This window comes from Arthrobacter sp. sptzw32 (assembly GCF_059089735.1).
Genome location: NZ_JBNHEZ010000007.1, coordinates 168,986 through 223,417, shown reverse-complemented (window position 1 = coordinate 223,417; position 54,432 = coordinate 168,986). Strand labels below are relative to the sequence as shown.

The following is a 54,432-nucleotide window of genomic DNA, read 5'->3' as shown; positions in this document are numbered from 1 at the left end:
CATCAACGGCACCCCCTGGTACACACCCCCAAAACACCTCGACCCCCACCAAAAACCCCAACAAAACCACTACTTCAAACCACCCCCACCACCCCAAACCACCACCGAAACAACCACCACCGTGCGGGAATGAAGATGGACCCCAACTGGGGATGCCAGCGACCGTGGGTCCAGCTCCAGGCATCAACCGCGGCTACGCCTTGGACAAGGTCGCCCTGCCTACAGAACGGCTAACCGTAGTTTGCACAGGGCAGCGCCACCCTGTTAGCAGTTTCGTGATCACAGGCAACAAGCGTTGAGTGCAAAAAGAGCCATAGGTGGTGGCAAGTCACCGCCACCGGGGCGTACCTACCACGACTGTGCCGCCCAGCTCCTCCGAGTGGACAGTCCGTGCGGCAAATCCCGCAACCGCCATGACGGCCGCTGTTCCGGCAGCCTGAGGCTCGCTGGTTTCGATGACCAGATGGCCGTTTGCATCCAACCACTCGGGGGCTTCACGGATGATGCGCCGGTGGAGGTCCAATCCGTCGACGCCGCCATCAAGAGAACGGGACGGCTCGTGGACCCTCGCCTCGGGCGGCATGGTGGGCAGCGCGCCTGTGGGCACATACGGGGCGTTCACCACGATGAGCTGCACTTGCCGTCTTAGCCGGGCGGGGAGGGCGGCATACAGGTCACCCTGATGAACCTGCCCGCCCAGGGCTGCCACGTTCCGTCGGGCGCACTGCACGGCAAGTGGATCGATATCTGCCAAGTGAAGTTCGTCTAGGGACGCCCGGGCAGCCAGTGCGACGCCCACTGCCCCGGATCCGCAGCACAGATCCACAACAACGGACGACGACGCCGATGCAGGCAGCCGAGAACGGCCGCGCAGCAGTGCAGCGGCCTCCGAAACGAGCAGTTCGGTGCGTCGCCGAGGTACAAAGACACTAGGGTCGACCGCTATATGAAGTCCGCAAAATTCTGCCCAACCAATGATGCACTCAAGGGGCTCACCGGAAACGCGGCGTTCCACCCACACCGCAAGTTCAGCGGTGCTTGGCGCTTCGGACAGGAGCAGCTGCGCCTCGTCTTCGGCGAATACACAGCCGGCCGCCCGCAGGACTGATACGAGGTCGGCAATGTCGTGAGGAGCAGGTGGCACTGGAGCTGGCATGAAGCGCCTTTCGGTAATCCGCTGGGCATCTCGCTCATTACCTAACCGGAAGGCCCCAGCGACACGAGGACCAACCAGGTGAAACCCAAAGGGGCACACCTCCGTCAAGCTGCAAAATCCAATGCTATTCCGCAATTCCCGGATTACGGCGGTTTTCTTGGCAGGATGGACTCATGACATCGCCTGCCCCGCACACGTTGATCTGGACCGGCACCTACACTCCCGACGGCGGCGGACGGGCGGAAGGGATCGGCGCACTTGCCGAACACCCCGACGGCAGGCTCGAGTGGCTTGGTACGGCCGTCAAAACCGATTCTCCGTCTTTCGTGGCCGTGCATCCAGCTTTGCCTGTGGTCTATGCAGTGGCCGAGCAGCGCAAGATGGTCCGGGCCTTTCGACGCACCGGTGATTTTGCGCTGGAGCCCCTGGGCCGTCCAAACCCCTCGGGAGAAGCCACGTGCCATGTGGCGGTGGACACGCAGGGCCGCTTTCTTACCGCCACGTGCTGGGGAGACGGCCAGGTCCTGCTGTACGAACTGAACCCGGACGGCAGCATCGCCGAGCGTTTTCCCGCACTGCCCTCGGTTGATCCGCATGCCAGCCAGACTCCTGGCGATCCCCGGCAGAGCCGGGCCCACGCTAGCCTGATGCTTCAGGACGGGCGCATTATGACGACGGACCTGGGCCACGACACTCTCAGGATCTGGAACTACGTGCCGGGGGAGGGCCTTGTGGCAGACCACGAGGTGGCCCTCCCATTCGGGGCCGGCCCGCGCCACTTGGTGCAGCACGCCAGCGGCAACGTCTTTGTGGTTTCGGAATATTCGGTTGAGGTCTTCGTGGTCAGGCCGGAGGCCGGGACATTCGAACTCGTTTTTCGAGGCCCGGCTACGTCCGGCGGCAGCCTGCCCGATGACTCGGCTGCAGAAATTAGCCTTGGCAACGAGGGCAGGCACGTGTACGTGGGTGTCCGCGGTTCCAACTTGGTAAGCGTCCTGAAAGTCGGTGCAGGAGGGACAGAACTCATGCCGGTCGGAGACTTCGCCAGCGGCGGGAACTGGCCGCGGCATCATCTGGTCAAGGGCCGCTGGCTGCACGTGGCCCACGAGCGGTCGGACAATATAGCAACTTTTGAACTCGACCCGGTGACGGGTTTGCCCGGACCCCTGGTCCACAACCTGGAGACGCCTTCCCCTACCGCGCTGGTACCGGCGGGATAGGCCGCAGGACAAGCCACAGCACCCGCAGGACAACCAGAATAGGCGCACCAGGCGGAAGCAACGCTGCCGGAGCAGTGAAAAGTGCAGTAAAGCCCCGGCCAGAGCTCAGTTACGCACCGGATGCCCGAGAATGGTGATCAACCGCCTCACCGCCTCCTCTGCTGTGGGCGGCGTCCCAAAAAACTCCTGTTGCCTGGCGGTGTCAGCCACGTACCTGCCGGTCTGGAACCACGCGATCATTGCTGCCAAATCCTTTGCCATGGGATTCATTGGCCCCATTACAGCACCGGCCGCCCGCAGGATCCGAAGCGGAACAGTCCGGACCCAAATTTCCTCCCCCAACACCTGTCCGGCGAGGTCGGCGAACTCCTGCATGGCGATGGGCCGGTCCCACCCGATATCGATGCGCTGGCCCTCGACACCCGGAGCATCCACGGCCGCGGCCAGGTATCCGGCGACATCCGGAGTGAGCACGAACGTCAGAGGGATTCCGGCGGAGCCGAACCACATGACCTTGTGCCTGCTGAGCGGGTCGCCGCCGAAACGCGTCACCTGGTCCAGGAAGGCCCCCGGCCGCAGAGCGACAAACGGCACGCCCAGGGCCTCGAGCCGGTCCTCCATCAGCCTTTTGTGCCAAAAGTGAGGGACGCCGGGTGTTTGGTCACACGTCAGGATGCTGGTGAGGACGAACCGGCGGATCCCGCTATGCTTGGCGGCTTCAGCCAGGTTTGAGTTGCCCAACGTATCGGTTTCCGGGGTATCGCCTTTGCGGTGCCGTGTGTAGCCGGCAGCTGTAGTGACAACGGCATCTGCACCGCCCATCGCCCGCCGCAGCGATTCAGGGTCCAGCATGTCGCCACGCGCAATCTCCACGCCGGCAGAATCGAGCCGGGAAGCATCTGAGCCGGGGCGCACCAAGGCACGCACCTGCTTTCCCCGCTTCAGCAGTTCCGTCACCACTTGGCCGCCCAGCATGCCGGTGCCGCCTACTACCAGTACTGGTCCCTCACCCATCGTGCTCTCCTGACCGTTCGCCCGGCCGCGCAGCCTACCCGCGCATGGCCTCCTCCACCGCCGCCAGCAGCGAGTTGAACCTCGGATTGGCGGGAAGATCGTCCAGAAACACCGGCTTGCCGTCCGGCCCGCCCAGGGGGACCTGCCAATTCGGGTACAGCGCTTCGGTAGTGCCTGGCTGGTTCTGGACCCGCCGCTCCCCCACGGCATCCACCAGGGCAACCCCCAGCAGTACCGACGGCGCCTGTGCCAGCAGCAGGTGCAACGCCTCGATGGTCCGTTCTTCATCAGCCCCGGGACCGCCGGAAGCGTCGTCCGGCAGGTAGCCGCGCTCCCGCACCAAAGCCAGCATCTTCTCCAGCGAAGCGTTGTGCTCGGCCCGTTCCTCCTCTTCGGAGCGCTCCAGAAGGCCCAAGCTGCTGCGCAGCGCCACATGGTCACCGGCGAGGTAACCGGCGGTCGGCGGCAGGTCATGGGTATTCACGCTGGCGAGTGCCTGCGTGCGGTACTTTTCGGGCGCAAGGGGCGAGTCGCCGTCGTACTCGAACCAGAGGATGGACGTCCCCAGGATGCCGCGGGCAGCGAGGTAGTCCCGTACCCAGGGCTCGAAGGTGCCCAGATCCTCGCCAATCACCACGGCGCCGGCACGCTGCGCTTCGAGGGCGAGGATGCCGATCAGCGCCTCATGGTCGTAGCGGACGTAAGCACCGTTACCCGGGGAATTGCCGGACGGGATCCACCACAGCCTGAACAGGCCCAGGATGTGGTCCACCCGCACGCCGCCGGCATGCCGCAGTACCGTGGCCAGCATGTTGCGGAACGGAATGTAGCCGGCTTCGGCGAGCCTGGCGGGATGCCAGGGCGGCTGGCCCCAGTCCTGGCCCTGCTGGTTGTACATGTCCGGCGGCGCTCCCACGCTGGTGCCGGGAGCCAGGACATCACGCAGTGTCCATGCGTCGGCGCTGGCGTGGTCCACGCCCACGGCGAGGTCGTGAACAACGCCCAGCCGCATGCCGGACCGCAGCACTGCGTGCTGCGCAGCTTCAAGCTGTTCATCACAGATCCACTGCAGCCAGCGATAGAACCCAATCCGGTCGGCGAGCTTTTCTAGGAGCGCCTCGGTCCGCGGTGTGCCGAGGGCGCTGGCAGGGTCGGACCAGAACGGGTCTCCGGCCGGCAGGTCCTCACGGATGGCGGACCAGAGGGCAAAGTCGTCCAGCCCGCTGCCGGAGACGCGGCAGAACTCATTGAAGGCGGCCTGCCGGGCAGGCGAACGGCGGGTGTGGTAGAGCAGCTCCAGAGCCTGGAGCTTGGCTGCGTAGACCGAGTCGCGGTCCAGCCGGTCGCCCTCCCTGTTCAGCGGAGCCACTTCCTCGCGCAGCTTCTCCAGTGCGGCACGCTTTCGCGGCTTCAGGTAGGCCAGTTCGGGGATCGCCTCGATGCGGATATACAGGGGGTTGAAGAACCGGCGGGTGGACGGCGAATACGGGGAGGGCTGCACGGGCGGCACCGGCTCGGCGGCGTGGAGCGGATTGACCAGGATGTAGTCGGCTCCGCGGGCAGCGCTCAGTGCGCCGAGGTCAGCCAGGTCGGAGAAGTCGCCGATACCCCAAGACCGACGGGAGCGCACCGAGTACAGCTGCGTGGCCAGTCCCCAGCCGCGGCGCTTTTCGAGCGGTGCAGCGGTGGTCATCCGCGCCGGCACCACCACCAGGGTGGTGGACGCGGTGGCGCCGCCTGATTCGGCGTGGAGGGTGTGCCAGCCCAGCGGCAGGTCCCGTGGAAGGGCGAAGGTGGCACGCCCGGTGGATACACCGTCAACATCCCGCGGCTGCACCCGGAGGTCCTGCTCCACGGCGTCCCTGGACCCGGCACCGCCTTCGAGCGTGATGCGCAGCTGCACCGCGGCGCCGTCCCGCACGTGGACCGGGACCTGGGCCGGCTCGCCCTGCTGGATCACGACGGCGGGAGGCAGCATCCGCCGCCACGGAGCCAGTTCCGCTTCCGCGAGCGCCGCCTTGATGAGCTCGTTGGTGTGGGCCTGCACGCCCAGGGAGGCCAGGACCTTGATCAGGGTTTCTTCGGCAACATGGTGGGGCAGCCCGTCCCAGCCCTGGAAGGACGTTCCCACGCCATGCACGTCCGCCAGTTGCTGGAGGAGGTGCTGGTCCACGGCCCCGGCAGCTACTTCGCGGTCAGCGCGTGGAATGCCTGGCGGATCCGCGGGCATCTGCGATCGCTGTGGGTGCTGCTGGTCTGAAGCCGTCATGCGTGTCCGCCTCGTCTGGTGTGATGTGGCCTGAACTTACAGTGCTGCCTGTTGCACCGGGCGCCTGCACCCCCGCGCACAACCGTTGGTTCAGATTATTGCAGGGCGGCCCAGAGGCGAAACTGGAGCGCCCGCACTGCGCGGTTACGGCTCGAAGTAGGTGCTGACCGAGCCCGAGCCCACCTGGTGCAGGATGTCGGCCGCGACGTCGCGCAGTTTCTGGTTGCGATGGCTCGATGCCTGGGTCAGCACAGCCATCGCTTCTTCCTGTGTGCACCCGTTCTGGGCCATCACTATACCGCACGCCAGATTGATCACTGTGCGGTGTTCCAAGGCAGCGGTGAGGTCCTCCGCGACGTTCTGCGCATCAGCAATCTTGAGTGCCAGCCGCAACGCCCGTCCGGCCAGCTCGGCAAATGCTTCTGCCCTGCGGACCACGTGAGCGGTGAATACTGCGGGTTCGTCCGCGAAGAAATCCAGAGCAGCCGCCTGCGTTTCATCCAGCGCGAGCGGAACGCCCAAAACACTGCGGCAGTCGTTTTCCGCAAGGAGCTTCTGGCCCTCCGGCCAGCGCGTGTCCGTTTCCACATCATCGAGGATTACGGGCTTCATGGCTTCCAGGGACGTAAGGCACGGACCGTGTCCCAAAACCTGCTCGAGTTTGTCCAACGCCGTTGCCCGCGCGCTGCTGCCCGCAACAGTTGCACTTCGCTTCCGTTGCCGGAGCGTCACACCGCACTCAATGTGTGAATTGGCCGTCTCACCCAGTGTCGAGGCAGCGAGGATGGAAAGGTCGGCAAGGAAGCCACTGACGTTGGTGCTGCCGATAATCATGTCGTGCAGTTTCAGGAACTGCTCCTCATTACTGGGAGTGCCCATGCCTCAATATATGCGACGCCAGGCCAGCCGGTCGCTCCATATTTCGTCATACCGGCCCCCTGCGTTACCCCGGAAGTCGAAAAGAGAAGCCCCGAGGCGGGAACCCGCCGGTACCCGGCCAATCTGTGTAGCCTCGTGACGATCAAGGGCATGCATCGGAAGCAACATGCCGCAAAATATCGGAGGAGACCGGAGATGAGCCTCAGCGAACTGCGGGTGTTCGGGCGATCAGGCACCCCTATCAGCCCGCTGACCCTGGGCACCATGAACTTCGGGGAAGGACCGGGCGGAGCCCCCGGTGCCCCGACCGGTGCCGAGGAGAGCATCCGGATCATCCAATCGGCGGTGGACTCGGGCATCACCGCGATCGACACGGCCGATGTGTACTCCCAGGGCGAATCGGAACAGGTGGTGGGGCGTGCACTCCGGGGCCGCCGGGACGACGTCTTCCTGGCCACCAAGTTCCACGGCCAGATGAGCCCCAACCCTGCCCATGCCGGCAACTCCCGGCGGTGGATCACCCAGGCGGTGGAGGGCAGCCTTCGCCGCCTCCAGACTGACCGCATCGACCTGTACCAGGCGCACCGGCCGGACTACAACACCGACGTCCTCGAAACCATCACCACCCTCAACGACCTGATCCGGCAGGGGAAAATCCTTTACTACGGCACCTCCGTGTTCACGCCGGCGCAGCTGGTGGAGGCACAGTGGCTTGCCACCACCAACCACCTGATTCCGCCGCTCGGAAACCAGGTGCCGTACTCGATGCTGGTGCGGGCCAACGAACGCGACGTCTTCCCCATCGCCCAGCAGTACGCCCTCGGTGTCCTGGCGTACGGCCCGCTGGCAGGAGGCTGGTTGTCAGGCAGCTTCGTCCTGGAGTCCGGCAAGGCACCCACCCGGGTCCATTCCCTTCCCGGCCGCTACGACATCTCCGGCCCCTCCAGCGAGCGCAAGCTGCATGCAGCCGATGCCCTGGCACGGCTGGCGGACAAGCTGGAACTGTCGCTGGTGGACCTCTCGGTTGGTTTCGCCTTGTCGCATCCGGCCATCAGCAGCGTGATTATTGGACCGCGCAGCAAAGAGCACTTGGCGGCATACCTGAAGGCGGCCGAAGTCCGGCTGGGTGAGTCCGTACTGGATGCGATTGATGACGTTGTCCCGCCCGGCACCAACTTCGTGGAGCGGGACGCCGGCGCCATTGTGCCGTCACTTGAGTTCGCAGAATTACGACGGCGGTAGGACAGTGCTGCGCCTACGTCCGGAACCTCGGCCAGCCGGGAGCTGTGCCAGTGGGGCTTTGGGGCCTCACCGCGGCGGCGGAGATTTGTGATCCAGGCCCGGGCTCTTGACGGAACAGGACAAGAATTCTACGGTCGTATCGATACTCCCGTATGAGACTCAAGGGCGTCCTATGCCAATGTCCGAGGAGGAGCGAAGGCTCCTCAAGGAGCTGGAGCTCGGGCTGATCGCCGACGATCCACACCTGGCGATGGAGCTGCTCTCCGGCTACCCCTCCCGCCAGTTCAGCGCCGGCTTCTACTACGGTTCAGGCGCTGGCCTGCTCGGCCTTGTGCTTTTCATCGCCGGCCTCAGCGGCCCGGAAATTGGCGTTGGCGTAACCGGCCTTCTGCTGATGGCTTTGGGCGCCTGCCTCGCGCTGCAGAAGCATCCCTTCAGCCGTGGGCGGCGGCGCGGACAGCCGACGTAGCCCGGCCCTGTTGCTGTGCTGACTGCCCCGTGATGAAGAACGTGGAACCAGGAAGATCAGTCCCGCCAAGACAAGCCCCGCGCCAATCCAGGCCACTGCGGGCAACCGCTCCCCCACCACCAGCACAGCCAAGGCAGCTGCCACCACAGTTTCCAGCAGGGAAAGGCCTGTGGCGGTACTGGCATGCACCCGGGCCAGCCCCCAGCCGAACAGGACGTATCCGGCGAACATCGGGACGAGGGCCATGTAGGCCCCCACGCTGAAGTTGGACCAGGATTCCACCAGCGGGCGGCCGGTGAAAACCAGGACGGGCATCAGCAGCAGGCCGCCCGTTCCGAACATCGTTCCCATCGCGGCACGGGAGGAAACGCCCTGATTGATGAGTCGATGGGCGGCCCATGAGTAGAGTGCGTAAGCGATGCCGGCAACCAGGCCCAAGGCTATTCCGGCCAGGCCGGCCCAGGACTCCCCCGCCGGACCTGCGCCGCCGCCGTCGGGCCTGTGGCCGGCAAGCGACAACAGCACCGCACCTGCCACGCCAAGCAGCGCCCCGGCCAGCCAGCGGCGGGTGAGCGGCTTGTGGTCTGCAAGGCGTTCTATCACCGCTGCCGCCACCGGGGCCGAGCCGATGGAAACCACCGTCCCCACTGCCACGCCGGCAAGATGCATTGAGCTGTAGAAGGCCAGGGGATATACCGCCACTGCCGAGGCTCCGAGGGACACCAAAGGCCATTGCCCTCTTAAGCGGCCCCATTGGGCGCTGATCGGCCTGGCCGCGTACAGAGCCTGCAGCAACCCGCCAACTCCCATCGCCACCGCACCGATTGCCAGCGGACTGACCGCCGGCGCGAAGGTGGCCGCCGTTCCCGTGGTGCCCCAGAGTACTGATGCGGCCAGCACGAAAACAGCACCCCACAGCGGACCGGACATGCGGCCGGTGGAAGCCGTCACAGCTCGTCCAGCAACTGCGCGGCGATGGTGCGGGCCTCCACGAGCCGGGTCTCCCCACCTTCAAGTCCCGCACGGACCATGGCGCCTTCGAGCAGGAAGGCCAAGTGACGGGCAAGTTTCCCCTGGCGCTCTTCCTGTCCGGGGAGCAGCTCCGCCAGATGGGTTGCGAGGAGGCGTTCTACTTCTTCCTTGTGACGCTTCACCGAAAGGCGGCCCGGGCTCCCGGCCGGCAGTTCCGCCGCGGCGTTGAGCAGCCCGCACCCCCGGAATCCGTTCTCGGAGGCAAGGCGGGCATGATCGAGGTAGGCGTCAAAGGTGGCCAGCACGCGTTCCTTGGGCCCGGACGCTTTACCCAGCCGTTTCCGGTAGAGGCCAAGCCATTCCTCGCGCCGGGTTTCCAGGTAGGCGGTTACCAGGTCCGACTTGGACGCGAAGTTGTTGTAGAGGCTCTTTTTAGCCACTCCTGCCTCGGCCGTGATGGTGTCGATGCCCGTGGCCCCCACACCGTGTGCATAGAAAAGCTTCGCCGCCGCCGCGAGCAACAGTTCGCGGGCAGATCTTCGGGTCGGGTCAGACACTGCTGACGGGGTCATGGCCAGTCCTTTGGCGGTAGTAGTAGGTAGACCAGTCTACCTACTACTACCATTCCTGCCAACCGTCCCTACAGGAATTCGCGCTTACCGCTTGGGACCGGACCCCGAGAGCTGGGCAAACGCCATCTTGAAACAGAGTTTCCCGCTGAGCTCCTGAGGCTGGATCCACACTTCAAAACCCTCGGCGGCCGCGTAGAGGGCCCTGCCTCCCCCGGCATCCGCCGCCAGCCACAAGGCTGAGGAATCAGCCATGGCATCATCCACGGTGCCGGCACGTACGATGCCAAAATCCCTGCGGATCTCCACCGGCGTTCCAATCAACCGGCTCCAGTCGTGGTAGCGATACGGCTTCATCCCGCTGCTCCGCTCCGTCACTTCAGGCGCTTCCGCGGCCAAGCCCTTTAGTGGAGGTGGCTTCCGCCGTTGATGTCGATGGTGGTGCCGGTGAGGTAGGCCGAGTCCTCGGAGGACAGGAAGGTGATCACGGCTGCCACCTCTTCGGTGGTCGCGTTTCGGCCCAGCGGGATGCCGGCATTGATGGCGGCCTCCTGTTCCTCCGTGCTGCCCACGCGGATGTTGGTGTCGACTGCCCCTGGAGTGATGGCGTTGACGGTGACGCCGGTGGTGCCGAGTTCCCGCGCCAGGGCCTTGGTGAAGCCGAGGATTGCGGCCTTGGCGGCGGAGTAGGGGACCTTGCCGAACACGCCCCCGCCGCGCTGGGCGGAGACGGAGGACATGTTGACGATCCGGCCCCAGCCGTTGTCGATCATGGCCGGCAGGAAGGCCCTGGTCACCAGGTATGTGCCCGTGGCATTTACGTCCATGATCTTGTGCCACAGTTCCAGGGTGGTCTCCAGGAACGGCAGCGGCGACGTGATGCCGGCAATGTTGGCGAGGGCGCCGACCGGGGGCAGGTTGCCTGCCGCAACCTCGGCTGCCACCGCCCCGTGGGCTGTAGTGACGGAGGCTTCGTTGGCAACATCGATCTCGTGGCCGAAGGCGGGGACGTTGAACTCATTGCCGATCTCCGCGGCGACCTTGGCGGACCTCTCCCCGTCGAGGTCCAGGATGACCACAGCCCAGCCCTGGCGGGCGTAGCGGCGGGCGGTGGTGATGCCGATACCCCGGTCCGAGGTTGCCCCAGTGAGGACGGCGGTGCGCTGGATGGTGGTCATGATTGCTCCTTGGTGGTTTCGCACGACATCGGACTTCCGTCCCAGGTGCAGCAGTGATGGGGACCACAATACGGAGCGCTCCTGTCAACAGTCAACCTTTAGAGTTGACTGTTGACAGTGGAAATGATCCCCGTCACACTTGAGGCGTAGCATCGTTAACAGTCGACAGCGGCAGGCTTGCATTAGTCGCTTTTCGGAAGGAAACCCACCATGAGCAACGAAGCTCTCAAAATGCGCGGTCATGTGCACGGCACGAAGGACGCAAAGCGTGTTGCAGTCGGCTCTGGCGTCGGCGCAGTCATCGAAACATACGACTTCATCGGCTTCGGCACAGCTGCGGCCCTGTACTTCGGTACAGCCTTCTTCCCCACTGGTGACCCCGTCACCGGGACACTGGCGGCCTTCGCAACCCTGGGTGTAGGCTTTGCCGCCCGTCCCCTGGGTGGCATTATTGGCGGCCATCTTGGCGACAAGGTGGGACGCAAGCCCGTCCTGGTGGCGTCGCTGATCCTCATGGGCGTGGCCACGTTCCTGATCGGCCTGCTTCCCACCTACGAGCAGGTTGGCCTGCTCGCCCCGGCGCTGCTGGTGTTCGTCCGCATTGTCCAGGGCCTGGCCTTCGGTGCCGAATGGGGTGGCGCCATCCTGATGAGCTACGAGCACGCGCCGTGGAAGTCCAAGGGCAAGTACACCGGCATCGTCCAGGCCGGCTTCCCGGTAGGCCTGCTGCTGGCCAACCTCGTCTTCCTCGTAAGCGTGAACCTCGGCGGCGAACTCGCCTGGCGTGTTCCCTTCCTGGCCAGCATCGTACTGGTGGCAGTGGGCCTGATCATCCGCTCCAAGGTTCCCGAGTCCCCCGTCTTCGATGAAGTCAGGGACAGCGGCGACATCGTCAAGTCCCCCATCGTTGAGGTCATCAAGACCGACTGGCGCAACATTGTGAAGGGCATCGGCCTGCGAGTTGCTGAAACTGCCGGCTACGCCGTGTCCATCACCTACATGATTTCCTACCTGCACACCGAGCAACTGGCGGACAAGACTGAAACCCTTGTAGCCCTCTGCATTGCATCCTTCATCGGCATCTTCGCCACCGCCGCCTGGGCCCGGCTGACGGACAGGATCGGGCGCCGCCCTGTGTACATCTGGTCCTGCGCCTTCGCCGTCCTGTTTGCAGTACCCATGTTCCTGATGGTCAATACCGGCCTGTTTATCGCTGTGATAGCGACCATCGCCATCTCTTACGCCGTCTGCCAGAACTCGCTCGCCGGTGCCCAGGGAGCCTGGTTCCCGGAACTCTTCCAGGCCAAGACCCGCGCTTCAGGCGCTTCCCTGGCCTACCAGATCTCCGCCATGGTTTCGGGCTTCACCCCGTTCGTCACCACTTTGTTGTTCGTTAGCTTCGGCTGGATGGGTCCCGCCCTGCTCTTCGGAACCTACGCAGCCATTGGACTCTGGGCCGCTGTCGCGACCCGCGAAACCTGGGGCAAGCGGGAGCGCCAGCTCGCAGACGAGATCACCAAAAGCACCCCCAACACGGTGAGCGTCTAGTGACCGTCATCCACGACACAACAACGGAGTCAGCAATGTCAGTAGAGAACGTCCAGGACCAGGCCACCGTGGGCCATGTGACGCGGGATCGAATCGCGCAAGTCAGTGCGGCCGCGTACCGGATCCGTCACCACGCCCTGAACATGGGTGAGGTGCAGGGACAGGGCTACGTAGGGCAGGCTTTGGGTGCGGCGGACATGCTCGCCACCGTCTACGGGGACCAGTTGAACTTCCGCGCTGAGGATCCGCATTGGGAGGCCCGCGACCGGTTCCTGCTCTCCACCGGCCACTACGCCATCGGCCACTACGCGGCCCTCGCCGAGGCCGGGATCGTCCCGGTCGAGGAACTGGAAACCTACGGCTCCGACGATTCCCGCCTGCCGATGTCCGGGATGTCCACCTACACCCCCGGCATGGAAATCTCCGGCGGCTCCCTGGGCCACGGCCTGACCATCGCCGTCGGCATGGCCCTGGGCCTGCGCTACCAGGGCTCCAACGCACGGGTCTTCAACTTCCTCTCCGACGGCGAACTCGACGAGGGCTCCACCTGGGAGGCCGCCATGGGCGCCCACCACCACCAGCTGGGCAACCTGACCGCGATGGTGGACATCAACGCCCTGCAGGCCGACGGCAAGACGGACACCGTACTCCGCACCGAACCGGTGACCGAAAAGTGGGAATCGTTCGGCTGGTACACCCAGCGGGTGGACGGCAACGACGTGGCCGCGCTGCTGGAAGCGTTCGACAACGCAGCCGCCCAGGCCGCCGCCGTCGGACGTCCTTCCGTGATCCTGTGCGACACCAAGGTGGGCCGCGGCGTCCCGCTGCTGGAGAACCGCGAAAAGGCGCACTTCATGCGCATCGAAGAGAACGAATGGCAGACCTGCCGCGAGCAACTCACCGCAGGCTACGAAGGAAAGGCTTCAGCATGAGCACCACTACCGAGGCCCCGAATACAACAACGGCCGCCAAGCCGAAGCTGAAGACATCGGCGATGATTGCCTCGTTCGCCGACCCGGACCAGAAGACCGCGCCGGCCCCGTTCGGGCACGCCCTGGTCAAGGCCGCCCAGGAGAACGACAAGATAGTCGGCCTGACGGCGGACCTGGGCAAGTACACGGACATGCACATCTTCGCCAAGGCTTTCCCGGAGCGGTTCTTCCAGATGGGCATGGCCGAACAGCTCCTCTTCGGCGCCGCCGCCGGCCTGGCCGAAACAGGGCTCATACCGTTCGCCTCCACCTACTCAGTGTTCGCCGCCCGCCGCGCCTACGACTTCCTCTGCCTGGACGCCGCCGAGCCGAACCTGAACGTGAACATTGTCGGCGGCCTGCCGGGCCTGACCACCGGGTACGGCCCCAGCCACCAGGCAACCGAGGACATGGCGATCTTCCGCGGCATGCCCAACCTGACCATCGTGGACCCCTGCGACTCAATTGACATCGAGCAGGCCGTCCCGCAGCTGGCCGCAAGTAACGGGCCCACCTACCTGCGCCTGCTGCGCGGCAACGTCCCCACGGTCCTGGACGAGTACGACTACACGTTCGAACTCGGCAAGGCCAAGGTTCTCCGCGGCGGCAACGACGTCGTGTTCATCTCCTCAGGCCTGATGACCATGCGCGCCCTGCAGGCAGCAAAGGCCCTGGCCGCACACAACGTGGACGTGGCCGTCGTCCATACCCCCACCATCAAACCCTTCGACGCCGCCACCGTCCTCGCCGAAATCAACACCGACCGGCTCGCCGTCACCCTCGAGAACCACTCCGTGGTGGGCGGCCTGTTCGAAACCGTCGCCTCCGCCGTCGTCACCGCCGGAGTAGGCAAGCGCGTGGTGCCCGTCGCGCTGCCGGACCAGTTCCTCGACGCCGGGGCCTTGCCCACCCTCCATGACCGCTACGGCTTGGCCGTGGACTGCATCGTCGCCAAGGTCCTCGCCGAACTCGGCTAAACACGGCTTCAGCAGCGCAGAAAGCACGGCACTGGTCCAGCCCGGGGCCGTGCTTTCTGCCGTACTATCGGAAATACCCCGACTGTAAACAGTCGACTTACAACACTAAAGGACAGACGCGATGGCCGGACTGACCGCTCCCCTGCTGGGACTGCAAAAGAAAAGCCTGCGCGAGCAGGCGCTCTCGGCGCTGAGGACCGCCATCACCAGCGGTGAACTTGCGCCCGGCCGGCACCTGGTGGAAACCGAACTGTCAGACATGCTGCAGATCAGCCGGGGAACCCTGCGTGAAGCGCTGCGCCAGCTCGAACAGGAAGGCCTGCTCTCCGCCGGGCCCCGAGGCAGGCTTTCAGTACGGCACTTGGACGAAAAGGAAATCCGGGACATCTTCGCCGTCCGGGCCGCCCTCGAATCCCTTGCCGCGCGCACCCTTTGCGAACTTCCTGACCGCGCCCATGCCATCGAAGCGCTCCACAAAACCATCGACGTGATGGAGGCCGCCCAGGACGCGTCACTGGAAGAGCGGATCGAATCCGATATGGAGTTCCACCGGACGCTGTGCCGCCTGACCGGCAACGAGACGCTGCTTCACTCCTGGCAGTCCCTGGAAGGTTCCATCCGGATGTCCATCATGTTCGGCGGCCTGGAAAAGGGCGTCAAAAACATGAGCGTGGACCGCCACCGCGACATCGTGGCAGCCATCGAAACAGGCGACGCCTCGCTCGCCCGGAACACCATCCGTGCCCACATGGACTCGGCCGCAGCCAACCTCGTCGCTTAGCGTCAGCTTTCCGGCTGATTCGCCGGCCCCTCCCATGCGCAGTCCCGCCGGGAATCACTTTGAGTTCCGGACCGTTAACTGACTGTGCGGTAAGTTACCGCGCGTAAACGAGGGATGTAATGAACGCGAAGTATGTCTCAGTTGAAGACGACGCCGGAAAGGTCACCCGATATGCCCGCCACGCCAACGGCGGAGGCCTGACCGCCCCCGGTGCAACAGTCGCCGAAAGCGCGCGCATCGGACCGATGACCTACGTGGAGTACGGTGCCCGGATCGGCTCGGGCTGCCGGATTGGCCACGGCAGCTGGATCGACCGCGATGCCACCGTCGGCGACCGCGCCGTTATTGGTGACGGTGTGCGGATTGGCAGGGGAACGGTGATCGGAAACCGGGCGCATATCGGCAGCCACTCGCGGATTGGAGCCGGCGTCCTTATCGAGCACGGGGTCCACTTGCACGCTGACAGTGCAGTCCCCGACGGCGGCCATGTTGCCTTGCGATCCCCGGCACGGGTTTCCGAGCAGGCAAAGCCAGCCGCCGCCGCGAAGGCCCCGGCTGCGAAGGCTCCGGCTTCCAAGGCCCCGACGGGAGCGAAGGGCCGCCCGCACCGGAAGATGAAGGGGCGGATGGCCGCCTGATTAGTGCTGTTGTTTTGAGCCGCCCTGTGCCCGTCCCTTAAACGCTGCCCCGGCCCAGACCGCCAGCAGCAGTCCTGCCAACAACAGGCCGGCGTCGCCCAGATCGACGGATCCCAGCCACAGGGTCAAGGGATCCTCCGGCGCGAAGGCGGCGTTGAAGAGGCCGCCGAGTGTGATCACGGCGATGAACAACGCGGACACCGCCGATATCCCGGTCACCAGGGCGTTGAAGCCCAGTTTCCGCTGCGGGTCTTCCAGCGCCGAGCGGTACATCCGCATCATGGCTACGCCGTTGACTGAGTCGCACAGGGTCATGGCTGCGGTGAATGCCAGCGGCAGCGCCAGCAGGGCGAAGGGCGGTACCCCGGCCAGGGAGGCCGCCGTCGTCATCATGAGCAGGCCGATGGTGGTCGCCGTGTCAAAGCCCAGCCCGAACAGGAAACCGATGACGTAGATGTTCCGCGGCTGCCGCACCCTGGACAGCGGCCGGGCGAGCAGACGCGCCATAGGCCCCTTCGGTTCAAGGTCCCGTGGGTCGATTGCCGCCCCGGCCCGGGTGCGACGGTACGCCAGGGCCGACCGGGCGAAGGCGGAGCCGTTGAAGAGACCCATCGCCAACAGGAACAGCCCGGAAACGCCGCTGCCGATCAGCCCGAGCATCAGGTTTCCGGCGGACCCGTCCTGCATAAACTCCCCCACGACGGCTGCGCCGGCGATAACAAGCATGCCTGCCAGAGTTACCACCGAGCTGTGTCCCAGGCTGAAGGCGAAGCCGACACTGACCGGATCCTGGCGGCTGGCGACAAACTTGCGGGTGGAGTTGTCGATGGCTGCCAGGTGGTCCCAGTCGTAGCTGTGCTTCACGCCCGCCAGGTATGCAGTCAGGACCAGGCCCCACGAAAGGGCTTGCACCCCGGCCTCCCCCGGGGTACCGGCGGTGCCGCGGGTTCCTACGCCGCCTGCGGTGCCCATGTTGCCAGCGAGGAGCAGTACGACGGCGGCTGCGTGCAACGCGGCCACCGCACCAAACAAGCACAGCAGGCGGGTCCGCAGCGGCAATGTTTCCCGATAGCGGTAAAGGCTGGTGATGTTCGTGAGGGCTGTCATCAGTGCTTCCTGAGGTTCAGTGGTTCCTGTCCGTACCACCGTTTCCGGAGGAGGGCGGTGCAGGCACCAAGGAGCTGGTTCAGTTCGCCCGTGCTGTTGGACAGGGACCGGAGTACCAGCCCGGTTGTTCCAGCTACGCTTCGGGTCAGCGAGATTCCAGTGAGTGCTTCGTGTTCCGACGCGGCGCCGTGCAGCTCATCAGCGAGCGCCTGGTCTACGCGCGGGTCCACCACGATCAGGGAACCGAGGTGGCTGAAGCCTTCCATGAAACCCAGGCCGGTGACATTTCCCGTCGGCGGCCGGATGAGCAGGTTGTCCAGCGCCAGCAGCTGGTTGCCTTCATCCGTCTCAACCAGGAGTTCGTTCCGCAGGCGCAGTTCCTCGTACTGGAACGTGGCTCCGTCGGGTGACCAGCCGGGCGTCACCACTTCCGCCATCACCAGCGACGACGACGGCCGCACCGTTACCAGCGTCCGTTGCCGGTAGCTCGCCTCCCGATAGGCGATGAGCTGATCAGGTACCAGCTCCAGCCGGGCCCGCTCCCCCAGCCGGACAACCAGTCGCTGCTCAGCAAAAGAACCGGGAGTTTTGTACACCTTCGTCGCAGACTGCGTGGTGAGCAGGAGATCAGCGCCGTCCCCAACTTCAACATCGAGGAGAAAAAGATCAGCCCCAAGATAAGCCCCGCCTGGATTTACGATGACATAACAAACCTGTCCGGAGTCATCGAGATAATGGGGCCTGAGTACCCGAAGAGCGCCCCGATGATATTGATGCAAAGCGACCGACCGACCGCCTCGCTGCTCAATACGTATGGCGAGCTCCCCCATAGGTGACGAAGGCACTGAGGCGGCGAGGCCGAGGTCTGGGGCCGCGGCGTGGTGGGCCGGGCACGGCCCCATATCCAGCGAAGCCGCCGGACCCAAGTGGGCCGCCGGCGTACTCACGAAGCCAGATCGAGCATCAGGACATCCCGCCGAACCCATTCGATGACGGCGTCCAGTCCTTCATCTGTTTTGAGGTTGGTGAAGCAGAACGGCTTGGTCCCGCGGAATTCCTTGGAGTCGCGTTCCATGACGGCGAGATCAGCTCCCACGTGCGGTGCGAGGTCCGTTTTGTTGATGATGAAGAGGTCGGATTTGATCATGCCCTGGCCGGCTTTGCGGGGGATTTTTTCGCCTTGGGCGACGTCGATGATGTAGATGGAGAAGTCGACGAGTTCGGGGCTGAAGGTTGCGGACAGGTTGTCTCCGCCGGATTCCACGAAGATCACCTGCAGGCCGGGGTGCCTGGCTTTGAGTTCCTCGATGGCGGCGGTGTTCATGGAGGTGTCTTCGCGGATGGCGGTGTGCGGGCAACCGCCGGTTTCGACGCCGACGATCCGGTCCTCGGGGAGGATGCCGTTGGCCGCGAGGATTTTGGCGTCCTCGATGGTGTAGATGTCGTTGGTGATGGCGGCCATGGAGATCCCGCCGCTCATGTGCCGTGTGAGCCGCTCCACGAGTTGGGTTTTGCCGGCACCGACTGGTCCGCCGATGCCGATTTTGATGGGTTCCGTCATGCTGTCCTCCTTTGAATTTCCAAGCACTGTCAGCTCATGAACATCCGGGCACGTTGTCGTTCGTGCCGCATTTGCGAAATTTCCAGTCCGGGGCTGACCGCCCCGAAGTCGTCCGGTGTCAGGTGCGGGATCCTTTCGACGGCGGCAGCAACGTCGCCGGCCGCGCGCCGTAGCAGCCGCTGGCCGGCGTTTTGGCCCAGCGGGATGGCGCGGACGGCGTTTTGCGTCAGTGAGGTCACGGCGGCGAAAAGGTAGGCGGCCAGCGCCTCCTGCAGGGGCACCTCCAGCGACCGGGCGACGACAGCGAACGCCAGCGGCTGGTGCCCGGCGGCACGGCCGGTGGTCACCAGGTGCCGGTACAGTTCCAGCCCGGCCGAGGGAAACACCTCAGCCCCAATCTCAAGCAGCCGGGAGCCCATCTTGACGCTGGCCTCCCGAACCTGCCGCGGCAAAAGCGAAGCGGTAAGCAAGGAATCAAGCTCCCCCACATCAACACCCTCATAAAAGAACCGAATGGCCAACCCGTCGGAGTAGGTCAGCGGCTGCGAGACAAAAACGGACAACCACTCCCCAAACGACCCCTCATCAAAAACGAGCCCACCATCGATATACGCCTCAAAGCCAAAAGAGTGAGCAAAAGCCCCAGTAGGAAGCGCGGAGTCAACCAACTGCTGAAGGGCCAACTGATAGCGGCTGACGCTGGCGGTGGCGGGTGAAGGGGGCTGCGGCGTGGTGGGCACCGCGAAGCGGGCACAGCCCTCTTCACCCGCCGCCGCTTCCAAGGTGACGCTGGTACTAGTGGCTGTGTTCAGCATGGCGGAAAGGCACAGGCATGACGCGTTCCTGGCGGGTGTAGGGCACGGCGGCGTGGGTGAGGTAGTCCTCGACGGTGTGGTCGTAAGCGCACACCATGACGTCGGCCCCGTACTCGGAAGACGAGTCGAAGAACTGTGCCTGCAGGTGCCGGTTGCCGAGGGAGTGTGCCACCACGCCCATCTCATATACCGAGCGGGGCGCGATCACCAGGACATCGGTGGGCAGCACGGATACCACGATCATGTTGGACTCTTCCACGTGCAGGATATCGCCGTCGCGCAGGTCGCCGGAGCCGGAGGGCAGCCGGATGCCGATCTCCTTGCCGTGGTCGGTGGTGGCCCGCTGGATGCGCTTGACCAGCTGCGCGCTGGGCAGCACCACTTTCTCCTGGTGCAGGCTGGCGTAGACCTGCGGGTCCGGAAGTTCGTGCAGGTTGCCGAGGACTTTTTCGATGATCACGTGGTGCTCCGGGGGTTGTCAGGGCGGGGCGGTCAGAAGAGGAAGTAGCGCTGGGCCATGGGCAGCACATCGGAGGGCTCACACGTCACGTCCTCGCCGTCGACCGTTACCTGGTAGGTTTCGGGATCCACCTGGATGTCCGGGGTGGCGTCGTTGTACTTCAGGTCCGCCTTGGTCAGCGTCCGGATTCCGGAGACTGGCCTGATGACCTTTTCCAGCCCCAGCTCGTGGGGCACGCCGGCGTCGACCGCTGCCTGGGAGAGGAAAGTGATGGAGCACTGCTGCACGGCCTTGCCGAACGCGCCGAACATCGGGCGCATGGTTCGCGGCTGCGGGGTGGGGATGGAGGCGTTCGCGTCGCCCATCAGGGCATAGGCGATTTGCCCACCCTTGATCACGAGCTCGGGTTTCACCCCAAAGAACGCAGGGTCCCACAGGACAAGGTCGGCGAACTTGCCCACCTCCACGGAACCAACGGAATTCGCGATGCCCTGCGCGATAGCCGGGTTGATGGTGTACTTGGCCACGTAGCGCTTGATTCTGAAGTTGTCGCTGCCCTCACCGGAGCCGACGGCTGAAGCATGGGAACCGCCGTCGGGATCCTGCAATCCCCCCCGCTGCTTCTTCATCTTGTCCGCCACCTGCCAGGTGCGGGTGATCACCTCGCCCACCCGTCCCATCGCCTGCGAGTCGGAGGAGGTGATGGAAAAGATGCCCATGTCCTGCAGGACGTCCTCGGCCGCGATGGTTTCGGCCCGGATCCGGGAATCCGCGAACGCCACGTCCTCGGGAATGTCCGGGTTGAGGTGATGGCACACCATCAGCATGTCCAGGTGCTCTTCGATGGTGTTGCGGGTGTACGGAAGGGTGGGGTTGGTGGATGCCGGCAGGACGTTGGGCATCCCGGCAATCCTGATGATGTCCGGAGCGTGCCCGCCGCCGGCTCCCTCGGTGTGAAAGGTGTGGATGACGCGTCCGTTGATGGCGCGGATGGTGTCCTCCACGAAGCCGCACTCGTTCAGGGTGTCCGTGTGGATGGCCACCTGCACGTCGTATTCGTCAGCTACCGTCAGCGAGGTGTCGATCGAGGAGGCGGTGGACCCCCAGTCCTCATGGACTTTCAGCCCGATGGCGCCGGCGCGGATCTGTTCCGCGAGGGGTTCCACGGCCGACGCGTGTCCCTTGCCGAACAGGCCGATGTTCATGGGGAAGCCTTCGGCCGCCTGCAGCATGCGCTGGATGTGCCATTTTCCGGGAGTTACGGTGGTGGCCTTGGTGCCTTCGGCCGGGCCGGTGCCGCCGCCGATCATGGTGGTGATGCCGCTGGTCAGTGCCGTAGGGATCTGGTCCGGGGAGATGAAGTGGATGTGGGTGTCCACTCCCCCGGCGGTGAGGATCTTGCGCTCGCCGGCAATGATTTCAGTGCCCGCTCCGATCACGATGTCCACGCCATCGGTGATCTGGGGGTTGCCCGCCTTGCCGATCCTAAGGATGTGGCCGTCCTTGAGGGCGATGTCGGCTTTGTATATGCCGGTGTAGTCCAGGATCACGGCGTTGGTGATGACGGTGTCGGGAACTCCGTCACCGGAACCAGCACCGTCCCGCGTCATCTGGCCGTTCTGTCCCATGCCGTCGCGGATCACCTTGCCGCCGCCGAAGACCACCTCCTCGCCATACACAGTGAGGTCGCGTTCAATTTCGAGGAACAGGTCCGTATCTGCCAGCCGGATGGCGTCACCGGTGGTGGGGCCGTACAGATCGGCGTACTGCCGGCGGGGAATCTCGAAACTCACTGCTGGTCCCCTTCCACTGTGGCACCTGGGCGGGGCGGGCCCTCAAGGTGCGTCCCGCCGTCGAGCTTTCCGTTCACGGCGTTGCTGAGTCCGTACACTTCCCGGGTGCCGGCGAGTTCTATCAGCCGCACGTTGCGGGAATCCCCCGGTTCGAAGCGGGCGGCAGTTCCGGCAGGGATGTCCAGGCGCTTGCCATAAGCAGCTCCCCTGTCGAAAATGAGGGCAGCATTGGCCTCGGCAAAATGGAAATGCGAGCCCACCTGCACGGGCCGGTCACCAGTGTTAACCACGACGACGTCAATCGCCTCCCGCCCGGCGTTCGCCGTCACCGGCTCCGGCCGAAGGACGTACTCTCCTGGGATCATGGCCTGCCCCTTCAGCGGATGGGATCGTGGACGGTGACGAGCTTGGTGCCGTCCGGAAAGGTCGCTTCGATCTGCACGTCGTGGATCATGGCCGGCACGCCTTCCATAACGTCGTCCCGGCTCAGCAAGGAAGTGCCGTAACGCATGAGGTCTGCCACCGTACGCCCGTCCCGTGCGCCCTCGATCAGTTCGTAGCTGATGATCGCCACGGCCTCGGGGTAGTTGAGTTTGAGCCCGCGGCTCTGGCGGCGCCGGGCGAGATCGGCGGCCACCACAATCAGCAGCTTTTCCTGCTCACGTGGCATCAGATGCATGAGGGTCCCTTCAGCGGCCAGCGGACGGCGTGGGACCCACAGTAGGTGGCGGACGTTTCCGCCACGTTTCAGTCTTGTTATGAGCGGCTCTCCCTTAGACGGCGGCACTTCGATGGGTGCCGCGGTCGGCCACACTAAATGGAGCGCAACCTCTCCAGGATCTCGTCACTGGACTGGACAGGCTGGCGGTAACTGGTGGACAGGATGCGCAGCATGTCGGCGGCATCCTGGTTGTCTTCCGAGGCCATGGCATCCTTCGCGTAGGTGACCCGGATGTTGTGGGCGAAGGCGTCTGCGCCGGTCTGGGCGATGCAGTTGTGCGTGGAGACTCCGGCCAGCACCACCTCATCGGCGCCCCAGTTGCGGAGCCGCGAAAGCAGGTTGGTACCCACGAAGGCGCTGTCCCGCGTCTTGTTCAGCTGGGGCAGGCCGTCGATGGCCAGGCCGGGCACAGCCCGCGTCTCCTCACTGCCGCGGAAGATAAAACCCTGGTCGTCATCGAGCATGTTCAGCGTCCACGTGGATTTGTCCCGCTCGTGCTCGGTGCCGATCATCAACGCCTTGTGCCCGCTGGCCTTGAAAGCTTCGAGCAGCCTGTTGCAGGACTTGACCAGCTGCTCCTGTTGCTCTGCCAGCTCCGGCGCCTCGAAGTACGCGTTCTGCATGTCAATGACAAGAAGTGCAATCATGTGGCACCCTTCCTCTTTGAGTCCTGCAGGAAAGGTACCCTCGGTCCGGCCAGGCGAAACCTGGCGCGCCCACCTTAGGCTGCCCCGAAGACTTTTCGGTCAAGGAAGGCGTTGCGGAATTTGCCTTCAGGGTCCAGGCGCCGCGCGAGAGCCCGGAAATCGTCAAACCTGGGATACAGCGGTGCAAGCTGTTCGGCATCCGCCGCAAACAGCTTGCCCCAGTGCGGGCGCATGCCGAGTGGCGCGAGCGCGCCCTCAAGTTCGGGCAGCAGCGCCTCGACCTCCATCTGAAGCGGCTTCCACGTAAAGTGGAGGCCGATTCCGGCGCGCTGGTAGTTGTTGCTAAGCCACAGCTCATCAGCTGCCATTGACCGCACCTCGGAGACTTGCAGCAAGGGGGTGATTTTCGGCGCAAGCTCCCGCATGCGCCGGATGGCCTCGGTGGCGTGTTCCTGGCCGATGAGGTATTCCGTCTGGAGCTCCTGTCCGCTGCTGGGCGTAAAGGCGAGGCGGAAGTGTGCAAGACGGTCGGACCATGGCCCGGGAATGCCCAGCTGCTGGGTGCAGTGGTCAGCGGCCACACCTGGCACCGGATGATAGGCCCGGGCCGCGGCCACGCCGCCGTAAAAACTCATAGGCACCGCAGCGCCGTCCATCCTGCTCTTGAGCCACACTTGGCCGATGGCCTCCCCGGCCCAGTCTGTGAACAAGCTAACGCTGTAGGCGGATGACGTTGCTGCGTTGTAGTCCGCGAGGACGGCGTCCCAGGGCACATCCCTGAAGACGTCCTGGCGCACGTCGAATGACGGTTCTATTTTCAGCGTTACGCGGTGGATGACGCCAAGGGCGCCCAGTCCCACGACCATGCCCTCGAAGTCCGGGTCGCCCTGGCCCACAACCAGGACATCACCAGAGGCAGTAACCAGCTCCAGCGCGACAACAGCGGTGGCGAGGTTGCCGTTCCTGTTCCCGGAACCGTGGGTTGCAGTCGCGATAGCGCCGCCGATCGAGATGTGGGGCAGGGATGCGAGGTTGTGGAGGGCGAAGCCTTGGCGTTGCAGGTACCCGGCGAGGACTCCGTACCGGACCCCCGCGCAAACTGTAACCGTCAGCGCAGCCTCGTCCACCTCAATGCGCGGATCGAGGACATCTAGGGACACCAGGGTTCCCGAGGTGTCCGCGATGTCATTGAACGAGTGCCGTGACCCAAGGGCGCTCACGCGGCTGGCCCGCGCCACCGCACGCTGAAGGTCGGGGAGTGATCTGGGATGCTCCATTGACCGGGCCTGAAACTCATAGTTACCTGCCCAGTTGAGCCTGTCCCGTACCTGTTCCTCGATCATGGTCGTCCTTGTCTGGCCGGTGTCGCGACGTAGGGTGAAGGGGCCGGTGCCAACAGGAAGCGGCCCGGGCAACCCTACAACGTTGTAGACTTTCTACCATACGTGACGTACAGGGCATCACGTCAGGATCTCTGGGAGCGGCATGGCGGCCACACTAAAGGACGTTGCACTGGCGGCGGGCGTGTCTATCAAAACGGTCTCTAATGTCATCAACGACTACCCGCACATCCGCACAGACACCAAAAAGCGGGTCATGGAGGCTATCGCCGAGCTTGGCTACAGCCCCAACATGTCCGCGCGAAGCTTGCGTTCCGGCAGGACCGGCGTGATCGGACTCGCTGTCCCCGAGCTTTCCCTGAGCTACTTCGCCGAACTGGCGGATTCAGTCATCAAGGCCGCTGCGCGCCGGGGCCTCAAAGTCCTCATCGAGCAGACCGACGGGGACCGCGCCCATGAACTCGAGATCCTCTCCAGCCCACGGCTCCAAATGACTGACGGACTGCTGTTCAGCCCCTTGGGCATGTCAAACGAGGACGCCCAGTACCTCAACGTCAATTTTCCGCTCGTGCTCCTCGGTGAACGCATATTCGGTGGTCCAACCGACCACGTGACCATGAGCAATGTGGAGTCAGCGCGTGCCGCCACGGCACACCTGCTGTCGAAAGGCCGCCGGCGCATCGCCGTAGTCGGCGCGCACGAGGGTGAGGTCATCGGCTCCGCTGGACTCCGCCTGCGGGGCTACCAGCAGGCCCTCGAAGAAGCCGGCATCCCGTTCGATCCGGAACTGGTGGCATACACCACCTTCTGGCACCGCTCCAACGGAGCGACATCAATGCGGGAACTGCTCGCAACTAACGTTGAGTTCGATGCTGTGTTCGGTTTGAACGATACTTTGGCGCTCGGAGCGATGCGCGTGCTCCAGGAAGCAGGCCGGCGGATACCCGACGACGTCGCTGTAATCGGTTTCGACGATCTCGACGAGGGCAGGTATTCGCTGCCCACCCTGTCAACGATCGATCCCGGCAGGGACGAAATTGCCGACACCGCGGTGCGTGTCCTGCAGGAACGGATCTCGGGGCTTGAAGTCGGCGCGCCGCCGCGTGAGTACGAAGCACGGTTCCAGGTCATTGAGCGTGAATCTTCAGCATTGCCCGCCTGACTGCACTCTAGAGAAAGTTTCAGCCCCAGCTGCTTGACAGTGACGGGACTCACTAGGCATGATTCTTCTACAACGTTTACCTACAACGATGTAAAGAACGGCGCCGGCACCTGCGGCATCCCTCGCCAGAGGTTGTCCAGCAGGAGGACGGGCCCGGATCAAGGAAGATTCAGTGGCACAGCACTGGTGTCCGGCGATCTTCCTTCCTGAAGCACCCGGACCGGCCGCCCACGGGCGACCACGGTGGAATGCCACCGCGAGAGGAAGCAAGAGATATGAAAGCCAAGTTCCTGGCATCGGTTGGCATCGTCGCCGCCACTGCTGCAGCACTGACCGGCTGCTCCGGCGGAAGCGCAGGCGGTTCCGAAGCTGCGTCATGCACCAACACCATTGTTAATGCGGAGGCCCCGCAGGTAACTGTTTGGGCCTGGTACCCTGCGTTCAACGAGGTTGTCGACAACTTCAACAAGACCAACAACGATGTGCAGATTTGCTGGACCAACGCGGGCCAGGGCAACGATGAGTACACCAAATTTTCGACCTCGATCGAGTCCGGCTCAGGCGCACCCGATGTGATCCAGCTCGAGTCGGAAGTCCTTTCCAGCTTTACCATCCGCGATGCACTTGTGGACCTCACCGAATTCGGTGCCAACGACGTCAAGGATCAGTACGCCGAGGGCGCCTGGGAAGACGCCTCGAGCGGGGATGCCGTGTATGCCATTCCCGTCGACGGCGGCCCCATGGGAATGCTCTACCGTCAGGACATCTTTGAAGCAGCGGGCATGCAGGTGCCGACAACCTGGGCAGAGTTCGAGGCCGCCGCCCAAAAGTTGAAGGAGTCCGGCAACGGTGCTGTCATGGCCGACTTCCCCACCAACGGGCGTGCATTCAACCAGGCCCTGTTCGCCCAGGCCGGTTCCGTGCCGTTCGAATACGACTCCGCCAACCCACAGGAAATAGGAATCAAGGTCAATGACCAAGGCGCCAAGGACGTCCTGAAGTACTGGGAAGGACTGGTCAAGAAGGGGCTGGTTGCCACCGACGACGCCTTCACCGCGGACTACAACACTAAGCTCGTCGACGGCTCATACGCCGTCTACCTCGCCGCTGCCTGGGGCCCTGGCTACCTGCAGGGCCTGTCCGACGCCGACCCGAACGCAGTCTGGCGCGCTGCCCCGCTGCCGCAGTGGGACGCAGCAAACCCCGTCCAAGTCAACTGGGGTGGTTCCACCTTTGCCGTGACTAAGCAGGCCAAAGACAAGAAACTGGCAGCGAAGGTTGCCATGGGCATCTTCGGGAACAAAGAAGGCATGAACCTGGGCGTTGACAAGGGAGCTTTGTTCCCCTCATACTCGCCCGTCCTTGATTCCGAGGAGTTCGCCAACAAGGAATACCCGTTCTTCGGCGGGCAGCAGATCAACAAGGACGTTTTCCTGAAGGCAGCTGCGGGCTATGAGGGCGCAACCTTCAGCCCGTTCCAGAACTACGCCTACGACCAGTTGACGGTGCAGCTCTACTCGATGGTCCAGGGCGAGAAGGACGCGGGCAAGGCCCTCGATGATCTCCAGGCATCCCTCGAGCAGTACGCGACCGAGCAGGGCTTCACCCTGAAGTAACCGCCGGGGCAGGTGCCCGCGCCTCTGCGCGGGCACCTGCCCGTCCGGCCTCCAGCGGACACCTCCACCGCGCCATCCGTCCCACTGCTTGAGGAAAGACCATTATGGCTACGACCACAGCGCCGAGCTCGGCCCCACAGGCCAAGGCACCGGCCCCCGCAAAGCACCGCCCCGACAAGAACTACCGGCGCCGGCAGCGCTGGGGATGGCTCTTCGTTGCCCCCTTCGCGGCAATCTTCCTGACTTTCCTCATCCTCCCCCTGGTCTACGCATTCCGGATGAGCCTTTTCACCAGTACGCTGGCCACGGGCACCAAGTTCGTCGGGGCGGACAACTACATCAAGGCCTTTAGCGATCCGGTCTTCCTGCAGGGTTTGGCGACCGTAGCGAAGTTCGCATTGATCATGATTCCGGCACAGATGATCGTGGCCCTGCTTGCCGCCCTTGTCCTGGACAACCTCGCCACGTGGGCGTCAAAGTTCTCCCGGCTTATGATCTTTGTCCCCTACGCGGTTCCCGTGGTCATCGGTGCCCTCATGTGGGGTTTCCTTTACAGCCCCCGCTTTGGACCCGCAAGCTCCATCTTCGGCGCTTTTGGTATGGCCGCACCCGAATTCCTGGCGCAGGACAGCATTTTCGGCAGCCTCGTCAATATTGTGACGTGGCAGTGGGCCGGCTACTACATGATCATCATCTACGCAGCGCTGCGTGGAATCGATCCCGGCATCTACGAGGCAGCCGTGCTCGACGGCGCCTCCGACCGGCAAATTGCCTGGCGGATCAAAATCCCCATGATCTCTTCCTCCCTGGTGATGGTGGTCATCTTCGCCCTCATCGGCACACTGCAGTTCTTCACCGAACCTCAAGTGCTTCGCGGGGTGGCACAGGGAGCCATTCCTACCTCGTACACGCCCAATATGTATGCCTTCTCGCTGGCGTTTTCCTACAGCCAGTTCAACTATGCCTCCGCCATCTCCTTCGCGCTCGGCATCGTCGTGTTCGTCTTCTCCTTCCTTTTCCTCTTCCTGACCCGCAAGCAGAGCGGACTGAAATAAACCATGGCACTCGTCACCGACACCCCCCAGCTTCAGGGCGGCCGGAAAGGCCGTAGCGCCGCAGGCCGCGCCAGGGCCCGCAAGGGCGGTTCCCGCATCGGCTCACATATTTTCCTGCTCATCCTTGTCATCTACTTCATCACCCCGATCTGGTGGCTGACCGTCGCCAGCACCAAGGACACTGCCGGCCTCTTTGCTGGCTCAGGCGGGCCTCTCTGGTTCGATGATGAGTTCCACTTCTTCAGCAACATCCAGGGCCTGTTCGAGCGGCAGGACGGCATCTACTGGCGATGGCTCGGGAACTCATTCCTGTACGCCATCTCTGGCGGCGTTGGAGCGACGATCCTCGCCGTGCTGGCGGGCTATGGCTTCGCCAAGTACAACTTCCGCGGCCGGGGTCCGTTTTTCGGGCTTCTGCTCGGTGCGGTGATGGTGCCGCTAACAGCGCTTGTCATCCCGACTTTCGTGCTGCTTAGTTCGGTGGGGCTGGTGAACACTATCTGGGCCGTGATCCTGCCCTCGCTCCTTAGCCCGTTCGGCGTCTACCTCATGCGGGTCTTCGCCCAGGAAGCGGTCCCGGACGAATTGCTGGACGCCGCCCGGATCGACGGTGCAGGAGAAATCCGGACATTCTTCCAAATCGCGCTGCCCCTGCTGCGCCCGGCCATCGTGACGGTACTCCTGTTGTCCGTCGTCGGGACCTGGAACAACTTTTTCCTGCCGCTGGCAGTCCTCAGCGATCCGCTGCTGCTTCCGGTAACGGTGGGGCTCAATGGCTGGCAGGCTCTGTCCAACGCCGGCAGCGGCGGCGAGGCCCTCTGGAATCTGATTACGACGGGCGCTTTCCTCTCAATCATCCCGCTGATCATTGCCTTCCTTTCCCTCCAGAAGTACTGGCAGGGCGGATTGTCGCTGGGCTCACTAAAGTAGCCCGGCCCCGCTCCCATCCTTAAAGCAACACACGTACGCACAGAAAGTCTTTAGATGCAGAACGCACGCCTTACGCTCGACCCCCACTTCACCGTCGGTCGGATCAACCGCAACATCTTTGGCGGATTTGTTGAACACCTCGGCCGCCACGTCTACGACGGCATCTACGAGCCCGGCCATGAAAGCGCCGATAACGAAGGCTTCCGGCAGGACGTCATTGAGCTGGTCAAGGAAATGGGCGTCTCGACCATCCGCTATCCCGGCGGCAACTTCGTCTCCGGGTTCCGCTGGGAAGACAGCGTGGGACCGCGCGAGGAGCGCCCCACCCGCCTGGACCTTGCCTGGCACTCCACCGAAACGAACCAGGTGGGCATGCACGAGTTCGCCTCGTGGCTGCAGAAGGTGGGCAGTGACTTGATGCTCGCCGTGAACCTTGGCACAAGGGGAACAGCCGAGGCACTCGAACTCCTCGAGTACTCCAACCTGCCCAAGGGGACCGCCCTCGCCGACCAGCGCATGGCCAACGGCCGCCCTGACCCCTTCGATGTCAAGATCTGGTGCCTTGGCAATGAGATGGACGGCCCGTGGCAGCTCGGGCACCGCTCCGCCGAGGACTACGGCAAACTCGCGGCCATAACAGCCCGAGCCATGCGCCAGCTGGATCCGTCCATCGAGCTCGTTGCCTGCGGTTCCTCCAGTGCCCATATGCCCACCTTCGGCGAGTGGGAGCGCGTGGTGCTGACCCACACCTACGACGTGGTCGACTACATCTCCTGCCACGCCTACTACGAGGAGAAGAACGGGGACCTCGGGTCCTTCCTTGCCTCCGCCGTCGACATGGACCACTTCATCGAGTCCGTGGTGGCCACAGCCGACCATGTGAAGGCCGTCCGGGGCAGCTCGAAGACCATCAACATATCCTTCGATGAGTGGAACGTCTGGTACATCAGCCGCTTCGAGAACGTCGACAAGATCGAGGGGCTGGACAATTGGCCGGTAGCCCCCCGGCTGCTTGAGGACTGCTACTCCGTTGCGGACGCCGTCGTATTCGGCAACCTCATGATCTCGCTGCTCAAGCACGCCGACCGCGTCACCTCGGCTTCACTGGCGCAGCTGGTCAACGTCATCGCGCCCATCATGACCGAGCCGGGTGGCCCGGCCTGGCGCCAGACAACGTTCTTCCCGTTCTCCATCACATCGAAGCTCGCGCAAGGGTCAGTGCTGGAACTCAAGCTCGACACCGGGACATACGAGACCAGCGAGTACGGCGTTGTGCCGCTCGTGGATGCTGTGGCCACGCACGACGACGAAAGCGGTGCCACCGCCGTCTTCCTCGTCAACCGGTCCCAGACCGAAGAAACCACTGTGACCATCGACATCGGGGCACTGGACGGCTTCAGCACTGTGCAGGCGCAGTCTCTGTACGATACAGACGTGTATGCGAAAAACACCCTCGAGGAGCCGGAGCGCGTGGGTATGAAGCCCAACACATCCGCCACCCTCGACGGCGGAGCAGTCACCATCACCCTCCCGCCCGTGTCCTGGACGGCCGTCTCCCTGGCATGAACTCGCCCGAATACAGGATCGAGGGCGGCGGCTACACGGCCGTCGTCCTCGGTTTCGGTGCCACCGTCCGTGAGCTGACCTACGAGGGGCGGCCGCTCGTGGTCGGTTTTGGCCCGGACGAGACAATGCCTAACTTCCGTGGCGCTTTCGTGGCTCCGTGGCCCAACCGCATAGCCGACGGGCGTTACAGGTTCGACGGGGAGGAGTACCACCTCCCCATCAATGAGCCGGAACGTGGCACCGCACTGCACGGCCTGGTGTTCGACGTGCCGTGGTCAGCCGTAAAGCATAAGCCGGATACGCTCATCCTGGAATGCACCATCGAGCCCACGGCTGCGTACCCCTTTACTATCACCCTTGAAGCCCGCTTCAGCGTTGACAGCGGTGGTTTCAGGACAGACGTGGCAGCAGCCAATACCGGTGCACGTCGCGCGCCCTACGGCGTCTGCCCCCACCCGTACCTCGTGGGAGGGCCCTCACCGCTGGATGAGTGGCTGTTTGAGTTGCCCGCCTCGACGGTCCTGTCGGTAACTCCTGACCGCCTCCTGCCCGTGGGGAAGGAGCAGGTAGCCGGTACTGCCTTCGACTTCCGCTCGGCCCGTCCCATCGGTACCGTGCAAATCGACCATGCCTTCACCGACATCGCCTGGGAAGGGAATGGCCACGCCATGGTTCGGGTCATCGATCCGGTGCACGGGACCGGCACAGCGATGGTGTGGGATGCCAGCTGCCCCTGGGTACAGATCCATACTGCGGATCTTCCAAAGAAACCGGAAAACACCCGCCTCGGCCTCGCCGTCGAACCCATGACCTGTCCGCCCGAGGCTTTCAATACCGGCGAAGACCTCGTGGTCCTGGACCCGGGAGAGACGCACCGCACAGGCTGGACCATTACGGCCTTGTGAGGAACCAAAGCGTCAGTTGTTCCTGGCCCGGAACTGAGGGAGCCCGTCAGCCGTCCGCCTTCGCAGCTTTCGCCGCTGCCTTCGCGGCCTGTTTGTTGGTCCTGACCTTCGCCAGTGACTCCGGATCCACGATGTCCGCAACGGAGAGGTAAGCGCCCTCGTCCCCGTAGTGCCCGGCAGCTTCGCGCCATCCTGGCGCCTCCAAACCACATTGCTTGCCCAGCAGAGCGAGGAAAATTCTGGCCTTCTGCTCGCCAAAGCCGGGCAGCGCCGTCAGCCGCCGCAGCACCTCGGCTCCATCAGGTCCACCCTTGGTCCAGATGGCCGCCGCATCCCCGCCCCACTCGGTTTGTACAGCTTCTGCGAGCGCCTGTACACGTGCCGCCATGGACCCCGGAAAGCGGTGGACCGCGGGCCGTTCCTTGAATACATCCACGAACGCCTGCTGCTCCTGGGCGGCGATGGATTCAGGCCGGATGGACCCTATCCGCGTCTTGATCTTTGCTGGCCCCGCAAAGGCCGACTCCATGGTCACCTGCTGATCCAGCAGCATTCCCGTCAGCAGCGCGAACGGATCCTTACTCAGCAGCTCGTCCGCAGCAGGGTCCCCCGTGATGTGCAATTCCATGCTGCTCATCATTCCAGAGGTTGCGCAATCAGAGACAGGACGGTGGCCAAGTAGTACCTAATCTCAAAAACGAGTACTGGCTACGCGTTCTCCCGGGACGGCGTCCGAACTAGGTTTTCATTGAGGCAAGACGTTTTTGACTCGCTGTAACTTGCTCACGAGGGGGTGTGAGACGAAATGCATGCACGATACGCAAGCTCAAGTTTCCCGGTCCGAGAGACTCGGGTAGCAAACGGGGCCGGCGACGAGGAGGCCTTTGAGACCAAGGCCTCTCCCCCAGCCGTCGCCGGCCCTCTTGTTTCTCAGGAAGCCCCTGGCCATCAACGGCAAGGGCCTGCCACGCCGGAAAACGGCCGTTCCAACACACTGGCAGGATATGGCGCACCGGCAAAGACAGGGCAGCCCCGGCCGGCCAATCCCCCGCCAGTTAAGCCGGACGGGATCCTGCTGGATCTCATGACGGGCACGCAGACGCTGCACGACTCACTTGAACTCCTCGCAGCCGCTTCTGCCCGGGCAGTGGTACGTGCCGGAGGCCCCGTTGTTGAATGCGGCGTTGTGCTGCATCAGCCGAAAAGGACTGCGGCCATCACCGGCACCTCACCCGAGGTGCTCCGGTTGCTGGAGTGGGAGCAGGAATCTCACGAAGGTCCGGTCAGTGAGGTGTTGATAGGGGAGCAACCCGTGGCCGTGCTGCAACGAAGCGGGGACTTCCGATGGCCGCGGTATTGCAGGCAGCTGCAGCTTGCCAATTTGGGCAGCGTCCTCAGCTTCCGGCTCGGATTGGAATACAGTGGGCAGGCCCGGGACGATGGCACGCCCATCCGCCCAACACGTGCCGTCCTGGCGTTTTTTGCCCAAAATGCCAAGGCGTTTCCGCTGCAGGTGATTCCCGAGGCAAAGAATTTCGCAGGCCTTGCGGCCAAAAGCCTGCAGATGGCCCTTGACCTGCACACGGCAAGGTCCACCGCTTCGGACCTGCGTATGGCACTGGATAGCCGCACGTCCATCAACGTTGCCTGCGGGGTCATCATGGCGCAGAACAGGTGTTCCTACCATGAGGCGTTTTCCATCTTGGCGAAGGCCTCAAGCCACCGGAACATCAAGGTACGAAGGGTGGCGGAGGACATCCTCGAACGGCTGCCAGAAGGCGCCCCAAGGTCACACTTCGGCCACTAGACGGACCCTCCCCAGGGTAAGAGCATGGAAAAGCAGCCCCGGAAGCAGAGCTTCCGGGGCTGCTTTTCCAGGAGATGAGGCCTAGATTCCACCGGCGAGCCTGTAGTAGGCGGCGTTCCAGTTCAGGTCCTTTTTGAACTGGCGGATGGTGGTGTCCTCGTCGATGGTGAGCAGTTCGGTCTTGGCGATCTCCGCAAAGTCCTCGAACACGTCCATCCCTACCTGCGTGGACAGCACGGTGTGGTGGGCGGCCCCTGCCGTCAGCCATGCCGCAGCCGAGGTGGCGAAATCCGGCTTGGGCTGCCACAGTGCGCGTGCTACCGGCAGGTTGGGCAACGGCTGGTCGAGGGGCACCACGTCGACGGCGTTGGCCACCAGGCGGAAGCGGTCCCGCATGTCGGACAGGGCGACGACGACACCCGGGGAGGCATCGGCGTCGAACACCAGACGGACGGGGTCCTCCTTGCCGCCGATGCCCAGCGGATGGATTTCCAGGCGCGGCTTCCCCGCCGTCAGGGAGGGGCAAACCTCCAGCATGTGCGCGCCAAGGATCTTTTCCGCTCCGGGTTCCAGGTGGTAGGTGTAGTCCTCCATCAGGGAAGCGCCGCCAGGCAGGCCTGCGCCCATGACCTTCGCCGCGCGGACCAGGATGGCGGTTTTCCAGTCACCCTCAGCACCGAAACCGTAGCCTGCGGCCATCAAGCGCTGCACGGCCAAACCGGGAAGCTGGCGGAGTGCGCCCAGGTCCTCGAAGGAGGTGGTGAACGCCGCCGAGCCGTTGGCCTCCAGGAAGCTGCGCAGGCCAAGTTCGATCCTGGCGCCGTAGCGGAGCGACTCGTGCCGGGCAGCCCCGGCGCGGAGCTCCGGAACCACGTCGTAAAGGTCCTCGTACTCACTGAGCAGGGCATCGACGTCGGACTCCGCAGCACCATGCACGGCGTCGGCGAGCTCATTGACCGACCAGGTGTTCACGGCCACTCCGAAGCGGAGTTCCGCCTCGGCCTTGTCGCCTTCCGTGACGGCAACGTTGCGCATGTTGTCACCGAATCGGGTCAGCTTCAGGGTCCGGACGGCTGCCCAACCGGCAGCGGCCCGCTGCCAGGAGCCCACTTGGCGGGCGACCTCCGGGTTTGAAACGTGTCCTACGACGGTTTTGCGGGCAATGCCCAAGCGGGACTGGATGTACCCGAACTCCCGGTCGCCGTGGGCAGCCTGGTTCAGGTTCATAAAATCAAAGTCGATGTCCGCCCAGGGCAGGTCGCGGTTGGCCTGGGTGTGCAGGTGCAGCAGTGGTTTGCGGAGCAAATCCAGGCCCTGGATCCACATCTTGGCAGGGCTGAAGGTGTGCATCCATGCGGTGACGCCGATGACGGAGTCGTCCGAGTTGGCCTCGAGCGCGGTGCGGCGGATGGCTTCGGAGTCGGTCAGGACTGGCTTCCACACGATGCGTACCGGCACTGAGGAAGAGGCATTGAGCTGGTTGGCGATCTCCTGGGACTGGGCGGCAACCTGCTTAAGGACGTCCTCGCCGTAGAGGTGCTGGCTGCCGGTGAGGAACCATACCTCGTAACCGTCAAGGGAAGTGTTTGCTGCGGTACTCATAGGGTTTCCTCCGGAAGTAAATCTTTATCAGCCATACAAGGCTGGCCGTTACTGGCCATAAACGTTTTGGTAGCGGGCGTAGAGGGAGTCGATGTGGCCAGGGTCGATGGCAAGGGGCTCACCCAACTGGCGCGCGATGTGCACCGTCCGGGCAACTTCCTCGCACATCACGGCCGCCTTCACCGCCGATTTCGCGTCCTTGCCGATGGTGAAAGGCCCGTGGTTCTGCATAAGCACAGCCGGGGAATTCGAGTTCTTCAGCGTCTCCACGATTCCGTGGCCGATCGAATCATCGCCAATCAACGCGAACGGCCCCACCGGGATGGACCCGCCAAATTCATCGCTCATCATGGTCAAAACGCAGGGGATGGCCTCCCCGCGCGCGGCCCAGGCCGTGGCGTAAGTGGAGTGCGTGTGCACCACCCCGCCCACCTCGGGCAAGTGCCGGTAGACGTACGCATGGGCTGCAGTGTCCGACGACGGCGAGAGTGCCGGGTTTCCCCACTGGCCTGCCGCGTCCCCATCCACGGGCAGCCCATATAGATCCGTCACCACCATCTGTTCCGGGGTGAGGTCCTGGTAAGAGACGCCGGAGGGCTTGATGACCATCAGCTCATGGCCCGGGACCCGGGCGGAGACGTTGCCGGCCGTCCACACCACCAGTTCGTAGCGGGTCAGCTCTGCGTGCAGGGCGCACACCTCGTCACGGACGCGGGAGATCGTGTCCAGGATGTTCACGCGGACACCTCCACGGCAGCCTCGGAAACAATTGCCGGGGGCGCCGAAAGTGGACCCGCTGCCCGCCGCTGGATGGCCTTGAGCCGGTGCATCACATCGTTGCTGCCGCGGCCGAAGTAGTCATGCAAGGTCTTGTACTCCTGGAAAAGTTCCTCGTAGGCGGCTACGTTCGCCGGTATGGGCGTGTACACCTCGCCCGGCTGGGAGCCCATAGCCTCGGCGGCTTCGCGGATATTCGTGTATTTTCCGGCGGCCACAGCAGCATGGATGGCGGAACCGAGGGCCGGGCCCTGGCTTGAGCCGATGGTGGAGAGCTGAAGGTTGGTGGCATCCGCATATATCTGCATCAGAAGCGGGTTTTTGAGCAGGCCGCCGGCAACGATGAACTCCTTCACCGGAACACCGGAGTCCCGGAATGCGTCCACAATCGTGCGGGTGCCGAACGCGGTGGCTTCCAGCAACGCACGGTAGGTGTCCTCCGGGCGCGTCGCCAGGGTCTGCCCCACCACGATCCCGGAGAGCTCGTGATCAACCAACACGGAGCGGTTGCCGGAGTGCCAGTCCAAAGCCATCAGGCCGTGCTCGCCGATGGCTTGGCGGGACGCCAGTTCAGTGAGGTATTCATGGACGTCCAGCCCGGCTGTTTCGGCTGCCTGGTGGTACTCGCGCGGCACGCCGTATTTCGTGAACCAGCCGAAGATATCGCCGACGCCGGACTGGCCGGCTTCGTAGCCCCAGAGTCCGTCCACGATGCCGCCGTCCACCACCCCGCACATGCCGGGCACTTCCCGCAGTTCGGTGCCGTTCACGACATGGCATGTCGAGGTACCCATAATGGCCACCAGCTGACCAGGGTCTACTGCCTTCGCGGCAGGAGCGGTCACGTGGGCATCCACGTTGCCCACAGCCACTGCAATTCCCTCCGGCAGCCCTGTCCATTCAGCAGCTTCTGTGGTGAGGTACCCGGCGGCATCGCCGAGGCGGCCAATGGTGTGCTCCAGCTTGGAACTGACAAAATCCTTGAATTGCGGGTTCAGTGCCGTAAGGAAGTCCTCGGAGGGATAACGGCCGTCCTGGTAGATGCCCTTGTAACCGGCGGTGCAGGCGTTCCGGACATACCGGCCACAGAGCTGCCACACAATCCAGTCAGCAGCCTCAACCCAGTGATCCATCGCTGCATAGGCTTCAGGGTCCTCCTCCAGGAGTTGCAGTCCCTTAGCGAACTCCCACTCCGAAGAAATCAGCCCGCCATAGCGGGGCAGCCACTGCTCACCGCGTTCCGCTGCAAGTTGGTTAATCCTGTCCGCCTGGGCCTGCGCGGCGTGGTGGCGCCAAAGCTTGACATAGGCATGGGGCCGGTTTCTGAATTCCGGAAGCTCATTCAGCGGTGTTCCGTCCGCCTTGACCGGCACCATAGTGCAGGCCGTGAAGTCCGTGGCAATTCCAACTACGGCGGCCGGGTCAATACCTGCCTCAGCGACGGCGGCGGGAACCGCGGTGCGCAGAACGTCGCGGTAATCATCAGGCACCTGCAGGGCCCAGTCACCCGGGAGCCTCGCGCCGGGTTTGCCGGCAACGTCGGCCGGAAGGGCTTCCGTAACAACTGCGTGCGGGTACTCACACACCCCGCTGCCGAGCTCCTTGCCGTCCCGGACGCGGACCACCACGGCCCTGCCGGATAGCGTTCCGTAATCCACACCGATGACGTAGCTGTCCGCGTCTACTCTGACTTCCATAGAATCCTCCAATTGATGCCGCCGCCTTGCGACCCTCTAATTGTTAGCGCTAACAAGACTTCTGTCAATGTTTTTGCGGGCCCTCTCCCACACCAAATCGCGTGTACCCGGAAAGTGTGGAACGGTGCCAAAAGGGGTAGGGACAGTGGGACGCCCAGCACAACCGGAAGGATCCTTGTGGCCGACGCACAACCACACGCCCGTGCTGGCTCTCTTGCGTGGCTGGCGGGCCCACTCTCCACCGGCCTCGGACTGGTCGCCCACCTCGTAGGCGGGGGCCCGGCGCCCGGCCTCATGATCCTCGGAGCACTTGCCGCGCTGCTCGGGATGGGCGCGGCAATCCTGGGGCGCTTTCAACTGCCCGGCTGGGCGTTGCTGCTTTTGTGCGGAGTGGCCCAGCAGTTGCTTCATTGGGGGTTCGCGATCTTTTCCGGCGGCGCGGCGAACGGGCTGCCGGAGCACGGTCACGGCGGCATCAGGCAGGAGCCATCAGCGGCCGGTGAGGCAGCTGCGCCGGCGGGCTACTCACTGCATCTGATGCTTTACCTGCACATGGCCGCGGCGCTGGCGTCAAATGCCCTTATCACGTACTGGCCCCGGCTCGCCGGCTGGTCCCGCACCTTGACGCGCAGGCAAAGCTCCCCCGCTGCTTAGGACCCGGCCAAGAACCCGGCCCAGGGCTAAGTTACCGGCCGCATCAGACGCATGGCGTGCCCGAAGGCTCCTCCCCTTTTGCCCGCTTGGCGGGTGTTCTTTCTTCCGAGCAATGGCGGCACGTGCTTGAGCGCCAGCGGAACCGCTTCTGACAAAACTCGACTCTGACGTCATAAGTCCAAGCTTTAGCGCAGGATTTACGTAGGTTGCGCTGCACCGGTCGCCGGGAGAAATAGAGTGGATCCGCCAGCCCGCGCATTTTGTCGTCTTCACCATGCCCTTTAGAGTCCACAAAGGAACCCTGACATTTTTTCCTCATCTCTCCACCGCCCTGCCCTGTTGATCCTATTGACGGCCCTGTCAGCCACTTGGGTTGGTGTGGCTACCGGAAACGCCGCACCAGTTGCTGCCTTCGGCGGGCCAAAAGAAGCAACAAGCCGCTACATCGTGGAGTATGCCGAGGGGACCGGCGCTGCAGCCGGGCCGAAAGCACTTCATGCCCGCAACCTCGCCGTTAAGCGGACGTTTTCCAAAGCGCTCAGGGGCGCCGTAGTAACGGCAACGCCGGAACAGGCCGAGGAATTGAGAACTTCAGGCGAGGTGGCAGGGGTGGAAATCGATGCACCGGTAACTGCAACCGACGTGGACCAACCGACGCCGTGGGGATTGGACCGGATTGATCAGCGCGCCTTGCCGCTGTCGGCCTCCTATACCCCTGCGGCTTCAGGTGCCGGGGTGAGCGTTTATGTCTTTGATACCGGGGTGTTGGCAACCCACACCGAATTTGCTGGACGGGTGACGGCCGGATGGACACCCTTCCCAGAAGGCAACGGCAGTACCGACTGCAGCGGTCACGGCACGCACGTGGCAGGCACAATTGGCGGCAGAACCTACGGTGCGGCCAAGGACGTTACCATCGTTCCCGTTCGAGTGCTCGACTGCGCAGGTTCCGGCTACATCTCGGACATGATCGCGGGCCTGGACTGGGTCGTCGGGAACCACAGTGCCGGATCTCCCGCTGTGGCGAACATGAGCCTGCGCACCCCACCCAGTTCCATGCTCGACTCCGCCGTACAAAACCTCATTGCTGACGGCGTCACCACAGTTGTGGCAGCCGGCAATTCCGCTGTCGATGCCTGCACCGGTTCCCCTGCCCGGGTCCCGGCAGCAATTACAGTTGCTGCCAGCGACACCTCGGACCGACAAGCCTCCTTCTCCAACTTTGGCACCTGCACCGACATCTATGCCCCGGGGGTTGGGATCAAATCGGCAGGGCACTCGTCTGCTACAGCCGCGGCCACCCTGAGCGGAACATCCATGGCTGCACCGCACGCGGCCGGAGCGGCGGCGGTCCTTCTATCCCAAAGCCCTGCAATGGCCCCCTCGGCGGTGGCCGCCAACCTGAACGCCGCTGCAACCACCGGCGCGGTCAGCGGCACAGGGGCGGGCTCACCCAACAGGTTGCTGTTTTCTGGTCCCGCAACTGCCGCAATAGACCATGTCAAGGCAATAGCCGAGGCAGCTGCCGCTGCTCCGGGGATTGGTACAACCATGGGGCCGGTGACGTGCGGTCTGGCTAACGGCGGTTGCTACCAGAACTACCTGGGCGGTGTTGTTCACTGGTCTCCGGCTACCGGCGCGCGCATCACCAAGGGTGCCATCAACGCAGCCTGGGCAGGGCAAAACTGGGAAAACGGCAGCCTCGGATACCCCACCAGCAACGAGACCGGTGGCTTGAAAAACGGCGGCGTCTACCAAAACTTCCAAGGCGGCGTCATTCACTGGTCGCCGGGAACCGGGGCCCGCATCACCAAGGGGGCAATCAACGCCGCCTGGGCTGCGCTTAGCTGGGAGAACGGCTTCCTCGGCTACCCGACAAGCAACGAAATTACCGGGTTAAGGAACGGTGGGGTTTACCAGAACTTTCAGGGCGGGGTTATCTACTGGTCCGGGGCCTCGGGCGCACGCAGCAACGCCGGCGCCATCAGGCAAGCGTATGCATCACAAGGCTGGGAGAACGGCCGTCTGGGCTATCCAACCTCGAATGAGACTCCCTTAGGCTCCGGCGTGGTGCAGTACTACCAAGGCGGGCACATCACCTGGTCCGCCGCCAACGGCGCTGCCATCAGCTACCGGTAAGACCTCGCCGAAGCTTTGATGGCTTGGCATTCCCGACCGGCGGGTGGAGTTGCATGTGGACGTCCGCGGCCGCTGGGGGCGCTTAGCCTGGCTCGTCATTGCCTGGGCGGTGCTGCGCTCCCCCGGCGCACCAGCTCCGGGATGACGACGGTTGAACTGGCGGCGGCACCGGCCTCAATTTCCTTGAGCATGGTGTCCATGCACCGCCTGCCCAGCTCCTCGAAGTCCTGCCGCACGGTGGTGAGCGGCGGGGTGAAGTAGCCGGACTCCGGCTGGTCGTCGAATCCCACCACGGAGACGTCGTCGGGCACGCGGACCCCTGCCTCGTTGAAGGCACGCAGCACCCCGAGGGCCATCTGGTCATTGCCCACGAACACAGCGGTGGCGGTGCGTCCGGCTGCCAGCCGGCGCCCCACCTCGTAGCCGCTGCCCGCGCTCCAGTCGCCTTCCAGCAGCAGGTCGTCCTGAAACCCTGCATGTTGCAGCGCCGCGCGCCAGCCTTCAGTGCGCAGGGCACCGTCAATCCAGTCCGACGGCCCGGCAACATGCCCGATTCTGCTGTGCCCCAGCTCGATGAGGTGGCCCACGGCGATCTCCGCACCGCGTTTTTGGTCCACCATTGCCCCGCTGACTGCTTCATTTCCAGGCGAACCGACGGCCACAACTGGCACCCCGGGGTTGAACTCCTCAAGGATTTGCAGTGTTTCGGTGTGCGGCACCAGGAGGGCGATTCCGTCCACCGCCTGGTCCAGGAAGTGCCGCAGCGCATCGAAGATGGCGTCCCGGCCCACCGAACGCAGGGCGGCAATGCTGACGAAGTAGCCCGCGTTCCGCGCTGCCTGCTCCACGCCGAGGAGCGTGTTGGCCGGGCCGTACTGGGAGAGCTCGCTGCCAAGCACACCGATGGTTTGTGAGCGCCGGGTGACCAGGCTCCGAGCTGCCGTGTTCCGCCGGTAGCCCAGCTCGGCGATGGCCGCCTCCACCTTTTCCCGGGTTGCTTTACTGACATTCGGGTGCCCGTTGACCACCCTGGAAACAGTTTGGTGGGAGACGCCGGCACGTTCGGCCACGTCCTCAAGGCGCGGCAACCGCCCGGCGCTGCTTTTTGTCATGTCCCCATTGTGCCGGTTGCCGCAAACAACAAATCCCCCGGCTGCCTCAGGGAGGCTGCCGGGGGATTTCCCGCTCTTCGCTAAAAGAGTGGGCCCTGTGGGGCTCGAACCCACGACCCACGGATTAAAAGTCCGATGCTCTACCAACTGAGCTAAAGGCCCAAGCCGGGCTGCTTCGGTACGTTGTACCGCCAACCCGGCCCATCCATTTCTGGACGTTAATACTCTAACCCATGCTCGAGGCAGCATTCGCACACGGGCCGGGCCCCGCCGTCGGCCCTGCCTTAGAGGCCCGGCAGCAATTCCTGATGCTCGATTTAGCGCAGGGCACAGGAGTAGCGTTGGGGGCATGAGCGAGCAAACAGGTTCCAGTCATTACGGCGGCGCCAACCGGCACCACAAGCCGAAGCCTTTCGCGCCCGTCGACTTCGAACCGTTTGCCGGCGGCGCCGATCCCGCCCGCGTGTCCGAAGCCGCCCACCTCGCTGCCCAGGCGCTGGTCCGCCACGGGCGGGACAGCGACGACCCCGTAGTGACCGAGCGGCTCGTCAAGCTTGCGGACGAGCAGGGCCTGGAGGCCATCGCAGAGATGTGGGCCGAGAGCCCGGCCCGTTCACTTCCCGGAGCGCTGTGGCGGTTGTACGCCCTGCGTGCGGCCACGGTCCAGGATCCCGAACGAATTTCGGTCTACTTCCGCGCGGGCAAAGACACGGCGCAGGTCTCCAATGTGGTGGCCGGGGCCGCCGAGCCTCCCGGCGCTGATGAGATGAAGGCGATGGCGGACGCCATCCTTTCGGGAGCGTTCGACGGCGAGTTCGACGTCGCATTGGAGCGTTCCGCCGCATTCTGCCGGGTGGTGGCGCTCGGCCAGGCCACCCTCGCCGACGGCGCCGAGCACGGCAATGAGGCGCACGCGAGCAAACTCACCCGCAACTCCCACCAGCTGGTGAAGACCGCCGAGGACCTGGAGCACGCAGCCAACGCGTGGCGCCTCGGTGAGCTGGATTGAGCGAACCGCATGGCCCAGGAGCCCGGATCTGTCAATGTTGACTTGGGCCAACCAACGTAGAACACTGAAACTGGTGCCGAGCCGCGAAACCCCCGGGCTTCAACATTCAGCCGCCTAGAGCGGCCTACCGCCGAGAGGCGTATCCGGTTCGGCACCATTTTTCTGCCCAATTACTGTTTGCCCGTTTGCTTGCTGCCCAGCTACCGTCCTCCCGTTTCGAAGGTGCAGTTACGGGCCGGTAGAGTTAGCGACAGTTGCGCGCCGGGGTCAAGTCACACGGCAGGCAATTCCCGCCCTGTTCTTATCCCGGAGACCGGTAACTGTGAAGCTGCGCCTTTTTCCCCAGGAGCCCGCCGGGCTGAACCTTTTATCGCAGATGGCGCAGCAAATTGTGCTGGCCAGTGCCACCCTGGCCGAAATCCTCGGTGTGCCCGCAGCCGAGCACGGCAAGCTCGTGGAGGACATGCACAACCACGAGGCCAAATCCGCTGAACTGCACTTCGCCCTTCTGACCCACATGCGCACCAGCTTCGTGAACCCCCTCCCCCGCGAAGACATGTATGCTCTGTCCCGCTACCTCAACGAGGCCATCGAGAAACTGGACGCTGCGGCGGAACTCGTGGCGCTGTACCGCCTGGAGCGGCTGCCAAAACGGGCAGCGGACCAGCTGGAAATCATCAGCCGGCAGGCCGAGCTCACCGTTGACGCTATGCGCCGGCTCGACAACCTGGATGACCTGGAGGATTACTGGATTGAAATCCTTCGCCTGGCCAAACGTGCTGAGCGGACGCACCGGGTCTGGGTGGCGGACATGATCAGGGACATGAAGTGGGCGCAGTACTCACGGAACCGTGATGTCGCCAACCAGCTGGTGGAAGTCACCAAGGACATGCGGCGCATCGCCACCCAGGTAGGCAGCATCATCGTCAAGGAATCCTGAGGTGACGGCAGTCGTCTTCGGCGCGGTGGTCCTGCTGGCAGCCGTGTTCGCGTTCGTCAACGGCTTCCGCGACGTCTCCACCTCGGTGGCGCTTGCCGTCCGGACCCGTGCCCTTACACCCAGCGTGGCGGTATTGCTGGCCGCCTTCTTCAACTTCCTCGGCGCCCTGCTCAGCGCGCTCCTGGCTGTGGCGGTCAGCCAGACGTGGATCCACCTGCCCGAAGGGACGGACGGCCTCAGCATCCTGCTCGCCGGCCTGGGCAGCGCCACCGCGTGGGGCATCCTGCTGTGGTGGCGGGGCATACCTGCCTCGTCCACGCACGCCCTGGTGGGTGGCCTTGCCGGGGCCGGGCTCGCCAGCCTCGCACTGGGTGGCACCGGGGTAGGCGGGGTGGACCATTCACTGCTGTTCCAGGTGGTACTTCCGCTGCTGCTGTCGCCGCTGGTGGCCTACAGCGGCGCCTTCATGCTGGTTTACCCGGCTACCTGGGCCGCCCGCTACACCCAGCCCAACGTGGTCAACCAACGGTTCCGCCGGAGCCAGTCCATAGCTGCCGGGGCGGTGGCGTTTGGCCACGGCCTGCAGGACGGCCAGCGGATCAGCGCCGTCCTGATCCTCGCCCTGCTGGCAGCAGGCTATTCCGACGGCGGCACTATCCCTGCGTGGGTGGCGCTGCTTACCGCGGTAATGATCACCGCCGGCACCCTTTACGGGGGGTGGAGGATCTCCCATACGATCGGCTACAAAATCACCAAGATCGACCCGCTCCGTGGCTCCGTGGCTCAGATCTTCAGCGCCCTCATGCTGTTTGTGGGTGCCATCGGCCTGCAGTGGCCGCTTTCCACCACGCATACAGTAACTTCTGCCGTGCTGGGAGCGGGCGAAAACCAGAACTTTTCGGTGACCAACCGGAAGCTGGTGATCCGCATTGTGGCACTGTGGATCCTGACGCCGGCCGCCACTGCGGCATTGGCGTTTGTCCTGGCCCTGGCGCTGTCCCCCTTGGCCGGCTGAGTAAAACCCACCCTTCAGGCTGCAGAGGGCACCACGGGCCGAAGCGGCTGCCGGGCAGGGACCCATGCTGTCCTCGGGGAGGGGGGAACCCCTCCTGCCCTGTACAGGCAGACCCGTGTGACGTAAATTCGAAAGTACGCCCCCAAGCGCTGCTGCCGGGGCTGACATCCGCCGCCGGGTGCAGGGCCGCGGATTAACGCTGCTGCAGCATATCGGCGGCCCGGATGCACAGCGCGGAAAAGAGCAGGCATCATGTCTAACTCGAATCCCCGGCATTCCCTGCCCCAGCCCCGGCACATGGAATGCGAGATCTGCGGGACGGAACATCATCTGACCATCCATGCCATCATGGCGATGGGAGCGGCCAATGGCGACCTGGTTTCGGTGTCCTACACCTGCAATGACTGCCACAGGTTCCACGAACACCTTGCGTACGCAGAGGACGTGGCCGCGGCGCTGCACCAGGTGCGCTGGATGGCCAAGGTGATCATGTTCGGTGACGAGTACGTCCACTGCGGTTTCCCCATGGAGGAAGCCGAGTTCGAAATAGAACGCCTTTGCTACCGCACCAGCAACAGCAGTGGCGGACTCAGCGCCGTCTCGCTTCCCACCAGGGTCCTGCGCTGCCGGTGCGGCTTCCAGCTGGAAGTCCCGGAGTAGCCGCCTGGTTCAGCCGGCTGTGGGGCCACGGCCGCAGGGGTCCCCGGGCGAGCGTGCGAGCCTGGTGCAGCCGGCTCTGGGCCCACAGCCGCCGGGGTCCCCGGGCGAGCGTGCGAGCCTGGTGCAGCCGGCTCTGGGCCCACGGCCGCCGGGGTCCCCGGGCGAGCGTGCGAGCCTGGGGCGCGGCTGGGGATTATCCGAACCGGCCCGAGACGTAGTCCTCGGTTGCCTTCTGGCCAGGGTTGCTGAATATGGTGTGGGTGTCGTCCACCTCGATAAGCTTGCCCGGCTTGCCGGTGCCCGCGATGTTGAAGAAGGCGGTCCGGTCCGAGACGCGGGCTGCCTGCTGCATGTTGTGGGTCACGATCACCACGGTGTATTGGTCCTTGAGCTCGTTGATCAGGTCCTCAATGGCCAGGGTGGAGATGGGATCCAGCGCGGAGCAGGGCTCGTCCATCAGTATCACCTGAGGTTCCACAGCAATGGCCCGCGCGATGCAGAGCCTCTGCTGCTGGCCGCCGGAGAGGCCTGACCCGGGCTTGTCCAGGCGGTCCTTGACCTCGTTCCAAAGGTTGGCGCCCTTCAGCGAGCGTTCCACCAGGACGTCGGCCTCGCCCTTGGAAATCTTTTTGTTGTTCAGCTTGACGCCGGCCAGCACGTTGTCACGGATGGACATGGTGGGGAACGGGTTGGGCCGCTGGAAAACCATGCCGATCTGTGAGCGGACGGTCACGGGGTCCACGCCGGGGCCGTACAGGTTGTCGCCGTCGAGCAAGACGTCGCCCTCCACCCGGGCGCCCGGAAGCACCTCGTGCATGCGGTTCAGGGTCCGCAGGAAGGTGGACTTACCGCAGCCGGACGGACCGATGAACGCGGTAACGGATTTGGCCTCGATGTTGATGGTGACGTCTTCCACCGCGAGGAAATCGCCGTAGTACACGTTCAGGTCCTTGACGTCGATGCGCTTAGACATGGTGTTCCTTCACTGACTGGGTATGAATTGAAGTTTATGATCCGGGCCGTGTGACCGGAAGGAGCAGGCGCTCAGCGGCCTGTTTTGGGGGCGAAGATCCTGGCGATCAGCCGGGCGCCAAGGTTGAGGATCATCACCAGGATGATCAGCACCAGGGCGGCACCCCAGGCCCGCTGAGACGACGGGTCCGGGTTGGCCGGCGAGGTGGGGTTCAGGATCTGGGTGTAGATGAATGTGGGCAACGAGGCCATCCAGCCGCTGAACACGTTGGAGTTGATGCTGGTGGCGAAGCCTGCCGTGACCAGGATGGGGGCCGTCTCGCCGATAACGCGGGCGATCGCCAAGGTGACGCCGGACGCGATGCCGGATATCGCCGTCGGGATGACCACCTTGACGATGGTCCGCCACTTGCGCACGCCCAGGGCGTACGCCGCTTCACGGAGTTCGTTGGGAACGATCTTCAGCATCTCCTCGCTTGACCGCACCACCACGGGGATCATCAGCACGGAAAGCGCGACGGCGGCCACTGCACCGGTTTTAGTGCCGGGACCCACCACGGCGAAGAAGAAGGCCGCGGCGAAGAGTCCGGCCACGATGGAGGGGATGCCGGTCATCACGTCCACGAAGAAGGTGATGGCGCGGGCCAGCCGGCCGTCGCTGCCGTACTCCACGAGGTAGATGGCGGTCAGCAGGCCCACCGGCACCGAGATGATGGTGGCCAGCAGCGTGATCTGGATAGTACCCAGGAGCGCGTGGTAGATGCCGCCCAGCACGGGGGCACCTTCTTCCGCGGCCCGGTTGTCGAAAACGCCCGTGACGCCGTTCATGGAGTTGGTAAGGAATCCGGGAGTAAGAAGCCCGGGTACACCGTTGACCAGCACGGTCCAGATCACCGATAAGAGCGGAAGCAGGGCCACGAGGAAGGAACCCACTACGAGGCAGGTGGCCAGTTTGTCCTTTGCCTTGCGGGAACCCTCAACAACCGCGCTCCAGGACACCAGGCCGATGGCGAAAAGGAGCGCGGAGACAATGCCCCAGCCGAACACGTTGAAGCCCACCAGGGCGAGGATGGCGGCGCCAAAAATAAGCGCGCCGGCCAGGACCACGTAGGGCGCGTACTTGGGCAGCTGGCCCTTGGTGAGCGCCGAGCGCTTGCTGCGAACGGGGGTAAGCGTGGAGGTCATTTAGTTGGCTCCCGAGAATTCTTTGTGCCGGGTGATGATCCAGCGCGCGATCATGTTCACGGCCAGGGTGATGACGAACAGGACCAGGCCGGCGGCGATCAGTGTGCTGACCTTTAGCCCGCTTGCTTCCGGGAAATTCAGTGCAATCTCCGCCGCGATGGTCTGGTTGCCTGACTGGATGAGGCTGGCGGTCAACGCTCCGGAGGACAGGACCAGTGCTACGGCCATGGTTTCCCCGAGGGCACGGCCAAGACCCAGCATGACGGCGCTGATGATGCCCGGGCGGGCGAACGGCAGGACGGACATCTTGATCATTTCCCACCGCGTGGCTCCAAGGGCGAGCGCGGCTTCCTCATGCAGTTTGGGGGTCTGGAGGAATATCTCGCGGGAGAGCGACGTGATGATGGGCAGCACCATGACCGAAAGGACGATGCCGGCCGTGAGGATGGTCTTGCCGGTGGCTGAGGCCGGGCCCTGGAAGATGGGCAGCCAACCCATGTTGGCCGCGAGCCAGTTGTAGGCCGGGGAGATCTCCTTGGCCAGGAACGCGGCACCCCAGGCGCCATAGACCACGGACGGGATGGCAGCCAGCAGGTCAACAACGTAGCCCAGCCCGGATGCGAGGCCGCGCGGAGCGAAGTGTGAAATGAACAGCGCGACGCCGATGGCAACGGGCGTGGCGATCACCAGTGCGATCACGGCTGCAATAAGGGTGCCGATTACGATGGGCCAGATGTAGGCGAAGAAGCCTTCGCCGCCCTGGATCTCGGCAGCCGGCGCGGTCAGCGCCGGAATCGCCTGGACCACCAGGAAGAGTGCGACGCCGAAAAGGACGGCGAGAATAAGGCAGCCGGCGGCCAGCGCGGCACTCGAAAAGATTTTGTCCCCGGCGCGGCCGGCGCCCCGGGTGCTGGTCAGGGAGGTGGCGGTCATTCGACGGCCCTTCGATCGATTGCTGGGAGGGGAAGGCGGCGACTAAAACCAAGTTCCCCGCACTGCCTCTCGGCAGGCGGGGAACCCGGATTCAGAGCGGTGATTAGGACTTGACCTTGATGGACTCGACAGCCGCGGCGGCCTTCTCGGCCAGGGCCGGGGAGAGCGGTGCGGACTTGGCGGAATCCGCGGCGGCCTGCTGGCCTTCCTCGGAGACTACGTAGTTTTCAAAGGCCTTGACCAGGTCAACAGTTTCCTGCTTGTCGTAGGCGCTGCAGACCACGTGGTAGGAAACGAGGACCACCGGGTAGGCACCGGCGGCGGTGGTCTTGCGGTCCAGCTTGATGGCCACGTCGTTGGCGGAGCGGCCTTCAACCGGGCTGCCGGCCTCGACTGCCTTGGCAGCTGCTTCGGCGGAGATCTTGACGTATTCCTCGCCTACCTTGATGGAGGCGGTGCCGAGGGCGCCGCCAACAGCGGAGTCGTCAGCGTACGTTACGGCACCGGGGGTGTCGGTAACGGTCTTGACCACACCGGAGGTGCCCTTGGCGTTCTCGCCCTGCAGGGTTGCGGGCCAGACGCCTGCGGACTTGTCGGTCCAGACCTCAGGAGCTGCGGAAGCCAGGTAGTCGGTGAAGTTGGTGGTGGTGCCGGAGTCATCCGAACGGTTCACCGGGGTGACCTTGAGGTCCGGGAGCTCCACGCCCTCGTTCAGGGCGGCGATGGCGGGATCGTTCCAGTTGGCGATTTCGCCCCGGAAGATCTTGGCCACGGTAGCGGCGTCGAGCTTCAGCTCGGTGATGCCGGGAAGGTTGAAAGCCACGGCGATCGGGGAAATGTAGACGGGGATGTTGATGGCTCCGTCGGGACCGCAGACGGCCTTGGAGCTCTCAAACTCTTCGTCCTTGAGGTAGGCGTCCGAACCGGCGAACTGTGCCGAGCCGTCAACGATGGCCTTGCGGCCTGCGCCGGAGCCGTCCGGGGAGTACTGCACGGTGGCGCCCTGGTTAGCGGACGCGAAACCGGCCTTCCATGCGTCTATGGCTGCACCGGTGGAGGAAGCGCCGATGCCGGTGAGGGTGCCGGTTACCTTGGGGCCGGCGGACGTCTGGCCGCCGGCGGGCGCGGTGCCCGTGGCGTTGTCTGAACCGCAGGAGGTGAGCGCGAGAGCGCCGGCTGCGATAACAGCGATAGCCGCGTGGCGGCCGAAGCGGAGTGCCTTCACTGAATGTACCCCTTCCAGGGTCTCAATTGCGGGCAGGGCCGGAGACGCCCTGCAGCGCGATGCGTACGTTTTGTACCTTCATCGAAGTTAGGGGCCGCAGGTAACAGGATTGGCTGTCCAAAGTGAACGGAACATTAACGGCGGCGGGATATCGGCTTACAAGTGCCGGGTTCCCATTGCGCAGATCACAGGTCCGGCCGTAGTGCGGAGGCTGTCAAGGTCCGGGCAACAAATAGACTGGACGGCATGGCCCCAGCAGCAGGACTCTCAGCAGGCAGGCGTTTCCTGCGCGGCCGTATCCGCACCGGCCTGATCCGCAGCCGGAACTCGCTGGTGCCTGCCATCCAGATGACCGTCTGCGCTGTGGGTGCCTATGCCTTTGCCGAGTATGTACTGGGCCATTCCGGGCCCCTGTTCGCAGCCACGTCCTCTCTGATTGCCCTTGGCTTTTCCCGGGAGCCGCGGCTGCGGCGGGTGGTGGAGGTGGGACTTGGCTGCACCATTGGCATAGCCGTGGGTGACCTCCTCCTGCACTGGCTGGGCGGCGGTATCTGGCAGGCCGCCGTCGTCCTTCTTTTCTCCATCCTGCTGGCCCGCTTCCTGGACAGCGGCACGATCTTCACCACCCAACTGGGGCTGCAGTCGCTGCTGGTGGTCCTGCTGCCCGCACCGGCCGGCGGGCCGTTCACGAGGAGCATAGACGCCGTGGTGGGCGGCCTCTGCGCACTGCTCGTCACCATCCTCATCCCCAAGGACCCACGGCGGGAGCCGCGGAAAGACGTCCAGAAGCTGCTGCACGAGCTGGCCGAGGTGCTGCGTGAGTGCGGGGAGGCGCTCGTCCGGAGTGATTCCACCCAGGCCTGGCACGCACTTATCAGGGGCCGGAACTGCCAGCCGTTGGTGGACGGGATGCGCCAGTCACTCCGCGCGTCCGGCGAGGTGGCCACCCTGGCCCCCGCCTACAGACGGCACCGGGAAGAACTGGACCGGCTCAAACAGTCGCTGGATTTCATTGACCTGGCACTTAGGAACAGCCGGGTTTTCGCGCGGCGCCTTACCAGCGCCATCAACCATGCCGCGCTTTCGGACGAGGCGACGGAGAACATCGCGGAGGTGCTGCAGGAGACCGCTGCCGCCATTGACGAGCTGTCGCTGGGCTTGGCGGAAACGCACGACGGCGTCCGCCGCGCCCACCTGCGGACGGCCCGCCGGGACCTGAGCGAGATTGCCCTGCGCCTGCACCCCAAGCTGCTGGAGGTGCAGAGGCTGGAAGGGGAAACGGTGGTGATGCTGTACCGGCCGCTGATGGTGGACCTGCTGGAGGCCACCGGCATGGACGCGCGCGAGGCCAGGGACGTGCTGCCCGCGCTTTAGGAAACGCCCGGGCTGGAGTCGTTCGCGTACCGCAGGCCGAGCTGCTCACGGGCCTCGTCCAGCAGCTCCATCACCTTTACCGTTTTGCTCCAGGGCATCAACGGGCTCTCCTGCAGGCCGGCCCGGATGCAGCGTGCCGTCTCGCGCAGTTCGTGGATGAAACCCTCGGTTTGCTCGGGGAACTCCTCTGCCCGGATTTCGCCGTTCAGGCCGCATACTTCGAGCATCCGCGGGTTGTACAGCGGTGAACCGGTCCTGATCCAGCCTGCGATTCCGCTGATGGTGACCATTCCCGGCCCGGCGGCCTGAATCGAGGAGGTCAGCTGCGCGGAAGCTCCTTTCGGGTACTCAAGGGCGATGGTGTTCTGGACGTCCACGCCGTCCTGGTTCAGGTGGCCCCTCGCCGTCAGCTTCTCCGGGAACCCCAGCGCCGCGATGGCCCAGGTCAACGGGTAGACCGCGAGGTCCAGCAGTGCACCGCCGCCGGCCGCCGGATCCCAGAGCCTGTCCCGGGGGTCATAGGCAGCCGGAAAGCCAAGGTCGGCCTGGAGCCAGCAGACCCTGCCGATCTCCCCGCTGCCGATCAGTTCCAGGGTCCGGCGCATGACGGGCAGGAAACGCGTCCACACCGCCTCCATCAGGAAAAGCCCCCGTTCACCCGCCAAGCGGACCAGCTCACGGGCCTCCCGGGCGTTGATGGTGAAGGGCTTCTCGCACAGGACGTGCTTCCCGGCTTCGAGGGCTGCGCGGGCAACCTCGAAGTGCTGCGCGTGCGGCGTGGCGACATACACCACGTCTACCTTGGGGTCCGCGAAGAGCTGCCTGTATCCGGATCCGGAGGGGCCGTCGTGGTAGCTGGCGGCAAAGCCGTACTCCTCCGCGAATGCCTCCGCCGAGGCTTTGCTGCGCGAGCTCACGGCATAAAGCTCGGCGTCCTCGAGGAAGGCAAGGTCGCGGGTGACCTTGTGCGCGATCCGTCCTGTTGCCACAACACCCCAGCGAAGGGAGCGGTTAGTGTCCGTGTTGGCGCCGGGCCCGGTGGCATCCATCACGCCGACTCGCGGATCACCAGTGACGTGGGAATCTGCGTCACCCGTTCGGCGTCCTTGCCCTCAATCAGGTCCACTAGAATTTCGGCCATTTTCTTTCCCATCTCAATAATCGGGTACCGCGGGCTTTATTTTACGTGGTCCCGATTTTTCCAATGGGCAGCGGCGGTCTCCCTCCCCTCCGGGGTGGCCAAGGGATGTCAGGGCCCGCCACTAGGGTTGATCCCATGGCAACAAAGACTTCCCGGGCGTCCAAAGCGCCCGCCTACAAATGCGCCGAGTGCGGCTGGACCACCGTCAAATGGGTCGGCCGGTGCGGCGAGTGCCAGGCATGGGGCACCGTCGAGGAAGCCGGCACCGCCGTTGCACGTACCACGGCGGCGGCAACAGTTGCGGAGCCCGCCCGCCGGATTGCCGAGGTGGACGCAACCACCGCCGCGTTCCTGCCCACCGGCGTGGACGAGCTGGACCGGGTATTGGGCGGCGGGCTGGTACCGGGCGCTGTCATCCTGCTCGCTGGTGAGCCTGGCGTGGGCAAGTCAACGCTGCTGCTTGATGTCGCTGCGAAGTTTGCCCGGACGGCGCAGGACGTGCTGTACGTGACCGGGGAGGAATCGGCGGCCCAGGTGAAGCTCCGTGCCGAGCGGATCGACGCCGTGGCTGAATCGCTGTACCTTTCCGCTGAGACGGATCTGGGCCAGGCGCTGGGTCAGGTCGAGAAGATCGAGCCCCGCCTCCTGATTGTGGACTCCGTGCAGACCCTCAGCAGTGCCGATGTGGACGGCAGCGCCGGCGGTGTTTCGCAGGTCCGTGAAGTTGCCGCGTCCATCATTGCCGCGGCCAAGCGGAGGAACATGACCACCCTGCTGGTGGGCCACGTGACCAAAGACGGCTCCATCGCCGGGCCGCGGCTGCTGGAGCACCTGGTGGACGTGGTGTGCCAGTTCGAGGGCGAACGCCACTCCCGGCTTCGGCTGCTCCGTGCCGTCAAGAACCGCTACGGACCAACGGACGACGTCGGCTGCTTCGACCTGAACGAAAACGGCATCGAAGGTCTCGCCGATCCCAGCGGGCTGTTTGTCAGCCGCACCAAGGAGCCGGTCTCCGGCACCTGCATTACAGTGACCATGGAAGGCCGGCGGCCCCTGCTGGCCGAGGTGCAGTCACTGCTCGCCGAAAGCCCCAACTCGCAGCCGCGGCGGGCCACCAGCGGCCTGGACAGCTCCCGAGTCTCCATGCTGCTGGCTGTCCTGCAGCAGCGTGCCGGCACCCTGCTGCACAAGGACGATTCGTACGTGGCCACGGTGGGGGGCGTCAAGCTGAGTGAGCCGGCGACGGACCTGGCTGTTGCCCTTGCGGTGGCTTCGGCAAAGGCCCGCAAACCTCTGCCCATTCGGCTGATCGCTTTCGGCGAGGTAGGCCTCGCGGGCGAGGTCCGGCCTGTCCCCGGCATCAACCAGCGCATCCAGGAAGCCCACCGGCTGGGGTTCACCCACGCCGTTGTGCCCGCCAGCCACGCCGGGCCGGGTCCGGTGCCGGCCGGTTTCTCTGTCCGCGAAGTGGAGCACTTGACGGAGGCCCTGAGCCTGTTGATCGGCTAGCGCCGGATGGTCAGGCTAGCAGTGCTCCGGCAAGGGGTCCGGGTCGTCGCTGTGGGTGTTGAAAAGCCAGCCGGATACGTCGCTGCGCAGCACCAGGAGCGGGCCGCCGGTAGCGCTGACGTTTCCGGTTGGAACGTAGTAGCCGCGGCCAGCACCGGGTCCGCCGGCGGCACGGTCCAAGGCGTCAACCATGTATCGCGGCAGGTGTCCCTGCGGCCCGAGGGTGCGGAGTTCATCCAGTTCATCCGGCGTGAGCCGTCCCAAAACCTCGGCTATGTTGGCCATGACGGGGTCCCTTCGAGCAGAGTGCCTAGAGGAATAACCTAAAGCAGCGCCGTGAACTGCAGGTTAACGTTGAAGGACCGTTTCCAATCGTTTTGAAATCTTCAGCAGGTGGAGGACAGGTGCCGGTTTTCAGCGCAGGGATTTTGCTGTACAGGAGGACAGACCCGGGCGGTCTGAAAGTCTGGATAGCCCACATGGGCGGACCGTTTTGGGCGCGCAAGGACGCCCATGCCTGGTCCATCCCTAAGGGTGAATATGGCCGGGACGAGGATCCACTGGCGGCTGCCCTGCGGGAGTTTGCCGAAGAGATGGGCTCCCCTGCCCCGCCCGCGGACTACCGGCAGCTCGGACAGTTCCGGCAGCCGTCCGCCAAGATCATCACGGTTTTCACCGCGGAGCAGGACTTCCAGCCGGCAAGGATCGTCAGCAACACCTTCCCGCTGGAGTGGCCCAAGGGTTCAGGCCGGATCCAGCACTTTCCGGAGATCGACGACGCCCGCTGGTTTACTGAGGCCGAGGCGCGCCTCAAGCTGGTGAAGGGCCAGCTGCCGGTCCTCGACGCACTCACTGAACAGATCCGCCGTCGGACGTGAGGAAGCCGGGCCAGAGGGGTACTGGCGGTCTTTACTTCGTCTGAGGCATGTGCCGGAACACCATCAGGCTGTAACGCGCTCCCGGATTCCGGCTGCTTTGGCCGGTGCAATTCTCCGGACGGACACATCGTCGCCGAAACAAACCATCGTCCTGCCTGCGCCATCGTTGCGGATTATCCAGAACACGCTGCGGTTTGCGGTGATCATCTCGATGGTTCCGGACATCGCTGGCCTACCGGCAG

At 64.3% G+C, this 54,432-nt stretch carries 53 protein-coding genes, 1 tRNA gene and 1 pseudogene (1 of these 55 running past the window's edge); 24 read left to right on the top strand and 31 right to left on the bottom strand.

What is annotated here, in order from left to right; all coding sequences use genetic code 11:
• Positions 1-328: 328 nt before the first annotated feature.
• Positions 329-1,156 (bottom strand): putative protein N(5)-glutamine methyltransferase, encoded by an 828-nt coding sequence (locus AC5RVN_RS14935; RefSeq protein ID WP_494106561.1) that lies wholly within the window; start codon positions 1,154-1,156, stop codon positions 329-331.
• 173 nt (positions 1,157-1,329) lie between these two features.
• On the opposite strand from AC5RVN_RS14935, the gene AC5RVN_RS14930 reads away from it, so the two are divergent.
• A complete protein-coding gene (locus AC5RVN_RS14930) occupies positions 1,330-2,376 on the top strand; it encodes a lactonase family protein (RefSeq protein ID WP_494106560.1) in 1,047 nt (348 codons plus the stop codon).
• Between the two features lie 105 nt (positions 2,377-2,481).
• Here AC5RVN_RS14930 and AC5RVN_RS14925 read toward each other — a convergent pair whose 3' ends face one another.
• The 3 genes from AC5RVN_RS14925 to AC5RVN_RS14915 all read right to left on the bottom strand — a co-directional run bounded on the left by AC5RVN_RS14925 (position 2,482) and on the right by AC5RVN_RS14915 (position 6,538).
• Positions 2,482-3,390, bottom strand: a complete 909-nt coding sequence (locus AC5RVN_RS14925; protein ID WP_494106559.1) for an SDR family oxidoreductase — start codon at positions 3,388-3,390, stop codon at positions 2,482-2,484.
• Between the two features lie 34 nt (positions 3,391-3,424).
• Positions 3,425-5,659, bottom strand: a complete 2,235-nt coding sequence (gene malQ / locus AC5RVN_RS14920) for a 4-alpha-glucanotransferase (protein ID WP_494138437.1) — start codon at positions 5,657-5,659, stop codon at positions 3,425-3,427.
• Positions 5,660-5,803: 144 nt separating this feature from the next.
• Positions 5,804-6,538: a GAF and ANTAR domain-containing protein gene (locus AC5RVN_RS14915; protein ID WP_494138436.1), complete on the bottom strand. Its 735-nt coding sequence runs from the start codon at positions 6,536-6,538 to the stop codon at positions 5,804-5,806.
• Positions 6,539-6,733: 195 nt separating this feature from the next.
• Between AC5RVN_RS14915 and AC5RVN_RS14910 the strand changes: the two genes are divergently transcribed.
• Together AC5RVN_RS14910 and AC5RVN_RS14905 are read left to right on the top strand one after the other, a co-directional pair.
• Positions 6,734-7,780 carry an aldo/keto reductase gene (locus AC5RVN_RS14910; RefSeq protein WP_494138435.1) on the top strand — a complete coding sequence of 349 codons (1,047 nt, stop codon included), beginning with the start codon at positions 6,734-6,736 and terminating at the stop codon, positions 7,778-7,780.
• Between the two features lie 172 nt (positions 7,781-7,952).
• A pseudogene (locus AC5RVN_RS14905) lies at positions 7,953-8,132 on the top strand (DUF3040 domain-containing protein); the annotation flags it as partial.
• Here the strand turns inward: AC5RVN_RS14905 and AC5RVN_RS14900 are convergent.
• From AC5RVN_RS14900 to AC5RVN_RS14885, 4 genes are all read right to left on the bottom strand, one after another.
• Positions 8,088-9,179, bottom strand: coding sequence for a DMT family transporter (locus AC5RVN_RS14900; RefSeq protein ID WP_494138444.1), 1,092 nt, complete (start codon positions 9,177-9,179; stop codon positions 8,088-8,090). The pseudogene AC5RVN_RS14905 and the gene AC5RVN_RS14900 sit on opposite strands and share 45 nt — an antisense overlap.
• A 17-nt stretch (positions 9,180-9,196) precedes the next feature.
• Positions 9,197-9,793 (bottom strand): TetR/AcrR family transcriptional regulator, encoded by a 597-nt coding sequence (locus AC5RVN_RS14895; protein ID WP_494138434.1) that lies wholly within the window; start codon positions 9,791-9,793, stop codon positions 9,197-9,199.
• 84 nt (positions 9,794-9,877) lie between these two features.
• Complete coding sequence (locus AC5RVN_RS14890; protein WP_494106553.1) at positions 9,878-10,147, bottom strand: hypothetical protein; 270 nt, start codon at positions 10,145-10,147, stop codon at positions 9,878-9,880.
• Between the two features lie 47 nt (positions 10,148-10,194).
• Positions 10,195-10,968, bottom strand: a complete 774-nt coding sequence (locus AC5RVN_RS14885; protein ID WP_494138433.1) for an SDR family NAD(P)-dependent oxidoreductase — start codon at positions 10,966-10,968, stop codon at positions 10,195-10,197.
• Positions 10,969-11,178: 210 nt separating this feature from the next.
• On the opposite strand from AC5RVN_RS14885, the gene AC5RVN_RS14880 reads away from it, so the two are divergent.
• From AC5RVN_RS14880 to AC5RVN_RS14860, 5 genes are all read left to right on the top strand, one after another.
• Positions 11,179-12,516, top strand: coding sequence for an MFS transporter (locus AC5RVN_RS14880; protein WP_494040491.1), 1,338 nt, complete (start codon positions 11,179-11,181; stop codon positions 12,514-12,516).
• A gap of 35 nt (positions 12,517-12,551) precedes the next feature.
• Positions 12,552-13,448, top strand: coding sequence for a transketolase (locus AC5RVN_RS14875; RefSeq protein WP_494106551.1), 897 nt, complete (start codon positions 12,552-12,554; stop codon positions 13,446-13,448).
• Positions 13,445-14,464, top strand: coding sequence for a transketolase family protein (locus AC5RVN_RS14870; RefSeq protein WP_494138432.1), 1,020 nt, complete (start codon positions 13,445-13,447; stop codon positions 14,462-14,464). Before AC5RVN_RS14875 ends, AC5RVN_RS14870 begins: the two co-directional genes overlap by 4 nt.
• Before the next feature lie 121 nt (positions 14,465-14,585).
• Positions 14,586-15,245: a GntR family transcriptional regulator gene (locus tag AC5RVN_RS14865; RefSeq protein ID WP_494040488.1), complete on the top strand. Its 660-nt coding sequence runs from the start codon at positions 14,586-14,588 to the stop codon at positions 15,243-15,245.
• A 119-nt stretch (positions 15,246-15,364) separates the two neighbouring features.
• Positions 15,365-15,883: a transferase gene (locus AC5RVN_RS14860; RefSeq protein ID WP_494138431.1), complete on the top strand. Its 519-nt coding sequence runs from the start codon at positions 15,365-15,367 to the stop codon at positions 15,881-15,883.
• On the opposite strand, the gene AC5RVN_RS14855 is transcribed toward AC5RVN_RS14860, so the two are convergent.
• From AC5RVN_RS14855 to AC5RVN_RS14810, 10 genes are all read right to left on the bottom strand, one after another.
• A complete protein-coding gene (locus tag AC5RVN_RS14855) occupies positions 15,884-16,990 on the bottom strand; it encodes a HoxN/HupN/NixA family nickel/cobalt transporter (RefSeq protein WP_494138430.1) in 1,107 nt (368 codons plus the stop codon).
• The gene (locus AC5RVN_RS14850) at positions 16,990-17,892 is read right to left on the bottom strand and encodes an urease accessory protein UreD (RefSeq protein WP_494138443.1); all 903 of its coding nucleotides are present in this window, start codon (positions 17,890-17,892) and stop codon (positions 16,990-16,992) included. The genes AC5RVN_RS14855 and AC5RVN_RS14850 overlap by 1 nt, the downstream gene beginning before the upstream one ends.
• Before the next feature lie 41 nt (positions 17,893-17,933).
• The gene (gene ureG / locus AC5RVN_RS14845) at positions 17,934-18,551 is read right to left on the bottom strand and encodes an urease accessory protein UreG (protein ID WP_494138429.1); all 618 of its coding nucleotides are present in this window, start codon (positions 18,549-18,551) and stop codon (positions 17,934-17,936) included.
• Positions 18,552-18,580: 29 nt separating this feature from the next.
• On the bottom strand, positions 18,581-19,366 hold the full coding sequence (locus tag AC5RVN_RS14840) for an urease accessory protein UreF (RefSeq protein ID WP_494138428.1): 786 nt from the start codon (positions 19,364-19,366) through the stop codon (positions 18,581-18,583).
• Positions 19,347-19,826, bottom strand: coding sequence for an urease accessory protein UreE (gene ureE / locus AC5RVN_RS14835; RefSeq protein ID WP_494138427.1), 480 nt, complete (start codon positions 19,824-19,826; stop codon positions 19,347-19,349). Before ureE ends, AC5RVN_RS14840 begins: the two co-directional genes overlap by 20 nt.
• A 32-nt stretch (positions 19,827-19,858) precedes the next feature.
• Positions 19,859-21,619 carry an urease subunit alpha gene (gene ureC, locus AC5RVN_RS14830; RefSeq protein WP_494138426.1) on the bottom strand — a complete coding sequence of 587 codons (1,761 nt, stop codon included), beginning with the start codon at positions 21,617-21,619 and terminating at the stop codon, positions 19,859-19,861.
• The gene (locus tag AC5RVN_RS14825; RefSeq protein ID WP_494138425.1) at positions 21,616-21,984 is read right to left on the bottom strand and encodes an urease subunit beta; all 369 of its coding nucleotides are present in this window, start codon (positions 21,982-21,984) and stop codon (positions 21,616-21,618) included. The genes ureC and AC5RVN_RS14825 overlap by 4 nt, the downstream gene beginning before the upstream one ends.
• Positions 21,985-21,995: 11 nt before the next feature.
• Positions 21,996-22,298 carry an urease subunit gamma gene (locus AC5RVN_RS14820; RefSeq protein ID WP_494138424.1) on the bottom strand — a complete coding sequence of 101 codons (303 nt, stop codon included), beginning with the start codon at positions 22,296-22,298 and terminating at the stop codon, positions 21,996-21,998.
• Positions 22,299-22,432: 134 nt separating this feature from the next.
• Entirely contained in the window at positions 22,433-22,987 is a 555-nt protein-coding gene (locus AC5RVN_RS14815; RefSeq protein WP_494138423.1) for a cysteine hydrolase family protein, read from the bottom strand.
• Positions 22,988-23,061: 74 nt separating this feature from the next.
• The gene (locus AC5RVN_RS14810) at positions 23,062-24,330 is read right to left on the bottom strand and encodes an FAD-binding protein (RefSeq protein ID WP_494138422.1); all 1,269 of its coding nucleotides are present in this window, start codon (positions 24,328-24,330) and stop codon (positions 23,062-23,064) included.
• 142 nt (positions 24,331-24,472) lie between these two features.
• Between AC5RVN_RS14810 and AC5RVN_RS14805 the strand changes: the two genes are divergently transcribed.
• The 6 genes from AC5RVN_RS14805 to AC5RVN_RS14780 all read left to right on the top strand — a co-directional run bounded on the left by AC5RVN_RS14805 (position 24,473) and on the right by AC5RVN_RS14780 (position 31,561).
• Entirely contained in the window at positions 24,473-25,489 is a 1,017-nt protein-coding gene (locus tag AC5RVN_RS14805; RefSeq protein WP_494138421.1) for a LacI family DNA-binding transcriptional regulator, read from the top strand.
• Positions 25,490-25,764: 275 nt separating this feature from the next.
• A complete protein-coding gene (locus AC5RVN_RS14800; protein WP_494040476.1) occupies positions 25,765-27,105 on the top strand; it encodes an ABC transporter substrate-binding protein in 1,341 nt (446 codons plus the stop codon).
• Positions 27,106-27,209: 104 nt separating this feature from the next.
• Positions 27,210-28,160, top strand: coding sequence for a carbohydrate ABC transporter permease (locus tag AC5RVN_RS14795; RefSeq protein WP_494105779.1), 951 nt, complete (start codon positions 27,210-27,212; stop codon positions 28,158-28,160).
• Positions 28,161-28,163: 3 nt separating this feature from the next.
• Positions 28,164-29,090, top strand: a complete 927-nt coding sequence (locus tag AC5RVN_RS14790; RefSeq protein WP_494040474.1) for a carbohydrate ABC transporter permease — start codon at positions 28,164-28,166, stop codon at positions 29,088-29,090.
• 54 nt (positions 29,091-29,144) lie between these two features.
• Positions 29,145-30,656, top strand: a complete 1,512-nt coding sequence (arfA, locus tag AC5RVN_RS14785) for an arabinosylfuranosidase ArfA (protein WP_494040473.1) — start codon at positions 29,145-29,147, stop codon at positions 30,654-30,656.
• Positions 30,653-31,561 carry an aldose 1-epimerase family protein gene (locus AC5RVN_RS14780; RefSeq protein ID WP_494040472.1) on the top strand — a complete coding sequence of 303 codons (909 nt, stop codon included), beginning with the start codon at positions 30,653-30,655 and terminating at the stop codon, positions 31,559-31,561. The genes arfA and AC5RVN_RS14780 overlap by 4 nt, the downstream gene beginning before the upstream one ends.
• Before the next feature lie 46 nt (positions 31,562-31,607).
• Here AC5RVN_RS14780 and AC5RVN_RS14775 read toward each other — a convergent pair whose 3' ends face one another.
• Entirely contained in the window at positions 31,608-32,198 is a 591-nt protein-coding gene (locus tag AC5RVN_RS14775) for an HhH-GPD-type base excision DNA repair protein (protein ID WP_494138420.1), read from the bottom strand.
• Positions 32,199-32,645: 447 nt separating this feature from the next.
• Between AC5RVN_RS14775 and AC5RVN_RS14770 the strand changes: the two genes are divergently transcribed.
• Positions 32,646-33,368: an ANTAR domain-containing protein gene (locus AC5RVN_RS14770; RefSeq protein ID WP_494138419.1), complete on the top strand. Its 723-nt coding sequence runs from the start codon at positions 32,646-32,648 to the stop codon at positions 33,366-33,368.
• A gap of 81 nt (positions 33,369-33,449) precedes the next feature.
• Here AC5RVN_RS14770 and araA read toward each other — a convergent pair whose 3' ends face one another.
• From araA to araB, 3 genes are read right to left on the bottom strand one after another with little or no spacing between them, the layout of a single operon-like run.
• Positions 33,450-34,970, bottom strand: coding sequence for an L-arabinose isomerase (araA, locus tag AC5RVN_RS14765; protein ID WP_494138418.1), 1,521 nt, complete (start codon positions 34,968-34,970; stop codon positions 33,450-33,452).
• A 48-nt stretch (positions 34,971-35,018) separates the two neighbouring features.
• Positions 35,019-35,708 carry an L-ribulose-5-phosphate 4-epimerase gene (locus AC5RVN_RS14760; RefSeq protein WP_494138417.1) on the bottom strand — a complete coding sequence of 230 codons (690 nt, stop codon included), beginning with the start codon at positions 35,706-35,708 and terminating at the stop codon, positions 35,019-35,021.
• Entirely contained in the window at positions 35,705-37,444 is a 1,740-nt protein-coding gene (gene araB, locus AC5RVN_RS14755; protein ID WP_494138416.1) for a ribulokinase, read from the bottom strand. Before araB ends, AC5RVN_RS14760 begins: the two co-directional genes overlap by 4 nt.
• 177 nt (positions 37,445-37,621) lie before the next feature.
• Here araB and AC5RVN_RS14750 point away from each other — a divergent pair, with 177 nt between their 5' ends.
• Both AC5RVN_RS14750 and AC5RVN_RS14745 read left to right on the top strand, forming a co-directional pair.
• The gene (locus AC5RVN_RS14750; RefSeq protein WP_494138415.1) at positions 37,622-38,098 is read left to right on the top strand and encodes a hypothetical protein; all 477 of its coding nucleotides are present in this window, start codon (positions 37,622-37,624) and stop codon (positions 38,096-38,098) included.
• A gap of 378 nt (positions 38,099-38,476) precedes the next feature.
• Complete coding sequence (locus AC5RVN_RS14745) at positions 38,477-40,237, top strand: S8 family serine peptidase (RefSeq protein WP_494138414.1); 1,761 nt, start codon at positions 38,477-38,479, stop codon at positions 40,235-40,237.
• Positions 40,238-40,332: 95 nt separating this feature from the next.
• Here the strand turns inward: AC5RVN_RS14745 and AC5RVN_RS14740 are convergent, their stop codons facing one another.
• Positions 40,333-41,349 (bottom strand): LacI family DNA-binding transcriptional regulator, encoded by a 1,017-nt coding sequence (locus AC5RVN_RS14740; RefSeq protein WP_494138413.1) that lies wholly within the window; start codon positions 41,347-41,349, stop codon positions 40,333-40,335.
• A gap of 89 nt (positions 41,350-41,438) precedes the next feature.
• Positions 41,439-41,511, bottom strand: a tRNA-Lys gene (locus tag AC5RVN_RS14735).
• Between the two features lie 187 nt (positions 41,512-41,698).
• Here AC5RVN_RS14735 and AC5RVN_RS14730 point away from each other — a divergent pair.
• The 4 genes from AC5RVN_RS14730 (at position 41,699) to AC5RVN_RS14715 (ending at position 44,973) form a co-directional block, all read left to right on the top strand.
• Positions 41,699-42,358, top strand: coding sequence for a hypothetical protein (locus AC5RVN_RS14730; RefSeq protein WP_387548135.1), 660 nt, complete (start codon positions 41,699-41,701; stop codon positions 42,356-42,358).
• Between the two features lie 322 nt (positions 42,359-42,680).
• Positions 42,681-43,298, top strand: coding sequence for a nuclease PIN (locus tag AC5RVN_RS14725; protein WP_494040463.1), 618 nt, complete (start codon positions 42,681-42,683; stop codon positions 43,296-43,298).
• 1 nt (position 43,299) lies between these two features.
• Complete coding sequence (locus AC5RVN_RS14720; RefSeq protein WP_494138412.1) at positions 43,300-44,313, top strand: inorganic phosphate transporter; 1,014 nt, start codon at positions 43,300-43,302, stop codon at positions 44,311-44,313.
• Positions 44,314-44,565: 252 nt separating this feature from the next.
• Positions 44,566-44,973, top strand: coding sequence for a hypothetical protein (locus AC5RVN_RS14715; protein ID WP_494138411.1), 408 nt, complete (start codon positions 44,566-44,568; stop codon positions 44,971-44,973).
• Positions 44,974-45,166: 193 nt separating this feature from the next.
• On the opposite strand, the gene pstB is transcribed toward AC5RVN_RS14715, so the two are convergent.
• The 4 genes from pstB to pstS all read right to left on the bottom strand — a co-directional run bounded on the left by pstB (position 45,167) and on the right by pstS (position 49,288).
• Positions 45,167-45,946, bottom strand: coding sequence for a phosphate ABC transporter ATP-binding protein PstB (gene pstB / locus AC5RVN_RS14710; protein WP_494040460.1), 780 nt, complete (start codon positions 45,944-45,946; stop codon positions 45,167-45,169).
• A gap of 71 nt (positions 45,947-46,017) precedes the next feature.
• Positions 46,018-47,130 carry a phosphate ABC transporter permease PstA gene (gene pstA, locus AC5RVN_RS14705; protein ID WP_494040459.1) on the bottom strand — a complete coding sequence of 371 codons (1,113 nt, stop codon included), beginning with the start codon at positions 47,128-47,130 and terminating at the stop codon, positions 46,018-46,020.
• Positions 47,131-48,063: a phosphate ABC transporter permease subunit PstC gene (gene pstC, locus AC5RVN_RS14700; RefSeq protein WP_494040458.1), complete on the bottom strand. Its 933-nt coding sequence runs from the start codon at positions 48,061-48,063 to the stop codon at positions 47,131-47,133.
• 103 nt (positions 48,064-48,166) lie between these two features.
• Positions 48,167-49,288: a phosphate ABC transporter substrate-binding protein PstS gene (gene pstS, locus AC5RVN_RS14695; RefSeq protein WP_494138410.1), complete on the bottom strand. Its 1,122-nt coding sequence runs from the start codon at positions 49,286-49,288 to the stop codon at positions 48,167-48,169.
• 246 nt (positions 49,289-49,534) lie between these two features.
• Here pstS and AC5RVN_RS14690 point away from each other — a divergent pair, with 246 nt between their 5' ends.
• Complete coding sequence (locus AC5RVN_RS14690; RefSeq protein ID WP_494040456.1) at positions 49,535-50,662, top strand: FUSC family protein; 1,128 nt, start codon at positions 49,535-49,537, stop codon at positions 50,660-50,662.
• On the opposite strand, the gene AC5RVN_RS14685 is transcribed toward AC5RVN_RS14690, so the two are convergent.
• The gene (locus tag AC5RVN_RS14685; protein WP_494138409.1) at positions 50,659-51,711 is read right to left on the bottom strand and encodes a Gfo/Idh/MocA family protein; all 1,053 of its coding nucleotides are present in this window, start codon (positions 51,709-51,711) and stop codon (positions 50,659-50,661) included. The genes AC5RVN_RS14690 and AC5RVN_RS14685 overlap by 4 nt on opposite strands.
• 227 nt (positions 51,712-51,938) lie before the next feature.
• Between AC5RVN_RS14685 and radA the strand changes: the two genes are divergently transcribed.
• Positions 51,939-53,312: a DNA repair protein RadA gene (gene radA / locus AC5RVN_RS14680; RefSeq protein ID WP_494105765.1), complete on the top strand. Its 1,374-nt coding sequence runs from the start codon at positions 51,939-51,941 to the stop codon at positions 53,310-53,312.
• Positions 53,313-53,327: 15 nt separating this feature from the next.
• On the opposite strand, the gene AC5RVN_RS14675 is transcribed toward radA, so the two are convergent.
• Positions 53,328-53,597, bottom strand: coding sequence for a hypothetical protein (locus AC5RVN_RS14675; protein WP_494138408.1), 270 nt, complete (start codon positions 53,595-53,597; stop codon positions 53,328-53,330).
• A 119-nt stretch (positions 53,598-53,716) separates the two neighbouring features.
• Here AC5RVN_RS14675 and AC5RVN_RS14670 point away from each other — a divergent pair, with 119 nt between their 5' ends.
• Entirely contained in the window at positions 53,717-54,190 is a 474-nt protein-coding gene (locus tag AC5RVN_RS14670; protein WP_494138407.1) for an NUDIX hydrolase, read from the top strand.
• 63 nt (positions 54,191-54,253) lie between these two features.
• Here AC5RVN_RS14670 and AC5RVN_RS14665 read toward each other — a convergent pair whose 3' ends face one another.
• Positions 54,254-54,432 carry the 3' portion of a hypothetical protein gene (locus tag AC5RVN_RS14665; RefSeq protein ID WP_494138406.1) on the bottom strand. The gene runs 100 nt beyond the window's last position, so the window shows 179 of its 279 coding nt (coding positions 101-279); its start codon lies off the right edge, out of view; its stop codon occupies positions 54,254-54,256.

Bases quoted from the DNA above. Each gene is read 5' to 3' on its own strand.
- AC5RVN_RS14715 (WP_494138411.1), top strand. From the start codon at position 44,566: ATGTCTAACTCGAATCCCCGGCATTCCCTGCCCCAGCCCCGGCACATG.
- AC5RVN_RS14915 (WP_494138436.1), bottom strand. From the start codon at position 6,538: ATGGGCACTCCCAGTAATGAGGAGCAGTTCCTGAAACTGCACGACATG.
- AC5RVN_RS14910 (WP_494138435.1), top strand. From the start codon at position 6,734: ATGAGCCTCAGCGAACTGCGGGTGTTCGGGCGATCAGGCACCCCTATC.
- AC5RVN_RS14795 (WP_494105779.1), top strand. From the start codon at position 27,210: ATGGCTACGACCACAGCGCCGAGCTCGGCCCCACAGGCCAAGGCACCG.
- ureG (WP_494138429.1), bottom strand. From the start codon at position 18,551: ATGACGGAACCCATCAAAATCGGCATCGGCGGACCAGTCGGTGCCGGC.
- AC5RVN_RS14825 (WP_494138425.1), bottom strand. From the start codon at position 21,984: ATGATCCCAGGAGAGTACGTCCTTCGGCCGGAGCCGGTGACGGCGAAC.
- radA (WP_494105765.1), top strand. From the start codon at position 51,939: ATGGCAACAAAGACTTCCCGGGCGTCCAAAGCGCCCGCCTACAAATGC.
- AC5RVN_RS14885 (WP_494138433.1), bottom strand. From the start codon at position 10,968: ATGACCACCATCCAGCGCACCGCCGTCCTCACTGGGGCAACCTCGGAC.
- araA (WP_494138418.1), bottom strand. From the start codon at position 34,970: ATGAGTACCGCAGCAAACACTTCCCTTGACGGTTACGAGGTATGGTTC.
- AC5RVN_RS14930 (WP_494106560.1), top strand. From the start codon at position 1,330: ATGACATCGCCTGCCCCGCACACGTTGATCTGGACCGGCACCTACACT.
- AC5RVN_RS14895 (WP_494138434.1), bottom strand. From the start codon at position 9,793: ATGACCCCGTCAGCAGTGTCTGACCCGACCCGAAGATCTGCCCGCGAA.
- AC5RVN_RS14925 (WP_494106559.1), bottom strand. From the start codon at position 3,390: ATGGGTGAGGGACCAGTACTGGTAGTAGGCGGCACCGGCATGCTGGGC.
- AC5RVN_RS14900 (WP_494138444.1), bottom strand. From the start codon at position 9,179: ATGTCCGGTCCGCTGTGGGGTGCTGTTTTCGTGCTGGCCGCATCAGTA.
- araB (WP_494138416.1), bottom strand. From the start codon at position 37,444: ATGGAAGTCAGAGTAGACGCGGACAGCTACGTCATCGGTGTGGATTAC.
- AC5RVN_RS14840 (WP_494138428.1), bottom strand. From the start codon at position 19,366: ATGCTGAACACAGCCACTAGTACCAGCGTCACCTTGGAAGCGGCGGCG.
- AC5RVN_RS14675 (WP_494138408.1), bottom strand. From the start codon at position 53,597: ATGGCCAACATAGCCGAGGTTTTGGGACGGCTCACGCCGGATGAACTG.
- AC5RVN_RS14730 (WP_387548135.1), top strand. From the start codon at position 41,699: ATGAGCGAGCAAACAGGTTCCAGTCATTACGGCGGCGCCAACCGGCAC.
- AC5RVN_RS14775 (WP_494138420.1), bottom strand. From the start codon at position 32,198: ATGAGCAGCATGGAATTGCACATCACGGGGGACCCTGCTGCGGACGAG.
- AC5RVN_RS14770 (WP_494138419.1), top strand. From the start codon at position 32,646: ATGACGGGCACGCAGACGCTGCACGACTCACTTGAACTCCTCGCAGCC.
- AC5RVN_RS14880 (WP_494040491.1), top strand. From the start codon at position 11,179: ATGAGCAACGAAGCTCTCAAAATGCGCGGTCATGTGCACGGCACGAAG.
- AC5RVN_RS14790 (WP_494040474.1), top strand. From the start codon at position 28,164: ATGGCACTCGTCACCGACACCCCCCAGCTTCAGGGCGGCCGGAAAGGC.
- AC5RVN_RS14805 (WP_494138421.1), top strand. From the start codon at position 24,473: ATGGCGGCCACACTAAAGGACGTTGCACTGGCGGCGGGCGTGTCTATC.
- pstB (WP_494040460.1), bottom strand. From the start codon at position 45,946: ATGTCTAAGCGCATCGACGTCAAGGACCTGAACGTGTACTACGGCGAT.
- AC5RVN_RS14800 (WP_494040476.1), top strand. From the start codon at position 25,765: ATGAAAGCCAAGTTCCTGGCATCGGTTGGCATCGTCGCCGCCACTGCT.
- pstA (WP_494040459.1), bottom strand. From the start codon at position 47,130: ATGACCTCCACGCTTACCCCCGTTCGCAGCAAGCGCTCGGCGCTCACC.
- AC5RVN_RS14890 (WP_494106553.1), bottom strand. From the start codon at position 10,147: ATGAAGCCGTATCGCTACCACGACTGGAGCCGGTTGATTGGAACGCCG.
- AC5RVN_RS14685 (WP_494138409.1), bottom strand. From the start codon at position 51,711: ATGGATGCCACCGGGCCCGGCGCCAACACGGACACTAACCGCTCCCTT.
- AC5RVN_RS14935 (WP_494106561.1), bottom strand. From the start codon at position 1,156: ATGCCAGCTCCAGTGCCACCTGCTCCTCACGACATTGCCGACCTCGTA.
- arfA (WP_494040473.1), top strand. From the start codon at position 29,145: ATGCAGAACGCACGCCTTACGCTCGACCCCCACTTCACCGTCGGTCGG.
- AC5RVN_RS14810 (WP_494138422.1), bottom strand. From the start codon at position 24,330: ATGATCGAGGAACAGGTACGGGACAGGCTCAACTGGGCAGGTAACTAT.
- AC5RVN_RS14870 (WP_494138432.1), top strand. From the start codon at position 13,445: ATGAGCACCACTACCGAGGCCCCGAATACAACAACGGCCGCCAAGCCG.
- AC5RVN_RS14820 (WP_494138424.1), bottom strand. From the start codon at position 22,298: ATGCATCTGATGCCACGTGAGCAGGAAAAGCTGCTGATTGTGGTGGCC.
- AC5RVN_RS14740 (WP_494138413.1), bottom strand. From the start codon at position 41,349: ATGACAAAAAGCAGCGCCGGGCGGTTGCCGCGCCTTGAGGACGTGGCC.
- AC5RVN_RS14850 (WP_494138443.1), bottom strand. From the start codon at position 17,892: ATGGGGCCGTGCCCGGCCCACCACGCCGCGGCCCCAGACCTCGGCCTC.
- AC5RVN_RS14780 (WP_494040472.1), top strand. From the start codon at position 30,653: ATGAACTCGCCCGAATACAGGATCGAGGGCGGCGGCTACACGGCCGTC.
- AC5RVN_RS14860 (WP_494138431.1), top strand. From the start codon at position 15,365: ATGAACGCGAAGTATGTCTCAGTTGAAGACGACGCCGGAAAGGTCACC.
- AC5RVN_RS14875 (WP_494106551.1), top strand. From the start codon at position 12,552: ATGTCAGTAGAGAACGTCCAGGACCAGGCCACCGTGGGCCATGTGACG.
- AC5RVN_RS14865 (WP_494040488.1), top strand. From the start codon at position 14,586: ATGGCCGGACTGACCGCTCCCCTGCTGGGACTGCAAAAGAAAAGCCTG.
- AC5RVN_RS14855 (WP_494138430.1), bottom strand. From the start codon at position 16,990: ATGACAGCCCTCACGAACATCACCAGCCTTTACCGCTATCGGGAAACA.
- AC5RVN_RS14815 (WP_494138423.1), bottom strand. From the start codon at position 22,987: ATGATTGCACTTCTTGTCATTGACATGCAGAACGCGTACTTCGAGGCG.
- AC5RVN_RS14690 (WP_494040456.1), top strand. From the start codon at position 49,535: ATGGCCCCAGCAGCAGGACTCTCAGCAGGCAGGCGTTTCCTGCGCGGC.
- malQ (WP_494138437.1), bottom strand. From the start codon at position 5,659: ATGACGGCTTCAGACCAGCAGCACCCACAGCGATCGCAGATGCCCGCG.
- pstC (WP_494040458.1), bottom strand. From the start codon at position 48,063: ATGACCGCCACCTCCCTGACCAGCACCCGGGGCGCCGGCCGCGCCGGG.